The 57,671-nt window shown below is 59.5% G+C and carries 48 protein-coding genes (2 of these 48 running past the window's edge); 19 read left to right on the plus strand and 29 right to left on the minus strand.

Annotated features, from left to right (window positions below; all coding sequences use genetic code 11):
• Positions 1-1,796 carry the 5' end (the start) of a phosphoribosylformylglycinamidine synthase gene (gene purL / locus BLW36_RS05905; protein ID WP_091386086.1) on the minus strand. The gene continues 2,074 nt to the left of window position 1, outside the view, so only the first 1,796 of its 3,870 coding nucleotides appear in the window; the start codon lies at positions 1,794-1,796; its stop codon lies beyond the left edge, outside the window.
• Positions 1,797-2,217: 421 nt separating this feature from the next.
• Here purL and mltF point away from each other — a divergent pair, with 421 nt between their 5' ends.
• Positions 2,218-3,699, plus strand: coding sequence for a membrane-bound lytic murein transglycosylase MltF (gene mltF / locus BLW36_RS05910; protein WP_091386088.1), 1,482 nt, complete (start codon positions 2,218-2,220; stop codon positions 3,697-3,699).
• 59 nt (positions 3,700-3,758) lie between these two features.
• On the opposite strand, the gene BLW36_RS05915 is transcribed toward mltF, so the two are convergent.
• From BLW36_RS05915 to mtnP, 6 genes are read right to left on the minus strand one after another with little or no spacing between them, the layout of a single operon-like run.
• Entirely contained in the window at positions 3,759-4,391 is a 633-nt protein-coding gene (locus BLW36_RS05915; RefSeq protein WP_091386090.1) for a TIGR04282 family arsenosugar biosynthesis glycosyltransferase, read from the minus strand.
• A complete protein-coding gene (locus BLW36_RS05920; RefSeq protein WP_170833134.1) occupies positions 4,384-5,058 on the minus strand; it encodes a TIGR04283 family arsenosugar biosynthesis glycosyltransferase in 675 nt (224 codons plus the stop codon). The genes BLW36_RS05915 and BLW36_RS05920 overlap by 8 nt, the downstream gene beginning before the upstream one ends.
• Positions 5,055-6,539: a dihydrolipoyl dehydrogenase family protein gene (locus BLW36_RS05925; protein WP_244506141.1), complete on the minus strand. Its 1,485-nt coding sequence runs from the start codon at positions 6,537-6,539 to the stop codon at positions 5,055-5,057. The genes BLW36_RS05920 and BLW36_RS05925 overlap by 4 nt, the downstream gene beginning before the upstream one ends.
• A 10-nt stretch (positions 6,540-6,549) precedes the next feature.
• Positions 6,550-7,233, minus strand: a complete 684-nt coding sequence (locus BLW36_RS17490; RefSeq protein ID WP_244506142.1) for a TVP38/TMEM64 family protein — start codon at positions 7,231-7,233, stop codon at positions 6,550-6,552.
• Positions 7,234-7,244: 11 nt separating this feature from the next.
• A complete protein-coding gene (arsS, locus tag BLW36_RS05930) occupies positions 7,245-8,192 on the minus strand; it encodes an arsenosugar biosynthesis radical SAM (seleno)protein ArsS (protein ID WP_091386094.1) in 948 nt (315 codons plus the stop codon).
• 5 nt (positions 8,193-8,197) lie between these two features.
• Positions 8,198-9,097: an S-methyl-5'-thioadenosine phosphorylase gene (gene mtnP / locus BLW36_RS05935; RefSeq protein ID WP_091386096.1), complete on the minus strand. Its 900-nt coding sequence runs from the start codon at positions 9,095-9,097 to the stop codon at positions 8,198-8,200.
• 320 nt (positions 9,098-9,417) lie between these two features.
• On the opposite strand from mtnP, the gene gloA2 reads away from it, so the two are divergent.
• The gene (gene gloA2 / locus BLW36_RS05940; protein WP_091386098.1) at positions 9,418-9,801 is read left to right on the plus strand and encodes an SMU1112c/YaeR family gloxylase I-like metalloprotein; all 384 of its coding nucleotides are present in this window, start codon (positions 9,418-9,420) and stop codon (positions 9,799-9,801) included.
• A gap of 129 nt (positions 9,802-9,930) precedes the next feature.
• Here the strand turns inward: gloA2 and sucD are convergent, their stop codons facing one another.
• From sucD to sdhC, 9 genes are all read right to left on the minus strand, one after another.
• Complete coding sequence (gene sucD, locus BLW36_RS05945; RefSeq protein ID WP_091386100.1) at positions 9,931-10,803, minus strand: succinate--CoA ligase subunit alpha; 873 nt, start codon at positions 10,801-10,803, stop codon at positions 9,931-9,933.
• Positions 10,804-10,805: 2 nt separating this feature from the next.
• Complete coding sequence (gene sucC, locus BLW36_RS05950) at positions 10,806-11,972, minus strand: ADP-forming succinate--CoA ligase subunit beta (RefSeq protein WP_091386102.1); 1,167 nt, start codon at positions 11,970-11,972, stop codon at positions 10,806-10,808.
• Between the two features lie 177 nt (positions 11,973-12,149).
• Positions 12,150-13,592 carry a dihydrolipoyl dehydrogenase gene (gene lpdA, locus BLW36_RS05955; RefSeq protein ID WP_091386103.1) on the minus strand — a complete coding sequence of 481 codons (1,443 nt, stop codon included), beginning with the start codon at positions 13,590-13,592 and terminating at the stop codon, positions 12,150-12,152.
• 89 nt (positions 13,593-13,681) lie between these two features.
• Complete coding sequence (gene odhB, locus BLW36_RS05960; protein WP_091386105.1) at positions 13,682-14,881, minus strand: 2-oxoglutarate dehydrogenase complex dihydrolipoyllysine-residue succinyltransferase; 1,200 nt, start codon at positions 14,879-14,881, stop codon at positions 13,682-13,684.
• Between the two features lie 46 nt (positions 14,882-14,927).
• Positions 14,928-17,756 (minus strand): 2-oxoglutarate dehydrogenase E1 component, encoded by a 2,829-nt coding sequence (locus BLW36_RS05965; RefSeq protein ID WP_091386988.1) that lies wholly within the window; start codon positions 17,754-17,756, stop codon positions 14,928-14,930.
• 210 nt (positions 17,757-17,966) lie between these two features.
• Entirely contained in the window at positions 17,967-18,671 is a 705-nt protein-coding gene (locus BLW36_RS05970; protein WP_091386107.1) for a succinate dehydrogenase iron-sulfur subunit, read from the minus strand.
• 19 nt (positions 18,672-18,690) lie between these two features.
• Positions 18,691-20,463: a succinate dehydrogenase flavoprotein subunit gene (gene sdhA, locus BLW36_RS05975; protein ID WP_091386109.1), complete on the minus strand. Its 1,773-nt coding sequence runs from the start codon at positions 20,461-20,463 to the stop codon at positions 18,691-18,693.
• A gap of 3 nt (positions 20,464-20,466) precedes the next feature.
• Complete coding sequence (sdhD, locus tag BLW36_RS05980; protein ID WP_091386111.1) at positions 20,467-20,835, minus strand: succinate dehydrogenase, hydrophobic membrane anchor protein; 369 nt, start codon at positions 20,833-20,835, stop codon at positions 20,467-20,469.
• The gene (gene sdhC / locus BLW36_RS05985; protein ID WP_091386113.1) at positions 20,829-21,203 is read right to left on the minus strand and encodes a succinate dehydrogenase, cytochrome b556 subunit; all 375 of its coding nucleotides are present in this window, start codon (positions 21,201-21,203) and stop codon (positions 20,829-20,831) included. Before sdhC ends, sdhD begins: the two co-directional genes overlap by 7 nt.
• Positions 21,204-21,653: 450 nt before the next feature.
• On the opposite strand from sdhC, the gene gltA reads away from it, so the two are divergent.
• The 7 genes from gltA to BLW36_RS06020 all read left to right on the plus strand — a co-directional run bounded on the left by gltA (position 21,654) and on the right by BLW36_RS06020 (position 32,547).
• A complete protein-coding gene (gene gltA, locus BLW36_RS05990; RefSeq protein ID WP_091386115.1) occupies positions 21,654-22,943 on the plus strand; it encodes a citrate synthase in 1,290 nt (429 codons plus the stop codon).
• Between the two features lie 403 nt (positions 22,944-23,346).
• Entirely contained in the window at positions 23,347-23,871 is a 525-nt protein-coding gene (locus BLW36_RS05995) for a hemerythrin domain-containing protein (protein WP_091386117.1), read from the plus strand.
• 412 nt (positions 23,872-24,283) lie between these two features.
• Positions 24,284-26,698, plus strand: coding sequence for a TonB-dependent receptor (locus BLW36_RS06000; protein ID WP_091386118.1), 2,415 nt, complete (start codon positions 24,284-24,286; stop codon positions 26,696-26,698).
• 367 nt (positions 26,699-27,065) lie between these two features.
• Positions 27,066-29,072: an FAD-dependent oxidoreductase gene (locus BLW36_RS06005; protein ID WP_170833135.1), complete on the plus strand. Its 2,007-nt coding sequence runs from the start codon at positions 27,066-27,068 to the stop codon at positions 29,070-29,072.
• Positions 29,073-30,413, plus strand: coding sequence for a cytochrome c3 family protein (locus tag BLW36_RS06010; protein ID WP_091386122.1), 1,341 nt, complete (start codon positions 29,073-29,075; stop codon positions 30,411-30,413).
• A gap of 12 nt (positions 30,414-30,425) precedes the next feature.
• On the plus strand, positions 30,426-30,974 hold the full coding sequence (locus BLW36_RS06015; RefSeq protein ID WP_091386124.1) for a Tll0287-like domain-containing protein: 549 nt from the start codon (positions 30,426-30,428) through the stop codon (positions 30,972-30,974).
• A 346-nt stretch (positions 30,975-31,320) separates the two neighbouring features.
• Positions 31,321-32,547, plus strand: a complete 1,227-nt coding sequence (locus tag BLW36_RS06020) for a glycosyltransferase (RefSeq protein ID WP_091386126.1) — start codon at positions 31,321-31,323, stop codon at positions 32,545-32,547.
• Positions 32,548-32,865: 318 nt separating this feature from the next.
• On the opposite strand, the gene BLW36_RS06025 is transcribed toward BLW36_RS06020, so the two are convergent.
• Complete coding sequence (locus BLW36_RS06025) at positions 32,866-33,078, minus strand: DUF3820 family protein (protein ID WP_091386127.1); 213 nt, start codon at positions 33,076-33,078, stop codon at positions 32,866-32,868.
• Between the two features lie 284 nt (positions 33,079-33,362).
• On the opposite strand from BLW36_RS06025, the gene BLW36_RS06030 reads away from it, so the two are divergent.
• Positions 33,363-33,629, plus strand: coding sequence for a glycine zipper domain-containing protein (locus BLW36_RS06030; RefSeq protein ID WP_091386129.1), 267 nt, complete (start codon positions 33,363-33,365; stop codon positions 33,627-33,629).
• A 108-nt stretch (positions 33,630-33,737) separates the two neighbouring features.
• A complete protein-coding gene (locus BLW36_RS06035) occupies positions 33,738-33,998 on the plus strand; it encodes a glycine zipper domain-containing protein (protein ID WP_091386130.1) in 261 nt (86 codons plus the stop codon).
• A gap of 65 nt (positions 33,999-34,063) precedes the next feature.
• Here the strand turns inward: BLW36_RS06035 and BLW36_RS06040 are convergent, their stop codons facing one another.
• Genes BLW36_RS06040 through dcd form a run of 3 tightly spaced genes read right to left on the minus strand, consistent with a single transcriptional unit; the run spans position 34,064 to position 36,087 of the window.
• On the minus strand, positions 34,064-34,249 hold the full coding sequence (locus BLW36_RS06040; protein WP_091386132.1) for a hypothetical protein: 186 nt from the start codon (positions 34,247-34,249) through the stop codon (positions 34,064-34,066).
• Positions 34,250-34,265: 16 nt separating this feature from the next.
• Positions 34,266-35,474, minus strand: coding sequence for a BaiN/RdsA family NAD(P)/FAD-dependent oxidoreductase (locus BLW36_RS06045; protein WP_091386134.1), 1,209 nt, complete (start codon positions 35,472-35,474; stop codon positions 34,266-34,268).
• Positions 35,475-35,517: 43 nt separating this feature from the next.
• Entirely contained in the window at positions 35,518-36,087 is a 570-nt protein-coding gene (gene dcd / locus BLW36_RS06050; protein WP_091386136.1) for a dCTP deaminase, read from the minus strand.
• Between the two features lie 225 nt (positions 36,088-36,312).
• On the opposite strand from dcd, the gene imuA reads away from it, so the two are divergent.
• The 3 genes from imuA (at position 36,313) to BLW36_RS06065 (ending at position 41,713) form a co-directional block, all read left to right on the plus strand.
• Complete coding sequence (gene imuA / locus BLW36_RS06055) at positions 36,313-37,020, plus strand: translesion DNA synthesis-associated protein ImuA (RefSeq protein WP_091386138.1); 708 nt, start codon at positions 36,313-36,315, stop codon at positions 37,018-37,020.
• A gap of 24 nt (positions 37,021-37,044) precedes the next feature.
• A complete protein-coding gene (locus BLW36_RS06060; RefSeq protein WP_091386140.1) occupies positions 37,045-38,556 on the plus strand; it encodes a Y-family DNA polymerase in 1,512 nt (503 codons plus the stop codon).
• 64 nt (positions 38,557-38,620) lie between these two features.
• Positions 38,621-41,713, plus strand: coding sequence for an error-prone DNA polymerase (locus tag BLW36_RS06065; protein WP_091386990.1), 3,093 nt, complete (start codon positions 38,621-38,623; stop codon positions 41,711-41,713).
• Between the two features lie 45 nt (positions 41,714-41,758).
• On the opposite strand, the gene BLW36_RS06070 is transcribed toward BLW36_RS06065, so the two are convergent.
• The 3 genes from BLW36_RS06070 to BLW36_RS06080 form a co-directional block, all read right to left on the minus strand.
• Positions 41,759-42,283, minus strand: coding sequence for a pilin (locus tag BLW36_RS06070; protein WP_091386992.1), 525 nt, complete (start codon positions 42,281-42,283; stop codon positions 41,759-41,761).
• Positions 42,284-42,757: 474 nt separating this feature from the next.
• On the minus strand, positions 42,758-43,516 hold the full coding sequence (locus tag BLW36_RS06075) for a hypothetical protein (RefSeq protein ID WP_139304826.1): 759 nt from the start codon (positions 43,514-43,516) through the stop codon (positions 42,758-42,760).
• Positions 43,517-43,563: 47 nt separating this feature from the next.
• Entirely contained in the window at positions 43,564-44,124 is a 561-nt protein-coding gene (locus BLW36_RS06080) for a pilin (RefSeq protein ID WP_211567140.1), read from the minus strand.
• Positions 44,125-44,570: 446 nt separating this feature from the next.
• Between BLW36_RS06080 and pilB the strand changes: the two genes are divergently transcribed.
• The 5 genes from pilB to yacG all read left to right on the plus strand — a co-directional run bounded on the left by pilB (position 44,571) and on the right by yacG (position 49,564).
• Complete coding sequence (gene pilB, locus BLW36_RS06085; protein WP_091386145.1) at positions 44,571-46,283, plus strand: type IV-A pilus assembly ATPase PilB; 1,713 nt, start codon at positions 44,571-44,573, stop codon at positions 46,281-46,283.
• Positions 46,284-46,439: 156 nt separating this feature from the next.
• Positions 46,440-47,651: a type II secretion system F family protein gene (locus tag BLW36_RS06090; protein WP_091386147.1), complete on the plus strand. Its 1,212-nt coding sequence runs from the start codon at positions 46,440-46,442 to the stop codon at positions 47,649-47,651.
• A 6-nt stretch (positions 47,652-47,657) separates the two neighbouring features.
• Positions 47,658-48,536 (plus strand): prepilin peptidase, encoded by an 879-nt coding sequence (locus tag BLW36_RS06095; RefSeq protein WP_091386149.1) that lies wholly within the window; start codon positions 47,658-47,660, stop codon positions 48,534-48,536.
• Between the two features lie 209 nt (positions 48,537-48,745).
• The gene (gene coaE, locus BLW36_RS06100) at positions 48,746-49,348 is read left to right on the plus strand and encodes a dephospho-CoA kinase (protein WP_091386150.1); all 603 of its coding nucleotides are present in this window, start codon (positions 48,746-48,748) and stop codon (positions 49,346-49,348) included.
• A 6-nt stretch (positions 49,349-49,354) separates the two neighbouring features.
• Entirely contained in the window at positions 49,355-49,564 is a 210-nt protein-coding gene (gene yacG, locus BLW36_RS06105; protein ID WP_091386152.1) for a DNA gyrase inhibitor YacG, read from the plus strand.
• A gap of 107 nt (positions 49,565-49,671) precedes the next feature.
• On the opposite strand, the gene mutT is transcribed toward yacG, so the two are convergent.
• The 6 genes from mutT to ftsZ form a co-directional block, all read right to left on the minus strand.
• Positions 49,672-50,103 carry an 8-oxo-dGTP diphosphatase MutT gene (mutT, locus tag BLW36_RS06110; protein WP_244506144.1) on the minus strand — a complete coding sequence of 144 codons (432 nt, stop codon included), beginning with the start codon at positions 50,101-50,103 and terminating at the stop codon, positions 49,672-49,674.
• The gene (gene argJ / locus BLW36_RS06115) at positions 50,084-51,286 is read right to left on the minus strand and encodes a bifunctional glutamate N-acetyltransferase/amino-acid acetyltransferase ArgJ (protein WP_091386156.1); all 1,203 of its coding nucleotides are present in this window, start codon (positions 51,284-51,286) and stop codon (positions 50,084-50,086) included. Before argJ ends, mutT begins: the two co-directional genes overlap by 20 nt.
• 230 nt (positions 51,287-51,516) lie before the next feature.
• The gene (gene secA / locus BLW36_RS06120; RefSeq protein WP_091386159.1) at positions 51,517-54,261 is read right to left on the minus strand and encodes a preprotein translocase subunit SecA; all 2,745 of its coding nucleotides are present in this window, start codon (positions 54,259-54,261) and stop codon (positions 51,517-51,519) included.
• A 186-nt stretch (positions 54,262-54,447) separates the two neighbouring features.
• Positions 54,448-55,383, minus strand: a complete 936-nt coding sequence (locus BLW36_RS06125; protein WP_091386161.1) for a M23 family metallopeptidase — start codon at positions 55,381-55,383, stop codon at positions 54,448-54,450.
• A gap of 274 nt (positions 55,384-55,657) precedes the next feature.
• A complete protein-coding gene (lpxC, locus tag BLW36_RS06130; RefSeq protein WP_091386164.1) occupies positions 55,658-56,569 on the minus strand; it encodes a UDP-3-O-acyl-N-acetylglucosamine deacetylase in 912 nt (303 codons plus the stop codon).
• 360 nt (positions 56,570-56,929) lie between these two features.
• Positions 56,930-57,671, minus strand: partial view of a cell division protein FtsZ gene (ftsZ, locus tag BLW36_RS06135; RefSeq protein WP_091386166.1) — the 3' portion only. The gene runs 467 nt beyond the window's last position; only the last 742 of its 1,209 coding nucleotides appear in the window; its start codon lies off the right edge, out of view — the gene reads right to left on this strand; it ends in the stop codon at positions 56,930-56,932.

Consider the following 57,671-nt stretch of genomic DNA (forward strand, 5'->3'; position numbering starts at 1 on the left):
AGCACGGACATCGGCAGGTCGACCGGCTTGGCGTCGAATTCTTTGTCATTCAGCAGCAGGCGCTTGTCTTCGGTAGCCTCGCCGACCACGGCAAAGGGCGCCCGCTCGCGCTCGCAGATTTTCTCGAAGCGCTCCAGGTCGTCCGGCATCACTGCCAGAACGTAGCGCTCCTGGGATTCGTTACACCAGATTTCCAGCGGGCTCATACCCGGCTCGTCGCAGGGCACATTGCGCAGCTCGAAACTGCCGCCGGTGCCGCCGTCCTTCACCAGCTCCGGGAAAGCATTGGACAGGCCGCCGGCGCCGACGTCGTGAATAAACGCGATCGGGTTCTTGTCACCCAGCTGCCAGCACTGGTCGATGACCTCCTGGCAGCGGCGCTCGATTTCCGGGTTCTGGCGCTGCACCGAGGCGAAATCCAGGTCTTCGGAGCTGGTGCCGCTGGCCATACTGGAGGCCGCACCGCCGCCCAGACCGATCAGCATGGCCGGACCGCCGAGCACCACCAGCTTGGCGCCCGGCGCAAACTCGGGCTTGTCGATATGCTCTTCGCGGATATTGCCGTAGCCGCCGGCGATCATGATCGGCTTATGGTAGCCGCGGCGCTCGTCGCCGAAATCCTCTTCGAAGGTGCGGAAGTAGCCGCAGATATTCGGGCGACCGAACTCGTTGTTGAATGCGGCGCCGCCGATCGGACCCTCGATCATGATATCCAGCGCGGTGACGATACGTCCCGGCTTGCCATAATCCGCCTCCCACGGCTGTTCGTAACCGGGGATCTGCAGGTTGGACACGGTAAAGCCGGTCAGGCCCACCTTGGGCTTGGAACCGCGGCCCACGGCGCCTTCGTCGCGGATTTCACCGCCGGCACCGGTGCCCGCGCCCGGGAAAGGTGCGATCGCGGTCGGGTGGTTGTGGGTTTCCACCTTCATCAGCATATGGATCGGCTCAATGCTGAAACCGTATTCCTTGGTCTCCGGATCCGGATAGAAACGCCCGGCCTCGTGTCCCGCCACTACCGCGGCGTTGTCCGCGTAGGCGGACAGCACGTTTTCGCCGCCCTTCTGGTAAGTGTTCTTGATCATGCCGAACAGGGAGTGCGGCATATCCTCGCCATCGATGGTCCAGCTGGCGTTGAATATCTTGTGGCGACAGTGCTCCGAGTTCGCCTGGGCGAACATCATCAGCTCCACGTCGGTGGGGTTGCGCTCCAGCTCCTGGAAGCTGGTGAGCAGGTAGTCGATTTCGTCTTCCGCCAGCGCCAGGCCCAGGCTCACATTGGCCTGCTCCAGCGCTCCGCGGCCGCCGTCGAGTACGTCGACCTTGGTCAGCTGGCGCGGCTTGTCCTCGTGGAACAGCTGTTCCGCCTGGTCGAAGTCGGTGAACACCGACTCCACCATTCGGTCGTGCAGCTGAGCGGCCAGTGCCTCCCGTTCAGCTGCGGTTAATTCGACGCCGCTAATGTAGTAGGCGACGCCCCGCTCGAGGCGGTGAATCTCTGTGAGGCCCGCGTTGTGGGCGATATCGGTAGCCTTGGACGACCACGGCGAGATGGTGCCCGGGCGCGGTACTACCAGCAGCAACGCACCCTCTGGCTGGTGCTTTTCCTCGGTGGGACCGTACTGCAACAGTCTCTCGAGCAGCGCCTGCTCCTTCTTGCTCAGCTTTTTGCTGTCAGCGAAATGCACGAACTCGGCATAGACGTCGTCAATTGCAGGCTGTAGCGCGCGCAGTTGATTGAGCAGTTTTTGATGGCGGAATTTCGACAGTGCGGGAGCACCACGCAGAACTAGCATCGCGGGAGTTTGCCTCTTGTCTGAATGTGAACCTGAATCAGGTTAGAGACCCCGCGCCGCAGAAGATCGCGCAGGGCCCCGGGGATTGGAGGGGCGCAATTGTACCCGATGCATCGCCACTCCAACACTGTCCAGCGGCACTTGTGCGCGTAATGATCGTCCAACATTCCAGCGAGTGCAGCGCGGCGCAAAAAATGGCGCGCTATTGATGCTCGCGCCAAACTCAACCGGAGGAGGCCTACTAGAATTACCGGATAGATGCAACTCCACAAGTCACGTCGCCAATCGGCCAGTTTGAGCAAGTTGTCACCAAATAAGGTAAAATTGGCGATCTTTTTACCGGCCCGCCGCTCAGGATGAGCACTGCCGGTATCCGCTGGGATAAAAGCGATAACAGCTAATGGACTAGAGGGGACTGTATATGATCATGAAAAGCCGCTTGCTGCGCTACAGCCGCCGCCTGCTGAAAGGCCTGGCCCTGGCTTGTTGCGCCTCGCTGCTGGTGGCGAGCAAGGCACCGGACATGCTGGAGAACATCAAGGCTTCCGGCAAGCTGGTCGTGCTATCGCAGAACGGCCCCACCACCTACTACGAAGATGCCTCAGGCACCCACACCGGGTTCGAATTCGGCATGCTGCGCGCCTACGCCGAAGAGCTGGGTGTGGAACTGGAGATTCGCGACGTCCACGACCTGGACCAGATGTTCGACCGCCTGCGCGACCCCAAAGAGGGCGCCCACCTGGCCGCCGCCGGTTTGACCGTTACCCCGGAGCGCCGTGAGCAGGTGCGCTTCACCCCCTCCTACTTCGAAATCCGTCAGCAGGTCATCTACCGCCTCGGCGAGGAGCGCCCGCGCAAATCCAGCGACCTGGAGGGCAAGAAAATCGCCGTTATCGCCGGCAGTGCCCACGCCGAGGAAATGCGCAAACTGTCCCACCGCTATCCCGGTCTGCAGTGGGAGGAATTGTCCGAAGTCGGCGCCATGGAACTGGTGGAAATGGTCGATCAGGGCAAGTACAACTATGCCGTCGTCGATTCCAACGCCTACGCCGTGCACCGCGGCCTCTACCCGAATACCGCCATCGCGTTCAATCTAACCCAGTTCCAGCCGGTTGCCTGGGCCTTGCCACAAAGTGATGACGACAGTCTCTACCGCAGCGCGCGCCGCTTTATGCTGAGAGCCAATACCAGCGGCCTGGTGGCACAGTTGCGCGAGGAGTTCTTCGGCCATGTGAGCAAGCTGAACGCCGGCGGCGCCCAGGCCTTCGCCAGGAACAGCCGCGAGCGGCTGCCACAGTGGCGTGAAACCATGCAGAAAGTCGCCGACGACTACGAGCTGGACTGGCACCTGCTCGCGGCACTCAGCTATCAGGAGTCCCACTGGAATCCCCGGGCCAAATCCCGCACCGGTGTGCGTGGCCTGATGATGCTGACCCGCAATACCGCGCGCGAACTGGGCGTCAACCGCCTGGATCCGGAGGAGAGCATTGAGGGCGGCGCCCGCTATATAAAGCAGATCCGCGACAAGATCCCCGAGCGTATCCGCGAGCCAGACCGCACCTGGATGGCGCTGGCGGCCTACAACGTCGGCTACGGCCACCTTGAGGACGCGCGGGTGCTGACCGAGAAGATGGGCGGCAATCCCGATCTGTGGGCCGATGTGCGCCAACACCTGCCGCTGCTGGCCAAGCGCCAGTATTACAAGAACACCAAACACGGTTACGCCCGCGGGTGGGAACCGGTCACCTACGTGCAGAACATCCGCCACTACCAGGCACTGCTGACGTGGAACAGCCGCATCGAAGAACAGCGCCTGGCCGCCGCCAATGAAGATAACGCCGAAGCACTGGCCGATAGCAGCCAGGTCGACGCGGAAGCGGCCGGCGCTGCCTCTGCGCTCTAGTCCTGCCCCGTTAGGAGCGGCCCACCGCTCCTACTAAAATCCGTAGCGGCCTGCGGCTCCTACAAATCCTGTTTCCAGGAATCCGGCAGTAATTCCAGATCCCGCGGCTCATCGATATCCGCCAGCGTTTCCAGCCACTCGCACTGTATACCCAGCTGATCCAGCCGCTGCCGCGTCTGCTGCGCCACCACTGCGGTGCTCCAACGAATATTTTCAAATAGCCCGGCCTCGGCGCGGTTCAGTCCGAACAACGCGTAGCCGCCGTCGCGGGTTGGATAAATGACCGCATCGGATTTCCGCAGCGTGGCAGCAGCCCTGCACAACCGCTCGGCGGACAGTTGCGGGCAGTCGGTGCCGAGCAACAGTACCGACTCGCCGGCCTCGCGTGCCCGCTTAGCCGCCCGCCAGAGCCGTTGCCCCAGATCACCGCCGCCCTGGCCGGCCAGCACTACGGCTTCCGGTAACGCCAGGGATTGCCAGTATTCGTGTTCGCTGTCCGGCGCCACACACAATTCGACGCGCCCCAACTGCGCCTGCACACACTGTTGCAAGGTGCGCTGCAGCATCCGCTCGGCCAGCGCCGCCGCGCCGTCCGCGCCCAGAGCCGGAATCAGCCGTGTCTTGGCGAAACCGGCGAGCGGTGCCTTGGCAAAAATAATCAGGCGCAGGGCGCTGTTCGAGAACTCAGTCATAGCGGCGGGCGAGTAACTCGGCGGGCACACCGCGCCAGTAGGCGAAACGCAGCCGCCACATCAGCAGCACCGTCCGCACAACGCCGTATTTCTGCCAGCGGCGCCCGGATGTCGTCGCGCGGGTACCGATACACGCGGGTCGTGAAATTTTCCGCAACCGCTTGCTGAGCTCAATATCTTCCATCAGCGGCTGCACAGGGAAACCGCCCAGCCGCTCAAACAGATCGCGGCGCACAAAAATGCCCTGGTCACCGGTGGCAATACCGCTCAACCGCGAGCGCCAGTTGATGAGCGTCGCGATCACGGGGAACCACAAGCTGTCGCCACTGATACGCAGATCGAAACGCCCCCAGTGACAAGCTGTTGCGGAAGCCTGCCGGATTGCCTCCAGTGCACCGGGCGGCAGGCGGGTATCCGCGTGCAGAAACAACAGCCAGTCACCGCTGGCAATGGCAGCACCGGCATTCATCTGCCGCGCCCTGCCGCGCGGCGCACTGATCACATGCAAGCCCGCAGCGGTGGCCTGCTCCACACTGCCGTCGCTACTACCGCCATCCACCAGAATCACTTCACAGCCCGCCTGCTCGTCCAACGCGCGCAGGTGCGTACTCAGTTCCGGCAACTGCTGCCGCTCGTTCAGCAGCGGCACCACGATGGTGCAAGTCACTGGCCGCGCCTCCAGCGGTGGAAACGTTCCAGCCAGCGCAACAGTTTTTCCGGCGCGTGCGCGCGCTTCCAGTTGCCCGCCGCGTATTTGTTGGCCTCCGCCATGGTCGGATAGATATGAATGGTGCCGAGGAGTTTGTTCAGGCCGAGACGATGTTTCATCGCCAGGACGAATTCGGCGATCAACTCCGCCGCGTTCTCGCCGACGATGGTAACACCGAGAATCTTGTCCTTGCCCGGAGCAGTCAGTACCTTGACGAACCCCTGCGCGGCACCGTCGACAATGGCGCGATCGAGATCGTCGATTCCATAACGGGTAACTTCGTAGGGAATCCCCCGCTCTTTGGCCTGCTGTTCATTCAGGCCGACGCTGGCCACTTCCGGCTCCACGAACACCGCCCGCGGCACCAGCGAGTAATCCACGGCAAACTTCTTCAGGTCGCCGAACAGGCCGTTGACCGCCGCATACCAGGCCTGGTGTGACGCCATATGGGTAAACTGGTAGGGGCCAACCAGATCGCCGGCGGCGAGAATATGCGGATAGCGGGTACGCAGGAACGGATCCGTGTACAGCTTGCCGTCCTCGACAATACCCAGCTCTTCCAGTCCAAAACCGGACCCCCGCGCCCGCCGCCCCAGCGCCAGCAGCAGGTGATCGAATTCCAGCTCCAGCTCGCCGCCTGGACCGCGCAGACGCACGCTGCCGGCTTCTGTCAATTGGGTTTCGTTATTGTCAAAAGCGAGGGCTTGGTGTGCGGTCAGTACGGTAACGCCGTCGGCGCTCAGCGCCCGCTGCACCGCGTCCGACACATCGCTATCTTCCTGCGGCAGCAGTCGATCCGCCATCTCCACCAGCGTAACCCGGGAGCCCAGCCGCGCGAATGCCTGCGCCATTTCACAACCGATGGCGCCACCGCCGAGCACCAGAAATTTGTCCGGTACCTGCTGCAGGTTTGCGAGGCGTTCCCACAGCGTATCGCTGGTGACGTAGCCGACCCGCTCCAGCCCCGGTAGCGGTGGCACCAGCGGTTCGGCACCGGTGGCGACAATGATCGCACGCGCCGTCAATGTCTGCGCGCCACCGGCATTCAGGGCAATTTTTACCGTCCAGGGATCGACCAGCTGCGCGCGCCCCTGCAGTACCTCCACGCCCAGGTCCGTATAGCGTTCCACACTGTCGTGCGGCTCGATGTCGGCGATCGACTTGCGCACATGCGCCATCACGGCGGGAAAATCGATTTGCGGTGCGGCCAGACGCACACCGAACCTGGCGGCGTCGCGCACCTGTTGTGCGACGCGCGCAGTCTTGATCAATGCCTTGCTCGGCACGCAGCCGCTGTTCAGGCAGTCACCGCCCATGGCGCCGGCTTCGATCAGTGTGACCTTGGCTTTTACTGCGGCGGCGATATAGGCGCTGACCAGTCCGGCGGCGCCGGCGCCGATAACGATCAGGTTGCGGTCGAACTTTTTCGGTTTGCTCATCGGTGTGGGTTCAGGCAGCGCTGCGGTGGCGCTTGAGCCAGTTCAGAATGAATTTTGCCAACAGGGGGAAAATCCCCAGCAGCGCGAAGGACAGCAATAACTGTGGCGACAGAATATCGCCGAGACTCTCCACTCGCCCCAGTTGCGTGCCCGCATTCACATACACGATAGTCGCCGCCAGCATCCCCACCTGGCTGACCCAGTAAAAAGTCCAGGTCTTGATACGGGTGAGTCCCATCAGAATATTGATGACGAAAAACGGGAAGACCGGTACCAGCCGCAGTGCGAACAGATAGAAAGCACCCTCCCTCTCGATACCGGCATGGACTGCAGCGAGGCGCTTTCCGAAACGCCTGTGCACCCAGTCCTGCAGCAGATAGCGGGCCACCAGGAATGCCATAGTCGCTCCAATACTGGACGCAAAAGACACGATCACCGTACCCCAAAACAAGCCGAATATCGCACCGGCCGCCAGTGACATGATCGCCGCACCGGGCAGGGAAAGCCCGGTGACCAAAATATAAAACAGCGTAAATAACAGCCCTACGAGAATCGGAGAACCCTGCCGCCACTGCTCAAACTGCGTATGCCCGGCCTTGAGATTTTCCAGTGTCAACCATTGGTGCAGGTCGAAAACATAAAAGGCCACGCCCAGCGCAACCAATATCGCAACCAAGACAACTTTTTTTCTCATGCAAAACTCGCCTAGAGTGCGCCACCGCAACTACTGCCCTGCCCGGCAGTACAGCCGTAGCAATGGTCCGCGACACGAATCGGCGAGTTCCGCAGGTCCTGCCGCAGCAGATCGCGCAGGTGCATGTTGCCCGGCACGGCGACACCCAGCTGCTGATTGAAATCGCAGTCATAGAGGTTGCCCTGCCAGTCCACGCTGACCAGGCTGCGACACATCACCCCGTCCAGATTCGCTGCGCTGTAACTGTCCCGCAGCAGTTGCATGTAGTCGGCAAACTGCCCCTTGGAAACCAGCGTGGAGCCGAAGCGCTTGATCGGCATGTTCGCCAGTGCAAACAGGTGATTGAAGACGATACCGAAATGTTCGGACAATTCGCGCCGGTAGTCCGCCTCCAGCATTTGCTGGTTTGGCGGCAGGAATGGGCCCTGCGGGTTGTAGACCAGATTCAGTACCAGACCGCTGCCCGGCTTGCCGTAACCGAGCGCATTGAGTTGCTGTAATGCGGCGATGCTCTTGTCGAAAACGCCCTTGCCGCGCTGCTTGTCGACATTATCGAGCGAATAGCAGGGCAGCGAGGCCACCACCTCGACCCGATTTTGCGCCAGGAACTCGGCCAGATCCTCCTGACCCGGTTCGAACAGAATCGTCAGGTTGCAGCGGTCCATCACGTGCACGCCCTGCGCCCGCGCCGCCCTGACCAGGGCACGAAAGCCCGCGTGCAGCTCCGGTGCACCGCCGGTGACATCCAGCGTGGAGATTTCGCGCGCGCGCAGTACTTCACTGACCAGCGCCAGGTTTTCCTCGCTCATCATTTCGGTACGTGTCGGACCGGCATTTACATGACAGTGCACGCAGGTCTGATTGCAGCGATAGCCGATATTGACCTGCAGTGTGTCGATCTTCTCGCGACGCAACGCAGGAAAATCCGATATTTCGAGTAGCGGCAGTGTTTCATGCATAGCTGTCAGGTCTCCATTTCTTCCGGCTCAACTACTGTCGCGGCAAGGAATGGTTTTATTACAGCTGCCTTCTGTTCCGACATTGCGGCTACCGGCGTCACCAGCCCGCTCGCCAGCGCGGTATGGGCCACAGACTGCGGCTTCTCTGCCCCCAGCAGGCGAATCGCCTCGGCGGCTATCTGCTGCGCTCGGGCGGCATTCTGCTGCAGGTTGGCAATGGCCACTTCTGCTGTAACCGCCTCTTCGCGGGGATGCCAGCAGTCGTAATCTGTGGCCATCGCAAGAGTCGCATAGGCAATTTGCGCCTCGCGCGCCAATTTGGCCTCGGGCATATTGGTCATGCCGATCACTGCGGCGCCCATGCTGCGATACCAATGGGATTCCGCACGGGTGGAGAACTGCGGACCCTCGATACAGATGTAGCTGCCGCCGCGGTGCAATCGGATCGGCTGGTCGGCCTGGGTCGCCTCAAAGGCACGCGCCAGGCAATCTGCCACCTCCGGGCATACCGGGTCGGCCATGGAGACATGGGCGACGGCACCGTCGCCAAAGAAGGTGTTATCGCGCTTGCGGGTCATGTCGATGAACTGGTCCGGAATCAGCATATCCAGCGGGCGCACCTCTTCCCGCAAGGACCCCACCGCGGATAGCGACAGGATATAGCGCACCCCGAGCTGGCGCAGCGCGTGGATATTGGCCCGGTAGGGTACTTCGGAGGGAATCAGACGATGGCCGCGACCGTGGCGGGCGAGGAAGGCAACGGGCACACCATGCAACTCACCGGTAACAATGCGATCGGAAGGGGAACCGAAGGGCGTCTCCAGATTATGCTCCTGTACATTGCCCAGCCCCTGCATCTCATACAGACCGCTGCCGCCGATGACACCAATCACTGCTCTGGCCATGCCCGCTCCTCGATCATCTGTTTTCGCCGCAGTATAGGAGTGACCGCGAACCCTGTATATCGTTCTGAGAAACCACTAGGTTAACGCAACATTGAAGATGCCGCTAAAATCGAAGGCCACAGGTACCATTGCTCGCATCCTGAAAGTCGCGACCGCATCGCGCCGCTGGCTGGCTCCGACGTCAACACCGGCACGGCTGCAGAAACAGTGTACGAAGCGAACTTAACAGCGGATCAGCCGGACGGCCGCAATGGCGGCATAGCGCGAAATGCAAACCGTATCGACAATACGGTGACACTGACGAGAATTGAGGAGCAACAGTGCTAGAAGGCATCCACCACGCGGCAATCATCTGTTCCGACTATCCCCGCTCCCGTCACTTTTACAGTGAAATCCTGGGGCTGCGGATTGTCGCCGAAAATTATCGCAGTGACAGGGACTCGTACAAACTGGACCTGGCGCTACCCGATGGCAGCCAGGTTGAACTTTTCTCATTTGCGCAAGCACCGGAACGTCCCAGCTATCCGGAAGCGCAGGGCTTGCGCCACCTGGCATTCCGGGTCGGCTCGATCGAGGATGCGGTGGCACGCCTCTCTGACGCAGGCGTTGCTGTCGAACCTATCCGCACCGACCCCTACACCGGCAAGCGCTTTACTTTCTTTGCCGATCCGGACCAGTTGCCGCTCGAACTCTACGAATCCTGAAACTGCCGATATGGCGCCAACTTCCGGGCATTCGTCCGAAAATTTCCCACTCCATTTGCTCGACAGGCATTCGCCAGACACAAAAAAAGCCGCCCGAGGGCGGCTTTCTTGAACTGGGCGGTAAACGACTTACCAGCCAGTTACTTCCTTCAGCGCGTTGCCGATCTCGGCCAGGGAGCGCACGGTTTTTACACCGGCGTCTTCCAGCGCGGCGAACTTCTCGTCCGCGGTGCCCTTGCCACCGGAGATGATCGCGCCGGCGTGGCCCATGCGCTTACCGGGAGGAGCAGTTACACCAGCGATATAGGAAACCACCGGCTTGGTGACGTTTTCCTTGATGTAAGCCGCAGCTTCTTCTTCCGCGGTGCCGCCGATCTCACCGATCATAACGATCGCTTCGGTCTGCGGGTCATTCTGGAACATTTCCAGGATGTCGATGAAGTTGGAGCCCGGGATGGGGTCGCCACCGATGCCCACACAGGTGGACTGGCCGAAACCGTGATCGGTAGTCTGTTTCACCGCTTCATAGGTCAGGGTGCCGGAACGGGAAACGATGCCCACTTTACCCGGCTTGTGGATGTGACCCGGCATGATGCCGATCTTGCACTCACCCGGAGTGATCACGCCCGGGCAGTTCGGGCCGATCAGGCGCACGCCCAGCTCGTCACACTTCACTTTGGCATCCAGCATATCCAGCGTCGGGATACCTTCGGTGATGCACACGATCAGCTTGATACCGCCGTTGGCCGCTTCCAGGATGGAATCCTTACAGAAGGGAGCCGGTACATAGATCACGGAGGCTTCCGCACCGGTCGCTTCTACCGCTTCTTTCACGGTATCGAAAACCGGCAGGCCCAGGTGTTCCTGACCGCCTTTACCCGGAGTTACACCACCAACCATCTTGGTGCCGTAGGCGATCGCCTGCTCGGAGTGGAAAGTGCCCTGGGAGCCGGTGAAGCCCTGGCAGATGACTTTGGTGTCTTTGTTAATCAGTACAGACATGATTATTTACCCTCCGCCGCTTTAACCACTTGCTCAGCCGCGTCGGTCAGGCTGGTGGCCGCGATAATGTTCAGACCGCTGTCGCTCAGTACCTTGGCGCCCAGGTCTGCGTTGTTACCTTCGAGGCGAACAACAACCGGAATTTTTACGCCGACTTCCTTCACCGCGCCGATCACACCTTCCGCGATCATGTCGCAGCGCACGATGCCGCCGAAGATATTGATCAGAACTGCCTTCACGTTTTCGTCAGACAGGATGATCTTGAACGCTTCAACAACGCGCTCTTTGGTCGCGCCGCCGCCAACGTCGAGGAAGTTGGCTGGCTTGCCGCCGTGCAGGTTGACGATGTCCATGGTGCCCATGGCCAGGCCAGCGCCGTTGACCATGCAGCCGATGTTGCCATCGAGGGCTACATAATTGAGGTCCCACTTGGCCGCGTGTGCTTCGCGCGCGTCGTCCTGAGACGGATCGTGCATTTCACGCAGGTCAGCGTGGCGGTACAGCGCGTTGCTGTCGATCACTACCTTGGCGTCCAGGCAGTGCAGGTTGCCTTCGGTGGTGATAACCAGCGGGTTGATTTCCAGCAGCGCCAGATCCTTCTCTTCGAACATCTTGGCCAGGCCAAGGAAGATCTTGGTGAACTGCTTGACCTGGGTCGGGTTCAGGCCCAGCTTGAACGCCAGCTCGCGTGCCTGGTACGGCTGCGCACCTACCAGCGGGTCGATGGTGGCTTTCAGGATTTTTTCCGGAGTCTCTTCCGCTACCTTCTCGATTTCCACGCCGCCTTCGGTGGAAGCCATGAAAACGATACGACGGGTGGAGCGATCGACTACCGCGCCCAGGTACAGTTCCTGGTCGATGTCGGTGCAGCTCTCTACGAGGATGCGGGAAACCGGCTGGCCGTTTTCGTCTGTCTGATAAGTTACCAGGCGCTCGCCCAGCCACTTCTTGGCGAATTCTTCAATTTCCGCCTTGGAATCCACCAGCTTTACACCGCCGGCCTTGCCGCGGCCACCGGCGTGTACCTGGGCTTTTACCACCCACTTGTCGCCGCCAATCTCATCTGCCGCCGCTGCTGCCGCTGCCGGGGTTTCCGCTGCAATGCCTTTGGAAACCGGCAATCCGTATGCTGCAAACAGTTGTTTGCCCTGATACTCATGCAAGTTCATAGTCAATACCAATTCACATTTGAAATGTGTTTACCAATTGCAGATTACTCTGCACCTAAGAACAAAATTCAAAATTTCCGTCGTTGCAAATTTCGAATTTCGCAAATGAAACCGGGGCGGCCAATTCAATTTTGGCTAGCGCCCCGACATTGAAGCTCTCGCTTACGCTATTTGCGCTTACTTGCGCTTCTTGCGATTTGCGATATGGATCGCGTGACCGTTCACCGCCAGCGCCGCTTCTTTCACGGTTTCTGACAGGGTCGGGTGACCGAAGACGGTCATGCCGATGTCTTCGGCGCTGGAGCCGAATTCCATCGCAATCGCTACCTGTTGCACCAGGTCTGCCGCAGACGGGCCGACGATATGGGCACCCAGCACGCGATCGGTTTCCGCGTGCGCGATGATTTTCACCATACCGCCAGTTTCGTTGGCGGCCACGGCGCGACCGGACGCTACGAACGGGAAGACGCCCACATTGTAGGGCTCGCCGTCTGCTTTCACCTGCTCTTCGGTGCGACCAACCGCGGCGATTTCCGGGTGCGTGTAGATCACGTTCGGAATCACGTCGTAGTTCATCATCGGCTTCTGGCCGGCGATGCGCTCGGCCACCACAACGCCCTCTTCAGAGGCTTTGTGGGCCAGCATCGGGCCACGCACAACATCACCAACAGCCCATACGCCCGGTGCAGAGGTCATGCACAGATCGTTGACATAGATGAAGCCACGCTCGTCCAGCTTCACGCCGGCGTCTTCGGACAGCAGACCTTCGGTGTACGGGCGACGACCCACACACACGATCAGCTTGTCGAAGGTTTCCTGGTGCTCTTTACCGTCTTTGTCTTCGTAAGTGACAACGACTTCTTTGCCTTTTACTTCCGTGCCGGTAACACGGCACGACAGGCGGATATCCAGACCCTGCTTCTTCAGGATCTTCTGGGATTCCTTGGCAATCTGCTGATCCATGATGGCCAGGAAGCTGTCCAGGGCTTCCAGCACCACGACATCGGAACCCAGGCGATTCCACACGGAGCCCAGCTCCAGGCCGATTACGCCGGCGCCGATCACGCCCAGACGCTTCGGCACGGAGGTGAATTCCAGTGCACCGGTAGAGTCGACGATGATCTTGTTGTCCACCGGGGCCGGCGGGATATTTACCGGTACCGAGCCGGAAGCCAGGATGATGTTATCGGCCTCGTAGGTCGTGGTCTTGCCGTCGTGGTCGGTAACCTCAACTTTCTTACCCGCCAGCAGCTTGCCGGTGCCTTCGATGGAGGTCACTTTGTTCGCCATGAACAGGCCGGCAATGCCACCGGACATCTGCTTCACGACGCCGTCTTTGCGCTCGATCATCTTCTTCACATCGATCTTTACCTTGCCGGTATCGATGCCATGTACGTCGAGGGCGTCTTTCGCTTCGTGGAATTTCCAGGAGCTGTCCAGCAGCGCCTTGGACGGGATACAGCCAACGTTCAGGCAGGTACCGCCGTTGACGACTTTGCCGTCCTTGTTGGTCCACTTTTCAACACAGGCAGTTTTCAGGCCGAGTTGCGCCGCGCGGATTGCTGCTACGTATCCCCCCGGACCGGAGCCAATTACGATTACGTCAAATTTTTCCGACATGATCAGTTCCAGATATTTGTGAATTCAGGTCAGGTCGGCGCGGCCCCTGCCGCGCCGTGTGCCTGCAAACAGGCACCCTTACCGGCGATTTATACTTCGAGGAGGATGCGCGCCGGGTCCTCGATCATCTCCTTGATCGCAACCAGGAAGCCAACCGCTTCCTTGCCGTCGATCAGGCGGTGGTCGTAGGACAGCGCCAGGTACATCATCGGCAGGATTTCCACCTTGCCGTCTACCGCCATCGGACGCTCCTGGATCTTGTGCATACCCAGGATGGCGGTCTGCGGCGGGTTCAGGATCGGGGTGGACAGCAGGGAACCGAACACGCCGCCGTTGGTGATGGTGAAGGTGCCGCCGGTCATCTCTTCGATGGTCAGCTTGCCGTCGCGGGCACGGACACCCATGTCGCGGATGGAGTTTTCGATATCCGCCAGGCCCATGTTTTCCGCGTTGCGCAGCACCGGTACCACCAGACCCTTCGGCGAGGATACGGCCACACCGATATCCTGATAGCCGTGGTAGACGATGTCGTTACCGTCGATGGACGCATTCACTGCGGAGTAGCGCTTCAGCGCTTCCACCGCGGCCTTCACAAAGAAGCCCATGAAGCCCAGGCGGGTGCCATTGTGCTTCTTCTCGAACAGGTCCTTGTAGTTCTTGCGCAGGTCCATGACCGGCTTCATGTTCACTTCGTTGAAAGTAGTGAGCATGGCGGTGGACTGGGAAGCATCCAGCAGGCGCTCAGCGATACGCTTGCGCATGCGGGTCATGGGTACGCGCTTCTCGACGCGCGCGCCCGGCGCCACGGCGGCTTCGGCGGCGGCAGCCGGTGCAGCGGCGGCAGCCGGAGCGGTACCCGCCTTCATCACGTCTTCTTTCAGAACGCGACCGCCCTTGCCGGAGCCTTCGACGCCGGCCAGGTCAACGCCCTTCTCGGCCGCCATCTTCTTGGCGGACGGCATGGCGATTTTCTCGCCTTCTGCAGCCGGAGCTGCCTCGGCCGCGGGTGCTTCCGCCGGCTTCTCTTCCGCCGGTGCGGCGCCAGCACCGGCGCCCTCTTCGAATTTGGCGATCACTTCGTTCGACAGGACGGTATCGCCCTCGCCCTTGATGATTTCGCTAAGGGCGCCGTCTGCAGGCGCGACAACTTCCAGTACGACTTTGTCGGTTTCGATATCCACGATCAGTTCATCGCGGGACACGGCTTCGCCGGGCTGTTTGTGCCAGGTGGCAACGGTGCCATCCTGAACGGATTCCGGGAAAGTTGGCGCTTTAATCTCGATCGTCATTGTTCCTGTTTCCTGAGATTGACTCTTCACTAATTACTGCCGCCGATTACTTGACGGTCAGCGCCTCGTTGATGAACTTGTTCTGTTCTTCCAGGTGCGTGGACATATAGCCCGCCGCCGGTGCCGCAGACGGCTCGCGGCCCACGTACTGCAGGTCCAGTTTCGGATGTGTTTCCGCCAGCAGGCGACGCAGGTGGTGCTGACTGTGATACCAGGCACCCTGGTTCATCGGCTCTTCCTGACACCAGGCCACGCTCTTGATGTTCTTGAACGCGGACACCGCCTCCACGAACTCTTCGTCCGGGAAGGGATACAGCTGCTCGATGCGCACCAGCGCCACGTCTTCCTGCTCACGCTCCATGCGCGCTTCCAGCAAATGGTAGTAGACCTTGCCGGAGCACAGGATCAGGCGTTTGACCTTGGCGGGATCCACACCGTCATCCTGGATCACGTTGTGGAACTGGCCATTGGCCAGTTCGTCCAGGCTGGAAGTGGCCAGCTTGTGACGCAGAATCCACTTGGGGCTCATGATGATGAGCGGGCGGCGCATCGGGCGGACTGCCTGGCGGCGCAGCAGGTGGAAAATCTGTGCCGGCGTGGTGGCGTTACACACCTGGATATTGTGCTCGGCGCACAGCTGCATGAAGCGCTCCAGACGCGCGGAGGAGTGCTCCGGTCCCTGCCCTTCATAGCCGTGCGGCAGCAGCATCACCAGGCCGCACATACGGCCCCACTTGTGCTCACCGGAGGTGATGAACTGGTCGATCACCACCTGCGCGCCATTGGCGAAGTCACCGAACTGGGCTTCCCAGACCACCAGCGACTTGGGCGTGGTGGTGGCGTAACCGTATTCGAACGCCAGCACCGCCTCTTCCGACAGCAGTGTGTCGTAGATATAGAACGGCGGCTGGTCTTCGTACATGTGCTGCAGCGGCACATAGGACTGACCGTCCTTCTGGCTGTGAATCACCGCGTGACGGTGAGAGAAGGTACCGCGACCGACGTCCTCACCGGTGAAGCGGACCATATAGCCCTCTTCCAGCAGCGTGCCGTAGGCGAGCGTTTCGGCCATGCCCCAGTTCAGCGGCAGTGCGCCGCCAGCCATCTTGCGGCGATCGTCGTAGATCTTGGCCACCTGGCGCTGCATCACCACGCCGTCGGGCACGGTGGTCATGCGGGTGGCCACGTCCTTCAGCTTCGGCAGCGGGAAACCGGTATCGGCCGGCGTCTGCCAGTCGTGATTCAGGTAGGGGCTCCAGTCCACGAACATGGACTCGTCCGGCTGTTTCACCAGACCGGTGGCCACGTCCTCGCCGCGATCCAGCTTGTCGCGGTAGTCGCTGGCCAGCTTGTCCGCGGCCGGCTTGTCCAGCACGCCGTCATTGACCAGCTTCTCCGCATACAGGGTGCGGGTGGTCTTGTGCTTGCGGATGACCTGGTACATCTGCGGCTGGGTACCGGACGGATCATCGGTCTCGTTGTGACCGCGGCGGCGATAGCACACCAGATCGATCACGATATCTTTCTTGAACTCGTAGCGGTAATCCACCGCCAGCAGCGCGGCCAGTACGACCATTTCCGGATCGTCGCCATTCACGTGCAGTACCGGGGCGTCGATCATCTTCGCCACATCGGTACAGTACTCGGTGGAACGGGCGTCCTCGCGCTTGCTGGTGGTGAAGCCCACCTGGTTGTTCAGCACGATATGCACGGTGCCGCCGGTGTAGAAGCCGCGGGTCTGGGACATCTGCAGGGTTTCCTGCACCACGCCCTGACCGGCGAAGGCGGCGTCGCCGTGGATATTGATCGGCAGAACTTTTTCACCGGTGGGATCGTTGCGGCGATCCTGGCGCGCGCGCACGGAGCCTTCCACCACCGGCGCACAGATCTCCAGGTGCGACGGGTTGAAAGCAAGCGCCAGGTGTACTTCGCCACCCGGGGTCATTACGTTGGAGGAGAAGCCCTGGTGGTACTTCACATCGCCGGAGGTATCCAGGGTCTTCTTGCCCTCGAATTCCTCAAACAGGTCAGTCGGGTTTTTACCCAGAATATTGACCAGGGTGTTCAGGCGGCCGCGGTGGGCCATGCCCATCACCACCTCTTTTACCCCGTAGGTGCCGGAGCGGCGGATCAGCGCGTCCAGCATCGGGATCAGACTTTCACCGCCCTCGACGCCGAAACGCTTGGTGCCCGGGTACTTGGAGTCCAGGTGGCGCTCCAGGCCCTCGGCGGCCGACAGTCGCTGCAGGATTTCGATCTGGATATCGGTGCCGAAATTGGGCTTGGACTGGCTGCGCTCCAGGCGCTGCTGGAACCACTGCTGCTCGTCCAGATTGGACAGATGCATGATCTCTGCACCCAGGTTGCCGCAGTAGGTGCGCTCCAGGCCCTCGACGATTTCGCGCAGGGTCGCTTCTTCCTTGCCGAAAAACAGACCGCCGGTCTGGAAGGTCGTGTCGAAATCGCCCTCGGTCAGGCCGTGGTAGCTCAGCTGCAGATCCGGCACCTGCTCGCGCGCCATCAGACCCAGCGGGTCCAGGGTCGCCTTCTTGTGACCGCGGTGACGGTAAGAGCTGATGAGCTGCAGAACTTTGATCTGCTTGCGTTCGTGTTCGATATTGACGGCGCCGGCACCGGGAGCGGCCAGCGGGCGGGTACGGTGTTTGGCGAGCAGTTCAAAGTGCTGGCGCACTGCGGCGTGGGACACATCGCCGACGCCACTGACCCGCGGGAGGCTGTCGAAGTAACTGCGCCATTCCTCCGGCACGCCATTGGGGTCGTGCAGATAGGTCTCGTACAGTTCCTCCACATAGGCGGCATTGCCCCCGGAGATATGGGAGCTACGCCACAGCTGCTCCATGGTACTTTCGTGCATGTTGATGCCTACCTCGATTGCAGTGCGCCCGTTTCGGGTGGTGTCACTGCGCGTTCCTTTCACTCACAAAAGGGGAGGCGCCAAAAAAGTCACCTCCCCTTTTCAACTTGGCACCGGCTCTTCGGCCAGCTTTTTAGTAGTTAGATAGGCGCCGCCGTTGGCGCCGAGCCCGCAGCGCGGGCTCAACCGGGCTCAATCTACCCGCTGCCGTTAAACCGCGCGGGTCAGCAACATATTGCGGATGTGACCGATGGCGCGGGTCGGGTTCAGACCCTTCGGGCACACATTCACACAGTTCTGGATGCCGTGGCAGCGGAACACGCTGAAGGGGTCATCCAGGTTGGACAGGCGCTCGTCGGTGGCCAGGTCGCGGCTGTCCGCCAGGAAGCGGTAAGCCTGCAGCAGGCCGGCCGGGCCGATGAACTTGTCCGGATTCCACCAGAAAGACGGACATGCGGTGGAGCAGCAGGCGCACAGGATGCACTCGTACAGACCATCCAGCTTCTCGCGCTGTTCCGGTGACTGCAGACGCTCGATCGCCGGCGCCGGCGTGTCGTTCTGCAGGTAGGGTTCGATCTTCTTGTACTGCTCGTAGAACTGCTCCATGTCCACGACCAGGTCACGGACCACCGGCAGACCCGGCAGCGGGCGCAGTACCAGCTTGCCCTTCGGCGCCGCTTCGGAAAGCGGCGTGGTGCAGGCCAGGCCGTTGCGACCGGAGATGTTCATACCGTCGGAGCCGCATACGCCCTCACGGCAGGAGCGACGGAACGACAGGGTCGGATCCTCGGCCTTCAGCAGTTCCAGCACGTCCAGCACCATCAGGTCCTTGCCCTGGGTGTCCAGCTCGTAGTCCTGCATGTAAGGAGCTTTGTCAGTCTCCGGGTTGTAACGGTAAATGCTTACTTTCAACATACTCTATTCCGCTCCCGAATCAGTAAGTCCGAGCTTTCGGCTCGAAAGCTTCGACGGTGTTAGGCGCAAAGTTAACTGCGCGCTTGCCGACGCGTTTTTCTGCCGGGAAGAACATGGAGTGGCACAGCCAGTTCTCGTCGTCGCGCTCCTGGAAGTCTTCGCGGGCGTGGGCGCCGCGGCTCTCAGTGCGCGCCTCGGCGGCAATCGCGGTGGCCTCGGCCACTTCCAGCAGGTTCTGCAGCTCCAGCGCCTCGATACGAGCGGTGTTAAATGCACGGCTCTTGTCTTCCAGGCGTACATTCGCAATGCGCTCGCGCAGATCGGCCAGCTTCTTCACGCCTTCGGCCATGTAATCGCCGCGGCGGAATACACCGAAGTGGTTCTGCATGACATTCTGCAGTTCCTTGCGTAGATCGGCGGCCTTCTCACCGTCGTTGGTGTTCTCCAGACGGTTCAGGCGCGCCATTGCCGCTTCGATATCGGACTCGGAGGCCTCGCGGTGCTCGATGCCCTCGCGCAGGGACTGCTCGATAAACAGGCCGGATGCGCGGCCGAAGACCACCAGGTCCAGCAGGGAGTTGCCGCCCAGGCGGTTGGCACCGTGTACGGACACACAGGCCACCTCGCCACAGGCGTAGAAACCTTCGATCACCTGGTCGTTGCCGGCGGCGTCCTGAGTCAGGGCCTGGCCGTGAACATTGGTGGGGATACCACCCATCATATAGTGACAGGTAGGCACTACCGGGATCGGCGCCTTGACCGGATCCACGTGGGCGAAAGTCTTGGCCAGCTCACAGATACCGGGCAGGCGGCTGTGCAGCACTTCCTCACCCAGGTGGTCGAGCTTCAGGAACACGTGGTCGCCCTCGGGTCCAGCGCCGCGACCGTCGAGAATCTCCAGAACCATGGAGCGCGCCACCACATCGCGGGACGCGAGGTCTTTGGCGTTGGGCGCGTAGCGTTCCATAAAGCGCTCGCCATCCTTGTTGATCAGGTAACCGCCCTCACCGCGACAGCCCTCGGTCACCAGCACGCCGGCGCCGGCGATGCCGGTCGGGTGGAACTGCCACATCTCGATGTCCTGTACCGGCATGCCGGCACGCAGGGCCATACCGACACCGTCACCGGTGTTGATGTGCGCATTGGTGGTAGAGGCGAAGATACGGCCGGCACCGCCAGTCGCAAATACAGTGGCCTTGGACTTGATGAAAACGACTTCACCGTCTTCGATGCACATGGCGATCACACCCACCACGGCACCGTCCTGGTTTTTCACCAGGTCGATGGCGAACCACTCGTTCAGGAATTCGGTGTTGTGCTTGACGTTGTTCTGGTACAGCGTGTGCAGCAGCGCGTGACCGGTACGGTCCGCAGCCGCGCAGGTACGCGCCGCCTGGCCGCCGCGACCGAAGTCCTTGGACTGGCCGCCGAACGGGCGCTGGTAGATACGCCCCTCTTCAGTACGGGAGAACGGCAGACCCATGTGCTCGAGTTCGAACACGGTTTCCGGGCCCACGGAGCACATATATTCGATAGCGTCCTGGTCGCCGATATAGTCCGACCCCTTGACGGTGTCGTACATGTGCCAGCGCCAGTCGTCATTCGGGTCGGCACTGGCGATCGCGCAGGTGATGCCGCCCTGGGCAGATACGGTGTGCGAGCGAGTCGGGAACACCTTGGTGATCACGGCTGTCTTGAAGCCGGACTGAGCCATTTGCAGGGCCGCGCGCATACCCGCGCCGCCGCCGCCAATTACGATCCCATCAAAGGAAATAGTACGCATGTTCGCCATCAGTTATACACCCCACAGAATTTCAATGCCCCACACCGCGTAGAACACGGCAACCGCTGCCAGCAACGCTTCCACGGCCAGGCGTAGAACGGTGGCCTTGGGCCCCATCATGCGGTTGGTGATGTAGTCGGTCACAACAGACCAGAGACCGATCCAGGCATGAATAATGGTGGAGAGAAGCGCCACCAGGCTGAATACACGCACCCAGCGCTGGGCGAACAGCTCAGACCAGGCCTGGTAGCCGAAGTCTTCACTGAAAAAGATGAAACCCACAATAAAGAGGGTATAAGCAACCAGTACAACGGCGGTGACACGCTGATACAGCCAGTCAAAAGTGCCGCTGCGGCCAAAGCTTGTTACTGTTCTTACCATAACCACACCCCCGCCAACAGAATAAAGATTACACTCAACACCAGCACCGTAACGGCGCTACGGCGACCACCCTCCAGAGACTCACCAATCCCCAGATCCATCAGCAGGTGACGAACACCGGCGAACAGGTGGTAGATAAGGGCCGCCAGGGAAGCCCACAAAATGAGCTTGGCCGGGATGCTGTTGAAGGCTGCCGCCACATCGGCGAAGCCCTGTTCGGATTCCAGACTGGTATCCAGCATCCACAGCAGCAGTGCGACTACGGCGAAGAGCACAACGCCGGACACACGATGCAGAATGGAAACCAGAGCGGCAGCGGGAAGCTTGATAGTGGAAATGTCTAAATTGACTGGTCTGCTTTTGTTCACAGGAAAAACACCTTGTTGCCCTGAACGACGGGGCGCCCATTAGCTTTTCAGATGGAGGGGCGAGCTGCTTGCTGAGCACTTTGCGTACGACTTGCTGAAGCCTTAAGCAAACTGGCCTTACCATGGCGCAAGCCGCGCGGATTATAGGCATTCGATCCCCAAAACACAACGAACGCCTCGGGCTTCCCGGCAGAATTGCGACCATCGTCTAAGGTAACGCGGCGCCAGCGGCGCAGCGGAATTTCCACAGACAATCGCCTACCCATGCAGGCAAAAGCTCTACATCCTGAGCCACCCGCCGGATTTCCTGTGGTTAAGGGACCGGCCGTCCACGCGTTTTGGTTTGACAATTTGCAGCGCGCAACTTAAGTTTGGCCCCGCTCAAAAGCCCGCTACTGCCCATTCTGGCAGGGAAAGAGCCGGCATAAGAACAGTTTTTAGGAGTCCGCAATGTCCGATAAGAAAGCGCAACTCACGGTCGACGGTGTCGATGGCAACATCGAAATGCCCGTACTCTCCGGCACCCTCGGCCCCGACGTTGTCGATGTCAGCAGCCTGACCGGCAAGGGCTTGTTCACCTACGACCCGGGCTTTGTGTCCACCGCCGCGTGCGAATCCAAGATCACCTTTATCGACGGCGCCAAGGGGCAGCTGCTGCACCGTGGCTATCCGATCGAACAGCTGGCCGAGAAATCCGACTACCTGGAAACCTGCTACCTGCTGATGAACGGCGAACTGCCCAACGCAGAGCAGAAGAAGGAATACGTGGACACCATCATGTCCCATACGATGGTGCACGAGTCCATCGTCAACTTCTTCAAGGGCTTCCGCTACGACGCCCATCCGATGGCCATGATGTGCGGCGTTGTCGGTGCCCTCGCCTCTTTCTACCACGACTCCCTCGACATCAACGATCCTGAGCACCGCGAGATTTCCGCGCACCGTCTGATCGCCAAGATGCCGACCCTGGCGGCCATGTGCTACAAGCACTCCAAGGGCCAGCCGTTCATGTACCCGGACAACAACCTGGGTTACTCCGAGAACTTCTTGCACATGATGTTCGGCAACCCCTGCGAGCAGAGCAAGATTGATCCGGTGGTAGCCAAGGCGATGGACATCATCTTCCTGCTGCACGCGGACCACGAGCAGAACGCTTCAACCTCCACCGTGCGCCTGGCCGGCTCCTCCGGCGCCAACCCGTTCGCCTGTATCTCTTCCGGTATCGCCGCCCTTTGGGGACCCGCACACGGCGGCGCCAACGAAGCCGTGCTGAACATGCTGCAGGAGATCGGCGACGAGAGCCGTATCGACGAGTTCGTCAAGCGCGCCAAGGACAAGAACGATCCGTTCCGCCTGATGGGCTTCGGCCACCGCGTATACAAGAACTTCGACCCGCGCTCCCGCGTGATGCAGGGCATCTGCGACGAAGTCCTGGGCGCGATGGGTGCCGAAAACGATCCGCTGCTGCGCATTGCGAAGAAGCTGGAGAAGATTGCACTGGAGGACGAGTACTTCGTCGAGAAGAAGTTGTACCCGAACGTGGACTTCTACTCCGGCATCATCATGAAAGCGATCGGCATCCCCACCGATATGTTCACCGTGATCTTCGCCACCGGCCGCACCGCCGGCTGGATCGCGCACTGGAACGAGATGATCTCCAACCCCTACAAGATCGGCCGCCCGCGCCAGCTGTACACCGGCTACACCCAGCGCGACTACGTGCCTCTGGGTCAGCGCTAAGCGCCTTCTCCAGCACAAGAAACCCGGCGCAAGCCGGGTTTTTTTGCCTGCCGCCAGGCAACCGTCCAAGCAGCTCGCCACCGGAAACCCATCAACCTCCCAGCCCTAAGACCCGCGGTATCGCGCCCTGCCCCGCGGCGAACTCTCACCGGAAACTGTGACAAGCCTCTCAATCCCGTCGGACGACTGGTTCCCCCCATTCAGGACTGCCGGCTTTGACACTTACAGATGCCGGCTACACAGGTAAAATATTCTCCTCTGCACGCCTTTTTGAGCAAATAATTTCGAATAAGCATAAAGCGGATCCCCCCTTTGCGCCGATGAAATTACTCTGCCCACCCCGGGCGGGTAGAGATCGACAACACACACGGTTGCACACAACTAATAATCAGAGGCACAACCTATGATCCGCTTTATTTCCGGCATGTTCGGCAGTGACAGCACGGTGGATGAAGAAAAATACACCCGCAGCGGCTACTCCGGTACCAATGCTGGCCGCACCATCTCTTACGATCCCTCGCTGATCAACGCGCTCAAGAAAGATCACTACACGCTGATTGATATCTTCCAGCGTATCTGGTCCGAGGGCTATGAAAAGCAGGATTTCCGCCAGCTGTCCCAGCTGCTTACCCAGTTCAAGTCGGGCTTCCAGGCTCACCTGATCAAGGAGAACGTGCGCTTCTACGTCTATCTGGAGCAGGCGCTGGCGGGTGATGCGCATACGCTGCAGATCGTGAAGGATTTCCGCACCGATATGAACGAGATCGCCAATGCCGTCGTTCAGTTCTGTAAACGCTACACACATGAAGCCTTCACCCAAGAGATGAATCGTGATTTCAAGCGGGACTATCAGAAAATCGGTGAAGCCCTGACCCGCCGGGTAACCCTGGAGGAAAACGAACTCTATACCCTCTACCAGCCGTCCTGACCCCAGGCCTGGCCAGAAGGTGACACGGCCCGTGTCACCTTCCCCTCCCCCCCGCACCCTTGCCCCTTCTGTTCCAGCTACCGGCAAACGCCGCCAAATCGTGCATCGAGACCAAATCACGGTATGAAGTTCCGCCCCTTGACACCCATTTACAGCGGCTGTAATTTCTGCGTTGGGTAATTACAGGCGCTGTAATTAAACAGTATCTGTACACAGGCGTGCTTGCCAGCCGGTTAATTGGTTTGGATGCAACCTGTTGCCGCTGCCACCTCCCCGCCGTAATCCGGCGGGAGGGCGACACGACAGCAGCCCCCTCACAGGACGCTATCGACTTAGCGATCACGCAGTAGTGAAGGGAGATACCCCCGACGGAGTGACCTCGATAAACAATAAAGACCAGAGGACAGACGCGATGAGACGCAACCTACTTTCCCTAGCAATTGCCACCAGCGTGGCGATGGTCCCGCAAGCTTTTGCCCAGACCCTCGAAGAGGTAACGGTAACGGCACAGAAACGCGCGCAGAGTGTGCAGGACGTAGCCATCAGCATTGCCGCCATGGGCAGCGATGACCTGGAAAAACTCGGTGTAATGGAAGCCGCGCAAATCACCGAATTTGTGCCCAACATGGAGCTCGGCATGTCGCCCGACTCCGGCATCCCCATTTTCGTGATTCGCGGCGTGGGCCTGCAGGACTACAACGCCAACAACACCCCGACCACCGCCGTGGTGGTGGACGATGTGTACCAGCCGTTCGGCGTCTACGGCGCATTTGCGATGTTTGACACCGAGCGCGTAGAAATACTGAAAGGCCCCCAGGGCGGCCTGTACGGACGTAACTCCACCGGTGGCGCCATCAACATCGTGTCCCGCCGGCCCGAATTTGACCAGAACCAGGCCAACGTTGCCGTGGACGTAGGCAACTACGGTACCTTCAACGTGCGCGCCGGTGCCGACCTGTCCATCGCCGACAACCTGGCGGCGCGGGTGGCAGTGCAGAACGAACTGAGCGAAGGCTGGTTCGAAAACACCTACCTGGACCGCAAACAGGGCGGCCGCGACAAGACCCAGGCGCGCATCACCCTGTCCTACGAGCCCACCGACACCCTGCGCCTGGATCTGCGCCAGACCTTCGGCCGCGACAAGTCCGAGGTGGGTATTCCGGAGCCCGAAGGTTACTGGAATCCCAACAGCAGCCCTTGGTCCCTGCCTATCGAGGACGGCCTGGGCAACGCCCTCCCCGACTTCACCGGTCCGATTCCCGGCGATTACTGTGATGCGATCCTCAACACCGGCATTCCCGATGCCAGCTGTGTGAACATCAACGGCAAGGCGCCGGACGGCATCTACCGCGGTGAAGATGCTACCGTGCGCCACTTCGACGACACCTTCAATTCCACCTCGTTGAATGTAGAGTGGGACCTGGATGCCGTGACCCTGGTATCTGTGACCAACTTTACTACCCTGGACTTTTACCACGTCAACGGCTCCGGCAGTGTCGGCACCGGCGCGGCCAACCAGGACGAGTGGGAGGCCTATGCCGAGCTGGTCGGTCGCGACATCAACTTCGACGACAACTACATCACCAACTACAGCTCAGATATCAACTCCCTGTCCCAGGAGCTGCGCCTGCTGTCGAACAGTGACGGGCCCTTCAACTGGATGGCGGGCGCCAGCTACGCCCAGGACCAGCTCGACGAAAACCGGACCTGTAGCTTCAGTGCCAACCTGTACGCCGACTGGGTCGCCTTCCCCGGCTGCGGCACCATGGAATACGAGCAGGAGACCAAGGTCAGCTCCGTTTACGGTCAGCTGGTATACGACTTCAACGAAGCCTTCACCCTGACCACCGACCTGCGCTACACCCGCGAGCAGAAAGATTATGTCGGCGGCGTGCTGCTCAACGACGGCGCCTGGGCCTGCAACGCCTTTGGCATTGCCGATTACCAGACCTGCTTGGGCATCTTCGGCGATGGTGGGATAGAGCTGTCTTCCGGCACCCCGGCGACCTATGATGAAAAAGATCCGTCCTGGAAAGTGACCCTGGACTGGAAACCCACCGAAGACACCCTGGTGTACGCAAGCGTGGGCCACACCTTCAAGTCCGGCGGTTTCTTCGGCGGCTTCTTCTTCGATGCCGAGGCGGTGGAATCCTACAAGCCGGAAACCAACACAGCGGTAGAGCTGGGCTTCAAGTCCACCCTGGCGGATGACACCGTGCAGCTTAACGGTGCCATCTTCCATTACGACTACGAGGGCTTCCAGTCGCCGCTGGAAATCCAGAACGGCAACGCTACCTTCTCGGGCCTGACCAACATGGGTGACGTCGAGACCCGCGGCGCCGAGCTGGATCTGCGCTGGCTGCCGATCATGGGGCTGGACCTGCGCGTGGGCGTCGGCTACATGGACACCGAAATCGTGAAGGGCCCGAGCGGCACCGGCCGTATCTACGATCTCTTCGGCGAGGAAGTGGACGTGGTCGGCAACGAGCTCAACAACGCCCCGGGCCTGAGCGTAAGCTCGCTGGCGCGCTACGAGTTTGGCGTTACCGACGACCTCGGCGCGGCACTGCAGTTGGGTGTTAACTGGACCGACGACTACTACCTGAGCATCACCAACGAGCCCTACGCCAAGGAAGACGGCGGCGCGCTGGTCAATGCCCGCGCGGAACTGTTCCAGGAAGCCGGCGACTGGACCGTGTCACTGTGGGGCAGAAACCTGACCGATCGTCACTATCGCACCGCCACCAATGACGACGGCATTTTAAACAACTACTCCAGCTGGAGCGCGCCGCGCACCTTCGGCGCTACCCTGGCCTACAACTTCTGATGTAAGCCAATCGACCACCACTGCGGTGGTCAAACAGAAAAGCGGCCCATGTGGCCGCTTTTTTGTGCCCGACGAAAGTAACCCTTCCCTCACTGCCACGCACCATCACCGCTATCGGCGGCCTGCCCTGAAGACGACATTGCCAACCCCATCACACTTAAAGCGCGAATTCAGGCAGTCAACTTTTTCCATAAAGCATCCAAGCTATAGACGCCAATTTAATTTTGTTTAAATATGTTGGCATTAAAATTCTCCAATAGACAAAAATTTTAAAATAATAGTTCGCAAGGAAACGCGAACTCTCCGCCATAACAATGCAATACAGAAGAATGGACTGCGAATGAAAACCGGAGTTGGGGAGAGAGGCATGGCTGAACTCGAGGATTCGCCTCTGCAGCAACAGTTGCGGGACCGCACCGCGAGCACTGAGAGTGACTATCCGATTTACGTCGTGGTGGGTACCGGTCCGGTGGGTGTGCGCTGTGCGCAGAGACTGCTTGAACTCAGCGATGAAGCGCAGGTAGTCATTTTCGGTGCCGAAGCCGAATCTCCTTACAACCGCGTCAAGCTGTCCCAATACCTTTCCGATCAGTTGTCCCTCGCGGATCTCGACAACCCCGTACTCGGCCAGAATGACGGCAGGCTGGCGGAGTTTATCGATCGCAAGATCGTCGCGGTCGACAGGAACAACAAGACCGTCACCGATGCCGCGGGCAATATTCAACCCTACGACAAATTAATCCTCGCCACCGGCTCCACCCCTGCCATTCCGCAGATTCCCGGCACGGATTTCCCGAATGTCTATCCGTTCCGCAGCCTGCGCAACACCGAGGACCTGATCCGGCTGCGCGAGCGGAGTCACCATATCTGTGTGGTCGGTGCCGGCGCCCTGGGGCTGGAAGCGGCTGCGGCATTAAAGACACAAAATAATCGCGTCACACTGCAGTCGCGCACGCGCCTGCTCGGCGGCTTGCTCGGCGACGAGGCCGAAGGCTATTTGCAGTCATCACTGGCCGCACTGGGCGTGGAACTGAGCATCGGCGATGCGATAACCGCTGTCGAGGGCGATGAGGTCGCACGTGAAATCCACTTTGCCAGCGGCAAGGCGCTGCAAACCGATGCCATAGTCCTGTGTACCGGTATTCACCCAGAAATCACCCTGGCGCAACAGTGTGGTCTCGATACCGCCCGCGGCATTGTCGTGAACAAATGGCTGCAGACATCCGATCCCGATATCTACGCGGTGGGCGAGTGCGCCGAATTCGGGCGGGACGTCTATCAGTTCGTGCGGCCCGGCTATGAACAGGCGGAAAGCTGCAGCGAGCACATCTGTCGCAGGCACAATCCCGGACGGCAGGCCAAACCTTACCAGGGCAGTTACCGCGATATTCAGCTAAAAATCGCGCACATTCCCTGTGCCGTTATTGGCGACGTGGATGACGGCGAGCAGTATGTCTACCGCAATCGCTTTAAAGGACTATATCGCCAGCTGACAGTGCGGGACGGACGCCTGTGCGGAGCCGTATATATTGGCAGCTGGGACGAAGCCAGCCAGTTGCGCCAGGCGGTCGCCGCTGGCGAAGCGGCCACACCGCGCGCCCTGAAACGCTTCGCGCAGGATGGCCACCTCTGGCAAAAGTCAGCGGCCAGGGGGATCAAAGAGCAGCCGGATCATTACCTGGTATGCCAGTGCAATGGTGTCAGCAAAGGTGAACTGTGTACGGCCATTTCCCAGGGCAAGCGCAACCTGATGGATCTGCAGCAGGCCACCACCGCCGGCTCCGTTTGCGGCAGCTGCCGCCCGCTGATTGCCGAGTTGCTGGACGTGCCCGCGCCAAATCTGGTGATGCGCCACGCGCGCGGTATTCTGATTACTTCCTTCGTTTCTCTGCTGTTAATCGCACTGGCAGTACTGATGCCACCGGCGCCGATTTCGGAGAGCGTCCAGTCACACTGGTACTGGCAGAAACTCTGGTACGACAACTTCTGGAAACAGGTCAGCGGGTACAGCCTGCTCGGCTTCTGCCTGCTCACCGCCTCACTCAGTCTGCGCAAACGCTGGCGTAAGCTCACCCACGGGCACGTAGACCACTGGCGCTATGTACACAGCCTGATCGGCTGCGGCGCTTTGATCGTGCTGGTTGTACACACCGGCTTTCGCCTGGGAGAAAACCTGAACCTGGCGCTAATGCTGGTTTTCCTCGCCGCCACCACCACCGGTGCACTGGTCGGGGTATTTATGGCCCGCAACCATCACTGGACGGATATCAAATTGCGCGAGCACCGCAAGTGGTGGTCGCGCGTGCACTATGCGCTGTTGTGGACCCTGCCGGTGCTGCTCGCGTATCACATTCTGGCGGTGTATTACTTTTAGATGAAAAGCTATCAATTCAAATTCTGGCACTTCGGCCTGTTGGTCACTCTGGTTATCGGCTCGACCGCCGCCTACAACCTGGAATTCTCAGACAAGACGCTATTTGTCAGTGGCGAGATGAGCCATGGCCACCATCAGATCGAACTCGCCTGCAGCAGCTGTCACAGTGACGGTTTTGCCGGTGCCGACGCCATGCAACAGGCCTGCCTGAACTGTCACGCGGACGAACTGGAACTGGCCAATGATTCCCACCCGCGTAAAAAATTTCTCGACCCGCGCAACGCGCCGCTGCTCACACACCTGGACGCACGCCAGTGCGTAACTTGTCACACGGAACACAAGCCGGAAATCACCCGTAACATGGGCGTTACCCTGGCTGGCGATTTCTGTTTTCACTGTCACAGCGATATCGCCGATGAGCGCAACAGTCACCAGGATTTCGCCTTCGACAGCTGTGCCAGTGCCGGCTGTCACAACTTTCATGACAACCGCACCCTCTATGAAGATTTCCTGATGGCCCATGTCGGCCAGCCGGCGCTGCTGCCGGAGGCTCGGCTGCCGGCCCGCACGGCGATGCAGACCTGGCTGCAGGAAAATCCGCGCGAAGAACCACTGCAACTACAGCAGGCGGATCTCAATGTTGGCAATGCCCACGGCGATATCGCCGCTGCCTGGGCAGGGAGTGCCCACGCGCAGGTGACGGTCAACTGCAGCGGCTGCCACAGCGACGGGCAGATGCAGTTTTCCAGTCGCGAAATCGCCGAGCAATGCGGCAGTTGCCACAGCGAACAGCGCGATGCATTCATCGATGGCAAGCACGGCATGCGCCTATCGGCGCAGTTGCCACAGGATTTTGCCGCGCGCAGCGGCGCCATGTCCCCGCCACAGGCGCGCCTGCCGATGCAGGCAGAGGCCACAGGTGAACTCAGCTGCGTCAGCTGCCACGGCCCCCATGAAACCGACTTGCAGTTCGCCGCCGTCGAGGCCTGCCTGAGCTGCCACAACGACAAACACAGCCTGGCCTTCAAGGAGTCGGCGCACTTCCGCAGCTGGAGCGCGGGAGCAGCAGACGGCGTCAGCTGCGCCGGCTGTCACCTGCCGCGGGAACGCGATGGCGAGCGGGTGCTGGTCAACCACAACCAGAATCACAATCTGCGCCCGAACGACAAAATGCTACCGGTGTGCCTCAACTGTCACGGTGCGGAGTTTGCGTTGTCCGCACTGGCCGACAAAGAACTGGTCGGGCACAACTTCAACAGCAAACCCGCAGATGGACACAAATCGTTTGACCTGATCCGCGATCGGATCGCCAGAATCGCTAACAGTAAGAAAACCCAATAGGAGGGGAAATCTATGCGTATCGCCGCTTGTATCATCGCCACGGCAGTCCTGTTAACCGGATGCGGGCAAAAGCAGGGTATTGCACCGGAGCGAATGGCGGATGCCATTTTTGCCGTGATTGAGGCCGACCGCGCAAGCTATACCAACAATGTGGTCAACCGCCTGCAAAACGAGGAAAAAGTCATCAAGGCCGACGAACACTGGCAGGATAACAAGGCGCTGCCGTTGCCGGCACAGATGATGCGCATGGGCGCAGAGCGCGTGGCAGAGCAGGATTCCGGCTTCAATTACGCGCTGCTTTCCCTGTGGGCAATCAACAAACAGAACAAGCCGCGCACCGAGCTGGAAAAGGAAGGATTGAAATTTGTGATCGACAATCCGGGCAAGAATTTCTACGGGCATGAGACCCTGGGAGAAACGGAATACTTCACCGCGATTTACCCGGATGTCGCCGTGTCCCCCGCCTGTGTCAGCTGCCACAACGATCATATCGACAGCCCCCGTACGGATTTCGAGCTGGGTGAAACCATGGGCGGCGTGGTGATCCGTATACCACTCTGATACCTGCTGACCTGATATCTAAGGGTGGGCCCTGCGTCCGCCCTTTTTTGTTTAACCTGCTGCCGTCGCTTACTGTCCGGGATACGGCCACTGAAAAAGCCGCCCGCGCCCCGGCCATGGATTCCCTCGCCAATGTTCCTTTAGCGGCCAAAATTAACTTCCACATGTGACAAACACGGCATGCGTGGATAGGATGTATTGAGTCCGGAGGCTGGAGTAACCCCCGGTCAAACCGGCAAACAACCCGGCCGGCAGGAATCAGAACACCCCTGCAATAACGGGACAATACGGGAAGCTCTCGCCCCCCCCTCGCGCGCAAACTCGTTGACACGGAAGTTAACCAATAATGAAGAAGCTACTCGTAGTCTCGTCAGCCCCGGCGGCATTGGTCGATGGATTACCTTACCTGGATAAAAAGTTCTGCACGGGCATGCAGTTCTATTGCGACGCCTGGAACGGCCCGGTCAGCTGCGCCCTGCCCCTGCGCGACGCCCCCTTCCCTTTCGGCAAGACTTACGAATACGGCGAGCTTCCATTCAGCATCCAGCTGATTTCGAAGCAGGCGCCGCTCGGTCCTGGGGACTTGAGAGATTTCGACCTAGTTTTGTGCTGCGGCGACAATCACGAGTACTTCTATCTGGCAGAGATCTGCAAGTCCCTCTCGGTAAAAATCATTTACAGCATCGAGTGCACTCTTGAAACCAGGATGCAGATAGCCATGCTGGACCAATCGAAAAATTTCCTCAGGAAGATCTACTCGATACTCTGGATCCTCAATTCGGAAAGACAAAGACGCAGGGCATTCAAGATAGCCGATGGGTTACAGGCAAACGGTTACCCGGCGCATAAAGCCTATAAACCATTCAACTGCAACACCCACTTCTACCTTGACAGTCGTATCGATGCCGCCATCCTGGCCAGCGAGGAAGATATGGCTGCCAGACGCGCCTATCTCAGCTCAATGGGACCTATACGCCTGCTGCACTCAGGGCGCCTGGAGCCCATTAAAGGCGCCCAGGATCTAATTCCTGTGGCACAAGCGCTGGCCCGGAACAACCTGGACTTTGAACTCAATATTTTCGGCACGGGCAGCCTGGAAGCGGTCATCAGACGGGATATCGAACGCGCCGGATTGAGCAACCGGGTACATTTCCATGGAGCGGTGGATTTCGAAACGGAGCTCGTGCCGTTTGCCAGATCCAACGCCGATGTATTCCTTAGCTGCCACCGCCAGTCCGATCCCTCCTGCACCTATATCGAGAGCATGGGGTGTGGGTTGGCTATTGCCGGTTACTCCAACCGGATGTGGGCAGCATTGAATCATGACTCAAATGCGGGCTGGTCCGCACCACTGGGCAATATCGATGCTCTGGCCGGAGCATTGCTGAAGGCCGCCGCCAATCGCGAAGATCTGATCGCGCGCTGCGATAACGCGTGGGCATTCGCCCGCAGCCGGGCGTTTGAACGGGAGTTTTCGCAGCGAATCAGGCATTTGACCCGTGTGCTGGACGAAGCTGCCCCCAATAGTACGCAGCTGGCCCAACCCGGAACATTTGCTAAAGAAAAGGTTTGAAATGGAAATAAATACCCGTGTGAGCGGTAATTAAGGTCTTTCGTTATCAGGATTTTTCCGGCAGGCACAAAGAATTAGCGGCCGAATTCATTTCGACCGCTCCCTCTTGAAGCTGACTGGCTCTACTCCCGCTGTTCACCTCGCTGAAGTCATTCAGACCAGTGGTTACCCGCTGTGGGTCTATTTACGGGTTAGTCCAGTCTCCAGTTACGGACCGCTTTTTGTTGCTCCCCTTCTCCATCGGGGACTGCTTTACCCGGGCATTTCTATATTAGTGTCGTACTGCTCAATTACACAGCCCGTGCAGCCCCGGCCACGCTATTTCTTCAACGGAGCAATCAGACCTTCCAGCCCCTCTATTTTTATTTCCAGAGTCAACGCCATCAGCCGCCCCAGCTTGCCCGCGGGAAATTCTTTCTTGGCAAACCAGAGCAGGTATTCCTCGGGCAGATCGATCAGCACACGTCCGGCGTATTTGCCAAAGGGCATCGGCGTGCGCGCTATATCCAGCAGGTCCTGTTGTTCAAACATCACTATTATTTCCGGTTTGCCGGGGCACAGTACGCTGCTCTGGTCAGCCTCAGCACGACGCTGCTCTGGTCAGCCTCAGCACGACGCTGCTCTGGTCAGCCTCAGCACGAATTGGAACAGCGCTGCAGCTTACCCGATTGTAACGCCCGGTATAAGCGTATACGGCGAAGGCGCGCGCATGAATTTGTTGCACCGACAGCACCACCCTAGACTGGCTCCGACACAGCGCGGTGGAAAACAAGCCGCGCTCGCAATTCCTCCATTGAGCAGTAGCAGGGGTCATTATGCGTATCAAATCAATCAAGTCTTTGGGTCTGGCGGCCTTCCTGGTCGCGGGTCTGACAACTCAAGGCTGTGCCCACATGAGCGACAAAGACCGCCGTATCGGTACCGGAGCCGGTATCGGCGCGGTCACCGGCGCCCTGATCACGGGTGATGCGGGAGGCGCGGCGGCTGGTGCCGTCATCGGTGCCGGTGCTGGCTGGCTCTATGACCGCAATAACAAGCGGTACTATTACTATGATCGTCACGGCCGCCGGGTCTATCGCTAGCGCCTGTTTGGTATGGCAACACCGCCACCCTAAACTGACTCCGACATAACCCGGCGAAACTGTTAGCTGGGCTCACCATACCTCAAGCGAGTAATGAGAGAGGTGTCTATGAGTATTAGAGCTGTTAAATCTCTGGGCCTGGCAGCCTTCCTGGTCGTCGGCCTGTTAATTCAGGGTTGTTCCAACATGAGCACGACAGACCGTCGCATCGGTACCGGGGCCGGTATCGGCGCGGTTACCGGGGCCCTGATCAGCGGCGGCCGTCCGGGAGCCACGGCGGCAGGTGCCGTCATTGGGGCCGGTGCAGGCTATGTCTACGATCGGGAGAAGAAGAAGAGATATTACCGCGGTCGTTACTACCGCTATTAAGCACCCGCAGCAACTAAAATTGACCCGGCAATCGATATTGCCGGGTTAATTTTTTACCAGGCCAGCTACAGCAGCTTGGTCTTGGTTTTGCCACAGCGTTGGCAGCGGTACTCGGTGACCAGCCTGCCCTGCTTCACATCGAACTTGCGTTCGGTAACTACCTGCCACTTGTGAAAACCGTCGCGGCACAGGCTGCTGCCCTTGTGTTTCTGCCAGGCTGTTTTTCTCTTGAACGGAATCACATCGCCCATTTTTTCACCCAACCTGTTATGCGACTTCACCAGCCGCGTGCCCCGAAGCCCAGGCCCACTGGAAATTGTATCCGCCTAACCAGCCGGTTACATCCAGGACCTCGCCGATAAAATACAGCCCCGGCTGCGTCTTGCACTCCATGGTGCGCGAAGAGATGCAATCGGTATCCACGCCGCCCAGCGTCACCTCCGCAGTGCGGTAGCCCTCGGTACCGGCGGGCACCAGTTGCCAGGTCTGCAGCCTGTTACCGATCGCGGCCAGTTCGCTTGCGCCGTACTGCTTCAGCGGCCGACTGTCGACGCCGTGCCGCCGCAAGAAATGCTGTACCAGTTTCTTGCTCCAGATTTCCGCCAGCACATTGTGCAGGTGGCTGTCCGGTTTTTCCGCGTACCGCTGCTGCAGCCACTCGGCCAGGTCATATCCGGGGGCCAGATCGAACTCCACCGCCTGTCCCTCGCGCCAATGGCTGGAGATCTGCAGTACCGCCGGGCCGCTGAGGCCGCGGTGGGTAAACAGCATCTGCTCGTTGAAACTGCCCTCGCCGCAGCTGGCGGTCACTGCCAGCGCACTGCCAGGCAGCTCCTGCTGTCGTTCGAGCTGGCGCTTGTGTTGGGTAAAGGGCACCAGCGCGGCGCGGGTCGGGATGATGTTCAGGCCGAACTGCCGCGCGACATCGTAGCCGAAGCCGGTAGCGCCCATGGTCGGAATCGACAGGCCACCGGTGGCGATTACCAGGGATTCACAGGCCACTCGCCCAAGAGAAGTATCGACCAGATAGCCTTTTTGTAGGGCTTCTATCGACTGGATACTGCAGCGGGTGCAGATCTGCGCTTTCGCCGCGCGGCACTCCGCCAGCAGCAGGTCGACAATATCCTTCGACTTGTTGTCGCAGAACAGCTGGCCGAGGGTCTTCTCGTGATATGGAATACCGTGCTTCTCCACCAGCGCGATGAAATCCCACTGGGTGTAGCGGGCCAGCGCCGATTTGCAGAAGTGCGGATTCTCGCTATAGAAGTTTTCCGGTGCCGTGTACAGGTTGGTGAAATTGCAGCGGCCACCACCCGACATCAGGATTTTCTTGCCGACCTTATTGGCATGGTCGAGCACCAGCACACTGCGCCCGCGCTGCCCCGCCGTGGCCGCGCACATCAGCCCTGCCGCACCGGCACCGATAATCAAAACATCGACACTTTCGGGCAACTGGCTGGAGGAGGTTTCATTCATGGAGGGGGATCGGCCGCCCGCAGGAACGCGGGCAGCCCGGGAATCAGGCCCGCGGCAGGGTGACGCCGCGCTGGCCCTGGTACTTGCCACCGCGATCCGCGTAGGACACGTCGCAGACTTCATCGGACTCGAAGAACAGCATCTGCGCCACGCCTTCGTTGGCGTAGATCTTCGCCGGCAGGTTGGTGGTGTTGGAGAATTCGAGGGTCACATGCCCTTCCCACTCCGGCTCCAGCGGCGTTACGTTCACGATGATGCCGCAGCGCGCATAGGTGGACTTGCCCAGGCAGATGGTCAGCACCGAGCGCGGGATGCGGAAGTACTCGACGGTGCGCGCCAGGGCGAAGGAGTTCGGCGGGATGATGCACGAATCGCCTTCCACATCGACAAAGCTGTTCTCGTCGAAAGTCTTCGGATCCACGGTGGCGGAGTGCACATTGGTGAAGATCTTGAACTCGCCGGCACAGCGCACGTCGTAGCCGTAACTGGAGGTGCCGTAGGAGATCAGTCGATCACCGCTGCCGTTCTGGCGCACCTGGCCCGGCTCAAACGGCTCGATCATGCCGTGCTGCTCGGCCATACGGCGAATCCATTTGTCGGACTTGATACTCACACCGCCCCCCCTAGGTACATTTGTGACTGTTCAACGCTTTGTTTTGTCTTGCTGTCTTGGTCGACAGCGAGGCCGAATCATAGCCGGTTTGCGCTGTGCAAAAAAGTGCCAATCACATTGGTACCCCCTTGTTGCCCCGAACCAACTACTGTATAAATTGCCAGTAATAGCTGTACAGATATACAGTCTCCGCCGCGAGAGGGCGGGCAACGAGGGCCGAAAACCGTGAGCAACGCCGAAAACCTATTGCAAAACAATCAGTTAGCCGATCAGTCAAAACAGCAGCGCCTGAGTCAGCTGCTCGCCCGGCCGGATATCTGGCAGGCGGCCAACGAACACAAGCGCCAGCGCAGTGGCATCGCCAGCGGTTACGCCAGCCTGGATGCCCTGCTCGCCAGCCGCGGCTGGCCCCGCGGCGCCACCACCGAACTGCTGGTCAACCAGTCCGGTATCGGCGAGATGTCCCTGCTGTTACCCGCGCTGGCGGAACTGACCCAGCGCGAGCAGATGGTGGTGCTGGTCAATCCGCCCTTCATTCCCTACGCCCCGGCACTCGCAAGCGCCGGGGTGCAGCTGGAGAAACTGCTGATCATCCATCCGCGCGGCCACAAGGACGAACTCTGGGCCACCGAACAGGCACTGCAGTCCGGCTGCTGCGGCGCCCTGCTCAGCTGGCAGGACCGCCAGGCACCGGCGGACAAGGACCTGCGCCGCCTGCAGCTGGCCGCCCGCGAGGGCGACTGCCTGCACTTCCACTTCCGCCCCCAGTCCTGCGCCGCCAGTCCGTCGCCGGCCAGCCTGCGCCTGCAACTGAACAGCGATGGCGAACAGCTGGCGGTGCAACTGCTGAAGCAACTGGGCGGGCAGTCCGGCCAGCGACTGCACCTGGCCCGCAGCGCAGATCTGGTCCGCCGCGACCAGCCGCTGCACTAACGCTCCACCACTGAGGTCACCACCATGCTCTGGCTCTGCATCCAGTTTCCCAAGCTGCCTTTGGAAGTGCTTACCCGCGCCCAGCACGACGGCACGGAGGCCCATGCCCAGGCCGTGGTCGAACAGCAGCTGATCGTGGACGCCAACCACACCGCCGCCGAACGCGGCGTGGAAACCGGCCTCACCATTGCCACCGCCTGTGCCCTCTGCGCAGACCTACAACTGCTGCAGCGGGATATCCAGCGGGAGGAACAGCAGCTGCAGCAACTGGCCCAGTGGGGCTACAGCTTCACGCCGGTGGTCTCCCCCCAGGCCGCCGGCTCGGTGGATGCCGGTGATGATCGCTTCGCCTGCCTGTACCTGGAACTCAGCGGCTGCCTCAAGGCCAGCGGCGGACTGCACCCACTGTTGCAGCAACTTAAGCGCGAACTGCGCCAGATGCGCATCAGCTGTTTTATGGGCCTCGGCCACAGCCCCAGTGCCGCGCGTATGCTCAGCCAGCTGCCGGAACACCGCCAGTGGCTCCGGGAAACACAGGCTCCGCCCAGCCCGCAGCAGTGGCGCCAGTGGATCAGTTTCTCCCCGAGCAAGCTGCTCGACTGCGACAACAAGACCATCGCCAAGCTCTACGCCTGCGGCATCAAGCGGGTCAGCCAGTTGCTGGCCATTCCGCTGTCGGAAGTGGGCAGTCGCTTCGGCCGCAACTTCGTCGACTATCTGGCGCGCCTCAACGGCACCCGCCACGACCCTGTCCCCAGCTACCAGCCGCCGCCTGAATTCCACAGCGAACTCTTCTTTCCCAGTCCGCTGGACAACAGCGAGCAGCTGCTGTTTCCGGCCGGCCGCCTGGTGCGCGAACTCTGCCAGCAGCTGCAGCGCCGCCAGCTGTACAGCCACCAGCTGCGCTGGAAACTGGATTTCGGCCAGCAGGGCTGCAAGGTGTTCAGCGTCGAGGTCTCGCGCCCGTTGCTGGATGCACAGCGACTGATCGCGCTGACAAAATTACAGCTGGAAAGGATCAAGCTGGAGCAGCCGATACAGGCACTCAGCCTGACCTGCGACCAGCTGCTGCCGATGGAGCAGGACAAGCTCGACGACGACCTGTTCGGCAAAGACACCCAGGTGCAGCGCAGCCACCAGCTGCTGGATAAACTCAAGGCCCGCCTCGGCCACGAAGCCCTGTCCGGTGTCACCCTGAAAGAGAGCTACCTGCCGGAACAGGCCTGGCAGAGCGCCGACACCCTGGTACTGCAGAGCAACCGCAGCAAAAAGGGCCACCAGCTAAAACCCATCAACGCCCCCCGCCCCACCTGGCTGCTATCCCGGCCCGACAGGCTGCACAGCCGTGAACACAAGCTGTTCTATCGCGGTGAAATCAAACTGCTGCAGGGCCCCGAGCGCATCGACGGCTACTGGTGGCAACACGGCCGCCACGGGCGGGATTACTACATAGCGCGGGGGGAGGAAGGCGGGCTCTACTGGGTATTTCAGGATCTGACGTCGGAAGACTGGTATCTGCACGGAGTCTATGCCTAGCCCGGGGTCTCCTCTCTCGGAGCCAGCATATTTAGCACATCTATAAAATATGAGTGACGCACCTGTGCAGTACGCCGAACTCTTCTGCCAAACCAATTTCTCCTTCCTGCAGGGCGCCTCCCACCCGCAGGAACTGATCCAGACAGCGCACCAGCTCGGTTACAAAGCCCTGGCCATCACCGACGAGTGTTCCCTGTCGGGCGTCGTGCGCGCCTACAAGGAACTGCAAAACCTGCATGCAACCGGCAGTACGCTCAAGCTGATCTGCGGCAGCCTGTTCCGCCTGCAGGAAGGCGAACAACTGGTGCTACTGGCCCCCACCAAAGCCGCCTACAGCGAACTCTGCCAACTGATCTCCACCTCCCGCCTGCGCGCGGAAAAGGGGCAGTACCAGACTCACCTGCGGGACCTGCTGCAGCTGTGCCATGAGACGATCGCCCTGTGGCTGCCACACAAAACGTCTTTGCACATTCCTGCAGAACTGAAGCAGCACTTCGGCCAGCGCCTGTATATCGCCTTCAGCAACCAGCTGCTGCCGCAGCAAAACCTGCGCAACCACACGCTGATCGAGTTTGCCCAACAGGAGCAGCTGCCGCTGGTCGCCACCAACGCAGTTTTGATGCACTGCCGCAGCCGCAAACCCCTGCAGGATGTACTCAATGCCAATTACCACAACTGCACCCTGGATCAGCTGGGCTACCGCATCGAACAGAATGCCGAGCGCTATCTGCGCACGCTGGCCGATATCAAAGACCTGTATCCCCGTGAAGCGATAGCAAACACCATCACCATCGCCGACCGCTGCCAGTTCAGTCTCAGCGAACTGCGTTACCAGTATCCGTCGGAGGTGATTCCGGCGGACAAAGAATGCAGTGCATACCTGCGCGAGCTGGTGGCAATTGGACGGAAGATACGCTGGCCCCAGGGCCCCGAGCCGCGTATCGACGCCCAGATCGAAAAGGAACTCGCCCTGATTGCCGAGCTGGAGTATGAGCACTACTTCCTCACCATCTACGATATCGTCCAGCACGCCCGCAGCCAGCATATCCTCTACCAGGGGCGCGGCTCTGCCGCCAACTCGGTGGTCTGCTACTGCCTGTTTATCACCGAGATAGACCCGCACAAGATCGGCCTGCTATTCGAGCGCTTTATCTCCCGCGAGCGCAATGAGCCACCGGATATCGACGTGGATTTCGAACACGAAAGGCGCGAGGAGATCATCCAGTACATCTACGGCAAATACGGCCGCGAGCGCGCCGGCCTCGCCGCCACCAAGATCACCTACCGCTTCAAGAGCGCGCTGCGCGATATCGGCAAGGCCCTCGGTATCAGCGCCGCCACTATCGAACAGCTGGTGGCCGAACGGGCCTGGTGGGACAAGCTGGAAGACTTCCCGCAACAGATGCAGAAAGTCGGCATAGATCCGGCCAGCTCCACCGGCCGGGCCCTGCCGCTATTGCTGCAGCAGATCTACGGCTTTCCGCGTCATTTATCCCAGCACGTCGGCGGTTTCGTCATCACCGAGCAGCCGCTGCATACGCTGGTGCCGATCGAAAACGCGGCCATGGAAGATCGCACCATAGTGCAGTGGGACAAGGAGGACATCGAGGACCTGAAACTGATGAAGGTGGATATTCTCGCACTGGGGATGCTCACTGCCCTGCGCAAATCCCTGAGTTATATCGCCCTCTACGGCCCCAGGCTGCGCCTGCAGGATATCCCGCCGGAAGACCCGGACGTCTATGAAATGATGTGCCGCGCCGATACCGTCGGCGTCTTCCAGATCGAATCCCGCGCCCAGATGAGCATGCTGCCCCGCCTGCAGCCACGCAATTTCTACGAACTCACGATAGAGATCGCGATAGTCCGCCCCGGCCCAATCCAGGGCGGCATGGTGCACCCCTACCTGAAGCGCAAGCAGGGGCTGGAAGCCGTCACCTACCCCCACGAAAACCTGCGCCCGGTACTAGAGCGCACGCTCGGCGTGCCGATCTTCCAGGAACAGGTTATCCAGCTATCGATGGTCGCCGCCGGCTTCAGCGGTGGCGAAGCCGATGCACTGCGCCGCGCCATGGCCAGCTGGGGCAAGAACGGGAATCTGTATCAGTTTAAGGACAAGCTGATCCAGGGCATGCTCGCCAACGGCTACCGAAGCGACTTCGCCGAACAGCTGTTCAACCAGATGAAAGGCTTCGGCTCCTATGGCTTCCCCGAGTCTCATTCCGCAAGCTTCGCCCTGCTCGCCTACTTCTCCGCCTGGATCAAGCACCACCATCCGGCGGCCTTCTACTGCGGGTTACTCAACAGCCACCCCATGGGGTTCTATGCGCCGGCGCAGCTGGTCTACGACGCCCAGCGCCACAACGTGAAGGTACTGCCCATAGACGTCCTCTACAGCCACTGGCACCACCGCCTCGAACTCAACGCCCTATCGTCATTCCGGCGAATGCCCGAATCCAGCTCCCCGATGCTCAGACTCGGCATGCGATTGATCAAAGAACTAGGTGAAGAGTCTGCAAACACGATTATTACCCTGAGAGAGCAGCACACCTTCGCCTCTCCAATCCAGTTTCGCGAATTGACCCAGCTTTCCAAAGAGCAGGTCGCAGCCCTGGCCAGCGCGAATGCTTTCAACAGCTTGAGCGAAAATCGTTATCTGAATACCTGGCTGGCACTAAACGAAGAAATGGATGAGTCCGTCCTTACTGAACACAGCCCCAGTAATTCCGTAGAGGACAACACCTATAGTGACTACACCAGTACAGGCCTGACACTGCGCGAGCACCCGATAGCCCTGCTGCGCCGCCGCGACCAGTTCGGGCACACCGTAAAGGCTAGAGACTTGCTGAATTACAAAGATGGGCAGCCCGCCACGATTTTAGGACTGGTTACCTGTCGGCAGCGGCCGGGGAGTGCAGCAGGGGTGATGTTTTTGACGCTGGAAGATGAAACCGGAGTGGTCAATGTGGTGCTGTGGGAGCAGATACAACAACGCTACAGGGCGGAAATCAAGCGGGGAAACATTCTCGAAATCGGTGGGACGGTGCAGATCAATACGGATCGGGAAAGGCAGGATTATTCAGTTATTCACCTGGTTGGACAGGAGATCCACTGCCTGGAATGGCGGGAGATTCAGGCGGTGAGGAGCTTTCATTGAAATTACGATTTCTATATCCGGCTTATTCCAACACCAGCCCGATATCTATCCGCGGCATTCCGCTGGAGCCAAATTGGCAGGTAAAGTACCGGTGCCCGGATTACCCGCCCTGCCCGCAGCGTAACATGTCCATACTATTGACGAAATTGGACGTACACCAGCTACCAACGGAGCAGTGTTGGAAGTGGGGACCAAACTGAGCACGTTGGCCCCCGCAGCATTTACACGCAAAGAAAAAGCAACATCGATCTGGCCAGTAGCGGTATTCACCGACAGTGTCAATACATTAGGGGAAGTGTTAGCTGTAACGCCATTATCCCCCACCGTCTGTACACAAATGCCCGCCGTAGAACAGGGCACCGTGGGTCCACCTGCTACCGCAGAAGTGGGAAATCCAGCCCCCAGCCCACCCCCAGCTGCCGCCGCCGCCGTAGATGCATTATCCGCAACAAGCGCCTTTACCTCTGTGGCCAAAGCCAACCCCTCGGAAACACGCGTCCGCGCAGCATAGTCTTGATATGCTGGAAGTGCTACTGCCGCCAAAATACCAATAATCGCCACAACAACCATCAATTCAATTAAGGTAAATCCCTGTAGCGTTTTCACAGAAACTCCATTTCAAAAATTTTTGAAATTCCATTTGCTATTTAAATCTTCCGGCAACAATCACAATCAGATAGTTGCCTGCCGCAATCCAGTCTAGAAGAAATTATCAACCCCACTACCAATTAGGATGCGTCGGGCGCCGAAAATTCAAGGAAACTGTAGATACTTTAGACAACACAGCAAGCTGTATTCGCCCGGGGATCAAAGAGGATGAACATATATAATTGAATGCCGCTTTGTGAGAGGTTGCGTTCTACGCCAAGCGAGAAAAGATAGCCCATATGGAACAGGCAAAAGTGAAGCGAGCAAGGAAGGCGGCAAAGCCGATGTGCTTCGCCTAGTAAATTAAGAACAGGAAGAAGGCGCTTTACAGCAAAGCGCCAAAAGCCAACAATTCAGGCACCAACTCTTCCGCACCAGAAAATTGCGTAAATATACTTAATTCGCGAAAGGATCTAGATCTAAATAACTCGCCTTACTTAGATCAGGACTAGGGAAAACTACCGTCCATGCTCCAAAACGAGTGACCACTGGTAGCCAAGTAACAGCCCCACCCTTCACAGAGGCCGGCAAAGCAGAGGCATCTACAGCGGTCAAGCCTTTATGTAGATCGGAAGGAAATGCCTTACTGAAGATCTCGTCTCGATTACATTCACGATAATATTTTGGCAGTAACTGAATATCCCTGCCACTCAACGCTGAAAACAGCAGATCAGACTTCTCCTGCGCATCCGTAGGGCTTTCGGTGCAAATAAGCTGCGGCCCCAGCCAAGGCAAGCGGCGAAAACCCTCCGCCCCCTCGCGTAAATCCTGATCCGCCAGTTCAGTAGCCACCACTACCTCAATCCGGTCCTTGACAAACACCAGATAGACCGGGCGGGAGAGTGCAACTACATGAAGACCATACAGGAGTGCGGACAACTGCACGACTCCGACAAGCACATAATCCCGAATCAGTTCGCCCCTGGGCTTGCGAGGATTGAAAATAACCAGAGACATCAGCGGCCCCATGGCCAGCTCTACACCCACCACCATTAAAAACAGATCGGTTCCATCCAGCATGGCTGCGAACTCTCGCGGATACCAAATGCCGAAAACCATAAACGCGGTAAATATCGCCACCACCAAGGTGACAAGGGCATGAATTCCTGTGGCTTTTAACTTTGCACTAAACATATTCAAGAATACAGCAGACAAAAAAGGCCTCCACAGGAGGCCTTCTTACAACACCAGAGGCTAGCTATTTAAGCGCGACACTCGGCAGGTGCAATATTGGCAGGGAGAGAAGCAGCGCCAGGAGCACCTGTTTTACCCGCTGCATAGCAAGTCCAGATAATCGCAGCAGGGGGACGAGTACCAGCCTCAAGCGCAGCTGTATTGGAAGTGGGCACCAATGAGACCACGTTGGAACCTGCAGCGCTTACTCGAGCTGAATAGGCGATATCAATCTGACCAGTGCCAGTGTTAACGGCCAGGGACAGAACATTTGTAGAGGTACCGGCAGTAGTACCATTATCGCCAACCACCTGCGTACAGGTACCAGCGGCATTACAAGGAGTAGTGGCACCACCGGCTGTAGCAGTGGTCGGGAAACCTGCGCCCAGTCCACCGGCGGCAGCTGGAGTAACGTTGGATGCGTTATCCGCTACGATGGCCTTAAGCTCGCTGGCCAGGGCCAAGCCTTCAGAAACACGAGAACGCGCGGTGTAATCCTGGTAAGCCGGCAGAGCAACCGCAGCCAGAATACCGATGATCGCTACCACGATCATCAATTCGATAAGAGTAAAACCCTGTTGTTTTTTCATTGTAACCGTCTCCATACAGACTTTGGTTTTTTGTGAATCCCGGAAGGGAATACATCCCGTGAGGAAGCCGCGAAACAAGATACAAGCTTTGTGCCAACTGAGGCAAGCGTGAAAACCCTCTTCAGCACGATAAATGGAACGAAAGTCACACAGAGGGAGATCGATTTTTAAACAGCAAAATTACGCACTGACGAGGCAATCCCATTCCTGACAAAATCCGTCACATTCAAACAATAATGTACTGAAAGCACACCCAATAAAGAGATAGCACATCCTTATCAACCTGCACCTACAAGGTTTGGCTCGGGCAGGTTAATTCGATATATTTGGGCATTCATTAGCCTCTTATGAACACCGATCTGCGGCTCAACGGGCATAGATCAAAAAACACACAAGTCCCAACAGCACAAATAATAAGCAGTAGCTTTCATGCGGCGGTCTTATCCATGAGCACTACCCCCTTAAGCGGGCTAGCCAAACGGCTGGTTTCCGATCAAATTCTCGACGAAGCCACGGCAATCTCGGCAACCCAGGCCGCGCGCCGGGAAAGCCAGACGTTTGCCCAGCACGCGGTCGAATCCAAGCTGGTCAAAAGCCGGGAGCTCGCCAATGTCGCCGCTACGGCTTTCGGCTCGCCGCTATTTGATCTCGGTAGCTACAACTTCGACCTAATCCCCAAGGATATTGTTGATGAAAAGCTGATCAGCAAGCATTTTGCCCTGCCACTGTATAAACGCGGCAATCGCCTGTTTGTCGCCGTGGCCGACCCCACCAACCTTGCCGGGCTGGACGAGATCAATTTCAACACCGGCCTGAATACCGACGCGGTGCTGGTGGAAGCCGACAAGCTGGCCAAGGCTATCGAGAGCTATCTGTCCCACAGCGGCGACATGGGCGCCGGCCTGGAAGGCATGGACGAAGAGGAGCTAGATGCCCTAGACGTTGAGGGCGGCGCGTCGGAGGAGCGCGACGACAATGATGTCGGTGGGGATGAAGCACCGGTTGTACGTTTTGTGAACAAGGTGCTGCTTGACGCAATCCGCACCGGCGCCTCGGATATCCATTTTGAGCCCTACGAAAAGAGCTACCGGGTACGCTTGCGTACCGACGGCGTACTGCACGAGGTCGCCAAACCCCCGATCCAGCTGGCGCCGCGTATCTCCGCCCGCCTGAAAGTGATGTCGAAGATGGACATCTCTGAGCGTCGGGTGCCGCAGGACGGTCGCATCAAGATGAAGTTGTCCAAGACCAAGGCCATCGACTTCCGGGTCAACAGCCTGCCGACCCTGTGGGGGGAAAAAATCGTCTTGCGGATCCTGGATCCATCCTCGGCCAAACTGGGCATCGACGCGCTTGGCTACGAGGATGATCAGAAAAAGATCTATATGGATGCCCTGGCCCAGCCCCAGGGTATGATCCTGGTCACCGGGCCCACCGGTTCCGGTAAAACAGTATCGCTGTATACCGGCCTGAATATCCTGAACACCGCGGAGCGTAATATCTCCACCGCCGAAGACCCGGTGGAGATCAACCTGGAGGGCATCAACCAGGTCAACGTCAATCCCAAGGTAGGGCTGAATTTCGCCGACGCACTGCGCTCCTTCCTGCGTCAGGATCCGGATATTGTCATGGTGGGGGAGATCCGCGACCTGGAGACCGCCGAGATCGCCATCAAGGCCGCGCAGACCGGCCACCTGGTGCTCTCCACGCTACATACCAATTCGGCACCAGAGACGCTGACCCGCCTGATGAATATGGGGGTTCCCACCTTCAATATCGCCACATCGGTCAGCGTGATTATTGCGCAGCGCCTCGCAAGACGACTGTGCAACGAATGCAAGAAGCCGGCTACACTTCCCGAGGAGGTGCTGAAAGAAGAAGGCTTCGATACGGTAACCATCGACCGCAAGGATTGGAAAATCTACCAGCCGGTGGGCTGTGAGCACTGCTCCAAGGGCTACAAGGGCCGCGTGGGGGTCTATGAAGTGGTTCGCATCACCGATGGAATCTCGAGAATTATAATGGAGGGCGGCAACTCGATTCAGATCGCCGATCAGGCGCGTAAGGAAGGCTTCAACAATCTGCGCACGTCCGCCCTGCGCAAGGTGGTGATGGGGATCACCAGCCTGGAAGAGGCGAACCGGGTTACCAAAGACTAGAGTAGATTGCTGGATTTCGGCTTACGCCGGAATGACGAGTTGTTGAGTTCCAGTACCGGACCAGCTCCGGCACAGGCACTGCGCCGGAAAGACGATACTTTAATAATGCCAAGCGCAGCGAGATCTGCGCAGTAATAAGAATACGGGAATACAACCATGGCCAATGCCACAGCAGTTGCTTACGTCTACAAAGGTGTGGACAGTAAAGGCAATAAGGTCGAAGGCGAGATCAACGGCACCAACCCAGCGCTGATCAAGGCACAGCTGCGCAAGCAGGGCATTATTGCCAATCGGGTGCAGAAAAAGCCGAAACCGTTATTCGGCGGCAAAAAGAAGGTCAAGCCTGCGGATATCGCGCTGTTTACCCGCCAGATGGCCACGATGATGAAAGCCGGTGTGCCGCTGGTGCAGAGCTTCGATATCGTCGCCGACGGCCTGGATAATCAGGGCGTAAAGGAGCTGATCTTCAAGATTCGCGATGATGTCGCTTCAGGTACGGCTTTCGCCGATGCGTTGCGCAAACACCCGCTCTATTTCGACGAACTGTTCTGCAACCTAGTTGCCTCCGGTGAGCAGTCCGGTGCACTGGAAACCATGCTGGACCGCATCGCCACCTACAAGGAAAAAACGGAGTCGCTGAAGGCCAAGATCAAGAAGGCGATGACCTATCCAATCGCCGTAATCGTGGTGGCGATTGTGGTGACGTCCATCCTGCTGATCAAAGTTGTTCCACAATTTGCGGAGACATTCTCCAGTTTCGGCGCCGACCTGCCTGCGTTTACTCAATTGGTGGTCGGTATGTCGGAGTGGATGCAGGCAAACTGGTTTATCGCACTGATCACCATTATTGTTGGTATCGGCGGCACTATCGAGGCCAAAAAGCGCAACAGGAAAGTCGCCGAGTTTTTCGACCGCCTTGTACTGAAGCTGCCCATTCTGGGCACTATTACCTACAACTCTATCGCCGCCCGGTTTGCACGTACCCTGTCCACGACTTTCGCCGCCGGTGTGCCGCTGATCGACGCGCTCAAGTCCGTGGCCGGGGCGACCGGTAATAGCGTCTACCAAGAAGCCACTCTCAAGGTTCGGGACGCCGTTGCCACCGGTATCCCCCTTAATGGCGCACTGCGCTCAACAGGGCTCTATCCCATTATGCTGGTGCAGATGGCGGCAATCGGCGAAGAGTCCGGTGCGCTCGACGATATGCTCGCCAAGGCCGCAGATTTCTATGAAGAAGCGGTAGACAATATGGTGGACAACCTGACCACACTGCTGGAACCGATGATTATGGCGGTGCTGGGTATCCTCGTCGGCGGCCTGATGATCGCCATGTACCTGCCGATCTTCCAGCTGGGCCAGGTTGTATAAAAGATAATGTTCGAAACTTTAGTCTCTTACCAAGCGCTGCTGTTAGGCAGCGCTTTTGTTTTAGGGCTGCTGCTCGGCAGTTTCCTGAATGTCGTCATCTATCGCCTACCCATCATGATGGAGCGGGAATACAAGCGCGATTTCTACAGTTACTTTGATACAAAACCCGATCCCGCCGAGCAGAAAGAGCTGCAAGAGTCTTTCAACTTGGTACTACCCCACTCCCACTGCCCCAGATGTGATGCCGAAATCAAACCCTGGCACAACATCCCTGTCATTAGCTACCTGCTGTTGCGCGGCAAGTGTGGTTTTTGCGGTACCGCCATTTCCAAGCGCTATCCGCTGGTGGAGCTGGCTACCGGCCTGTTGACCGCTATCGTCGTTTGGCAACTGGGCTTTACCTGGCAGGCGCTGGCTGGCTGCGTGTTTACCTGGGCGCTGGTGGCCCTGACCGGTATCGACTTCGACAAGCAGCTACTGCCGGACGGCATCACCCTGCCACTGCTGTGGACGGGACTAATGATCAACCTGTGGGGCGTTTTTGTACCTCTGCAGGATGCGGTGGTCGGGGCCATTGCCGGCTACCTGGCGCTGTGGTCGGTATTCCAGATCTTCAAACTGGTGACCGGAAAGGAAGGCATGGGTGCCGGCGATTTCAAGATTCTGGCTGCGATCGGTGCCTGGTTTGGCTGGCAGATGCTGCCACTGGTGATCCTGCTTTCCGCCGCTGTCGGCGCCGTCGCCGGACTGACCTGGAGTGCGATCGCCGGGCGCGATAGGAATCTGCCCATTGCGTTTGGTCCCTACCTCGCCGGTGCGGGATGGATCGCGATGCTTTGGGGGGACAAGATTGTGGGCTGGTATCTGGATTATTCAGGGCTATAGCGAGCTGCGGGCTCGACTGGGCTGCATCCTCTGTAGCGCTGGATTCCGGTACCGGATCAAGTCCGGCACAGGCTCTGCGCCGAAATGACGAGATCATTTGAAGGGCGAACCCAGTGTTCGCCCTTTTTGTTTACGTCCGCTATCAATGACGTTTACATCCCTCGTCGTTACAATGGGCAACTCAGCTATTGAGATGCGGAACTGACTCTGTGTTCACTATCGGTTTGACTGGCGGTATTGGCAGCGGCAAGTCCGCAGCGGCGGATTGTTTCCGCGCGCTGGGTATCCACGTCGTCGACGCGGACTGGGCCGCGCGCGTCGTCGTGCAGCCCGGGCAGCCGGCGCTGGCGAAGATCGCCGAGCACTTTGGTGCCGATGTCCTGCTTGGGAATGGCGAGTTGGACCGGGCCAGGTTGCGCGGGCTGGTGTTCGACAACGCGGACGAACGAAACTGGCTGGAGGCGCTGTTGCACCCGCTGATTCGCGAGGAGATACTGCGAGCACTGGCGGCGAGTCAGAGTGCCTATGCGATTCTGGAGTCGCCGCTGCTGATTGAATCCGGTCAGTATAAACTGGTGGACAGAGTCTGCGTGATCGATGTGCCGGAGGCGCTGCAGATTGAACGTGCCGGTGCCCGCGACCGCAACGATCCGGAGCAGATTCGCAAGATTATGGCGGCGCAGCTGCCGCGCGCAGAGCGCCTGCAACGAGCTGACGATGTGCTGGACAATTCCGGCGATCTCAGCAGCCTGGAAGCGCAGGTCGCTTCACTGCATCAGAAGTACCTGCAACTGGCAGAATCCAACAACTGAAGTTTTATGGCTAAAGATACCCCTACCCTCAACTGCCCCACCTGCAAAAAGCCGATCGAGTGGAATGCAAAGTTTCCCCACCGGCCGTTTTGCAGCGAACGCTGTAAGTTGATCGATCTGGGAGAATGGGCCAGCGAGGGCCACAAGATTCCGGGCGCGCCGGTTTACGATGATGTGTTGAGTGAGGAACTGGAGCAGTCCAAGACACGGCACTGAGTTTCGCGCCGGGTTTCTGGGTTCCGGCCTACGCCGGAATGACGATTTCTCGAAAGTCTCGTCATACCGGCGAAAGCCGGTATCCAGTCCGCAGGCTCCAGCCGCTCCTAGACTGGCCGGTTAGCCTGGATAGCCTCGATGATCACCAGATTGGCGTCGGGGAACTGGTAATCGGTTAGCTCCGAAACTGCTACCCAAGCGGTTTCCTGCCCTTCCCGGCCGTGCGCCTCGCCTTCGAATTCCGTCACCCACCAGGTATCCAGCAGCACGGTCTTTTCCGGATACTCGTGGCGGATTTCCGTCAAAGGCCGCAAGCTTTTCACATCGATCGCCACCTCTTCGTGCAACTCGCGGGCAAGTGCCTGCTGCACCGTTTCCCCGGCTTCCACCTTGCCGCCGGGAAACTCCCAGCGGCCGCCCATATGCAGGTGATCCGGGCGGCGGGCGATCAGGATCCTGCCGTCGGCCCGCAACACCACACCCACGGCAACATGCACTACCTTGCTCATCAACTGCGCCTCAGGTGCGGTATTCGGCATTGATGGTCACGTATTCGTGGGAGAAATCGCAGGTCCAGATATGTTCGCTGCAATCGCCGCGGCCGAGGTTGACGGTAATGGTGAATTCCGGCTTGGAAAAGACCGCCTGCCCCGCCTCTTCCGTGTAGTCCGCGGCGCGGCCGCCGGCCTCCACCACCTGCACGTCATCCAGATAGATATCCACCTGCGATGAATCCAGGTTGTCGACGCCCGCGTTGCCGACTGCCATCACCAGGCGGCCCCAGTTCGGATCCGAGGCGTAGAGTGCGGTCTTCACCAGCGGGGACTCGCCCACTTCGAACGCCACTTTCAGTGCTTCTTCGCTACTCGCGGCACCTTGCACCTTCACGGTGACAAACTTGGTCGCGCCCTCGCCGTCTTTGACGATTGCCTGGGCCAGTTCAATATGCACCTCGACGATCGCCGCCTTCAGGCGCTCGTATTCGGCGCTGCGCTTGTCGCCGATCAGCGGGCCGCTGGCGCCGCTGGCGATCAGCACACAGGCATCGTTCGTGGAAGTGTCACCGTCGATGCTGATGCGGTTGAAGGACGCGCTGACGGCCTCCCTGACCAGTTCGTCGAGCAGCGGCTGGGGTATGGCCGCGTCTGTCGCCACGTAGGCGAGCATGGTGGCCATATTCGGCTGGATCATGCCGGCACCCTTGGCGATACCCACGATGCGAACCTGCTCGCCGGCAATCTCGACGAGGCGGCTCGCCGTCTTCGGGCGGGTATCCGTGGTCATGATGGCGCGGGCGGCACTATCCCAGCCGTCGCCGCTGAGCTGTGTCGCGGCAACAGGAATGGCATCGAGCAGTTTCTGCAACGGCAGATGCTCGCCGATCACGCCGGTGCTGAACGGCAGCACCTGCTCCCCGGCAATATGCAGGGCTTCGGCGACTGCGCTACAACAGCTGCGCGCATCCTCGATACCGCGCTCGCCGGTGGCGGCGTTGGCGTTGCCGGCGTTGATCAGCAGCGCGCGGATATTGCCGTTGCGGATATGTTCCTTCGCCACGGTGACCGGGGCGGCACAGAAGGCATTTTGGGTGAAGGTAGCGGAGACTGCCGCACCCTCGTTGAGCGTAATCAGTAGCAGGTCATCCCGCTGCCAGTTCTTGATATTGGCGGCAACGCTGGCGAGGCGGATGCCCGGAATTTGAGGCAGTGAAGTTTCTGGCATAACTGTTACGGCAACAGGCCGCTCCCGGCTGTCTGAACCGCCGCTTACGGCGGTACGCGTGTAAAAGGCGACATTATCGAAGTGAGCACCAGTCCTGACAAGCGCGAAGCAACCACTTCTGCGGAATTGCGATGAAAAGCTGCAGATAATTCTGCGCGCGACCTAAAAAAATGCCCCGTTCGAGCAGGGCATTTTCAGGTTCAGCGTTCTGGCTGCGGGCCCAGGCCTTATCAGCTCTGGGTGGACGAAGCCAGCTTACCGTGACACTGCTTGTATTTCTTGCCGGAGCCACAGGGGCAGGGATCGTTGCGGCCGACCTTGGGTCCGCGGCGCTCCGGCATCGGCGCTGCCTGTTCGGCAGCTTCCGCTTCCGGCATGGCTGACGCCTGGGCATGCTGCAGTTCCAGCTGCTGGCGGCGCTGCTCTTCCAGGCGGCGGCGCTCCATCTCCTCCATCTGCTCGCGGGTCATCGGCTCGACGTGGGCGAGAATACGCACCACCTCGTGCTTCAGGTTGTCGAGCATGCTCTGGAACAGGTGGAAAGACTCACGCTTGAACTCTTGCTTCGGGTTCTTGTTCGCGTAGGCGCGCAGGCCGATGCCGGCACGCAGGTGGTCCATGCTGGAGAGGTGTTCCTTCCACAGCTGGTCCAGTACCTGCAGCATGATCTGGCGCTCAACGGTCGGCATCAGGCTGGCATCACCAGAGGATTCCGCGATGCGCGTGACCTTAGCTGCGTAAGCCTCCTGGGCCGCGGCGATGATCTTCTCGCGCAGACTCTCTTCGTGCAGGGTGCGATCCTCATCCAGCCACTGCTGGATCGGCAGCTGCAGCCCGAGCTCGCCGGCCAGCTGTTTTTCCAGCCCGGGAATATCCCACTGCTCTTCCACGCTCTGCGGTGGCACGAAGCCGGAGATCAGCTCGTTGACCACGTCTTCGCGGATTGCCGCAATGGTATCGCTGATATTCTCCGCTTCCAGCAACTCATTGCGCTGGCCGTAGATAACCCGGCGCTGGTCGTTGGCGACATCGTCGTATTCGAGCAGCTGCTTGCGGATATCGAAGTTGCGGCCTTCGACACGGCGCTGCGCCTTCTCGATGGCATTGGAGACCATGCGGTGCTCGATGGCCTCGCCCTTCTCCATACCCAGCATCTGCATAAAGTTCTTCACCCGGTCGGAGGCGAAGATACGCATCAGGTTATCTTCCAGCGACAGATAGAACCGGGTTACGCCCGGGTCGCCCTGGCGGCCGGCGCGACCGCGCAGCTGGTTGTCGATACGGCGGGATTCATGGCGCTCGGTACCGATAATGTGCAGGCCGCCGGCCTCGATCACGGTGTCGTGGCGTTTCTGCCACTCTTCCTTGAGCTTGGCGAGTTCGGCCTCGGTCGGCTCGCGCCCTTCCTTCTCGCGCTGTTCGTTGACTTCCGCCTCCCAGTTGCCGCCGAGTACGATATCGGTACCGCGACCGGCCATGTTGGTGGCGATGGTGACGGTACCCGGGCGGCCGGCCTGGGCGATGATCTGCGCTTCGCGCTCGTGGTACTTGGCATTCAGTACCTGGTGCTCGATGCCGGCCTTCTGCAGCATGCGCGACATCTCTTCCGAGGTCTCAATGGAGGCGGTACCAACGAGGATCGGTGCCTGCTTGTCACGGCAGTACTTGATGTCCTCGATGATGGCATCCATCTTCTCTTCTTTGCTCAGGTAGACCAGGTCGTTCAGGTCGTCGCGCTGCACTTCGCGGTTGGTCGGGATCACCACCACGTCGAGGCCGTAGATCTGCTGGAATTCGAACGCCTCGGTATCGGCGGTGCCGGTCATACCCGACAGCTTCGGGTAGAAGCGGAACAGGTTCTGGAAGGTGGTGGAAGCCAGGGTCTGGCTCTCGCTCTGGATCTGCACCTTTTCCTTCGCCTCGAGTGCCTGGTGCAGGCCCTCGGACAGGCGGCGGCCCGGCATGGTCCGGCCAGTGTGCTCGTCGATCAGCACCACCTGGCCGTTCTGCACTATGTAGTCCACGTCTTTATTGAACAGTACGTGCGCGCGCAGCGCAGCGTGCACGTGGTGCAGCAGCCCCAGGTTGCCGGGCGCGTACAGGGACTCGTCTTCCTTCATCAGGCCGCTGCGGGACAGCAGGTCCTCGATCAGCTGGTGGCCGTCTTCGGTCAACTCCACCTGGCGGGTCTTTTCATCCACTGTGTAGTGGCCCTCGCCACCCTCTTCCGCGCGCTCCAGCTGGGGCACCAGCTGGTTCATCGCCAGGTAGAGGTGCGAGGAATCTTCGGCGGCACCGGAGATAATCAGCGGTGTGCGCGCCTCGTCGATCAGGATGGAGTCCACCTCGTCGACGATGGCAAAGTTCTGCGGGCGCTGGGTGCGGTCTTCCTTGCGCAGCACCATGTTGTCGCGCAGATAGTCGAAGCCGAATTCGTTGTTGGTACCGTAGGTGATGTCCGCCTGGTAGGCGGCCTTCTTTTCTTCCGGGGGCTGCTGAGACACGATCACGCCCACGGTCAGGCCGAGGAACTCGTACACCGGCCGCATCCAGTTGGCGTCGCGCGCGGCCAGGTAGTCGTTCACGGTCACGATGTGCACGCCCTTGTCTTCGAGCGCATTCAGGTAGGCCGGCAGCGTGGCCACCAGGGTCTTACCCTCACCGGTACGCATCTCGGCGATGCGGCCTTCATGCAGGGTCATGCCACCGATCATCTGTACATCAAAGTGGCGCAGCCCCAGGGTACGGCGGCTGGCCTCACGTACCGCGGCAAAGGCCTCCGGCAGCAGCTGGTCGAGCTTCTCGCCATCGGCGAGGCGCTTCTTGAATTCGTCTGTCTTGGCTTTCAGGGCGGCATCATCGAGCTTCTGGAACTCTTCCTCCAGCGCGTTGATCTGCGCGACGACGCGACGCATACGCTTGAGCTCGCGGTCATTTTTTGAACCGAAGACCGATTTAACAAGTTTGCCAATCATTATCTAGAAACCACTTATCTTATTTGCGCGGCCGAATCAGTGGGCCGGGGAGAAATTCCACACCAACGCTCTTTTCAACGAGGGGTGCAAGTAAACAGGAAGGCGCAACGACTAGCAACTATCTCCTTGCGCCACGGGCGCTTGCGGGGATTTACCAGTGGTTGCGCGATATGGGAAGAATAGTTGTTATCGGCCGGTGCGGCGGATGTAGCTGGCCGGGTCGACGGCGCGGTTGTTTTTGTACACCTCGAAGTGCACATGGGGACCTGTGGAGCGGCCACTGGAACCCATCAGCGCGATCACCTGGCCTTTCTTGACCACATCGCCGAGCTTGACCTTGATCTCGCTGTTGTGACCGTAACGCGTGGAGTAACCATTGCCGTGGTTGATTTCCACCAGCTGGCCGTAGCCGTGGCGGTCCTCGGCCCATGTCACGACGCCGGCAGCGACGGACACCACGTCCGAGCCCTTCTTACCGGCGAAATCCACACCCTTGTGCCAGGTACGGCGGCCACTGAAGGGATCGGTGCGGTAACCGTAGCGGGATGACATCCAGCCGCGGCTGATCGGGCGGCCGGCGATAAACTGCTCGTCCTGCAGCTGACGCTTGGCCAGCAGGCTCTCGAGCGTGTTCAACTGCATCTGGCGATCGTCGATCTGTTCCGACAAATCACCGATCACTTCAAGGAATTCCGGCGGCTGGTACGGCAGCTCGGAGGCACCCGCGATACCCGGATCTTCCGGACCGCCGAGGGCCGGGGCCGTGCCGAACTGGAACTCGCCCTCGTCCAGCTTGGCCGCGACCGTCAGGCGTTCACCGAGGGCGTCCACACGGGTCAGACGGGCCTGCATTTCCGCCAGCTTGACCGTCAGCGCAGTCAGCTGCTCGCGGGCCTCGCGGTCCGCCTCGTCGATTTGTTGCTGCTGTTTGCGCAGCGCCTTGTTCCAGGCCTTGGCGGTGCGGGAATCGAAGACATCGGTCTCGGCTACCGGCAAATTGACACCGATGAGAAAGGCACCCACCGGCAAGCCGAGCAGGCACAGGCTCAGCAGAGCCTTGCTGAGGCCACCAAAGCTGAAGCTGCGCGTACCGCCGCGCTCATTGACTAGGATTACTTTCATAACAGGCGTGTGAAATTCGACAGTTTGTTGTTTTCGTTAGCTCTGCTGCGAAGCCCGGATAACCACTTCCTTGCCTCACCTTCACGCCTTTCCAATGGCAGCTCAGTCGACCAACCCATCCAATGTAACACCGGCCAACTGACAAAAATCGTTATCAACGCACAAAACGGTTTGCACGCTTTTGCGGTCTCCCCCGCTTGCAGACCGGCACTATCTCCAGCCTGCCCCAACACGTAAAAAGCCGGCAACTTCCGTGCCGGCTCTACGTTCTGACTCAGACAGCCAGAATTGGCTTGACGTAGGAGATGGGTGCTTCCTGTTCGCCCTCGAACGTCACCATCTCCCAGGCGTCTTCCTGCGCCATCAAGGTGCGCAGTGACTTGTTGTTGAGCGCGTGGCCGGACTTGTGGGCCCGGAACTCACCGATCAGGCTGGTACCCAGCAGATACAAGTCGCCGATGGCGTCCAGAATCTTGTGCTTAACAAATTCGTCTTCGTAACGTAATCCGCCCTCGTTAAGAATGCGGTACTGGTCGATGACGATGGCATTGTCCACGCTACCACCCTGCACCAGGCCTTTGGAGCGCAGGTACTCGATTTCGTGCATGAAACCGAAGGTGCGCGCGCGGCTCACTTCCTTCACAAAGGAAGTGCTGGAGAAATCCACCGAAGAGGTCAGGTTGCGCCCCTGGAAAACCGGGTGATCGAAATCGATGGTGAACGACACCTTGAAACCGTTGAACGGCAGGAAGCTGGCCACTTTGTCGCCCTCTTCCACAGTCACCGGCTTCTTGATGCGCAGGAATTTCTTCGGCGCCGACTGCTCCTGGATACCAGCGGACTGGATCAGGAATACGAAAGGACCGGCACTGCCGTCCATAATCGGCACTTCCTGCGCAGACAGCTCGACGACCGCGTTGTCGATACCCAGGCCGGCCATGGCCGACAGCAGGTGCTCTACGGTAGCGACGCGTACGTCGTCTTTCACCAGGGTGGTGGAGAGCAGCGTATCGCCGACGTTTTCCGCGCGGGCTTCAATCTCAACCACCGGATCTAGGTCGGTCCGGCGGAACACAATGCCAGTATCCACGGGCGCCGGTTTCAAGGTCAGGACAACCTTTTTGCCGGTGTGCAGACCTACGCCGGTGGCGCGAATAGCATTCTTAAGTGTGCGCTGTTTGATCATGAAACACTCTTTTCCCAGTCGGTGAGCGGCATACGGGCCGCAGCGAGCCGGCGATCATATCAGAAATTTTACGCCAAAACTAGCAATGGCCTGCCAGTCATTTCACATCGTCGACCTGTATTTTCAGGATAGCTCAGCGCGAAAACTGCGGCGCCATGCTGCCTTCCTTTGACACCATTGTAAGGCGGTGTGCTGCACTAGCGCTGTTAAAAATTGTTAACCCGGGACGTGCCCGGGTTAACAAAATCGCCGACCAAATAGTCAGCATCTGAACCGCTCGCCGTCGCGGCTGTTGCCCGGCCCGAAGGCCGGGCGGACATGAGCGGGTTTGGCCTTAACGGCGCGGCGGTCCAGCCGACGCTAGTCCGCTTGGCGGCGCAGGAACGCGGGGATATCCAGATATTCCATATCGGTATCCGCCGGGTTCAGCGCCGGTGCCGGGCGTTTCGGGCGCTCGGTTTCCATGCGGGCGCGGTTGTCGGTGCTTTCGCGACCAGACAGACCGGCCGAACTGGCCTGGCTGTCACGCGCTTCGCGCATCTCAGGACGGCGGGTGTTGTCCACCACCTTGGTCGGGCGAGCCGCCTGCTGTGCGCCCTCGCCGAGACCGGCGGCCACCACGGTCACGCGCATCTCATCGCCGAGCTTGTCGTCCACGGCGGTGCCGATCACCACGGTGGCGTCGTCGGAAGCGATCTCCTGCACGATTTCGCCCACTTCGGAGTATTCGCCCAGGGTCAGTTCCTGGCAGCCGCCTTCTTCACTGCCGGTGATGATGTTGACCAGGATGCCGCGGGCGCCCTGCAGATTGACGTTGTCCAGCAGCGGGCTACGCACGGCCTTCTCTGCCGCCTCGCGGGCACGGTTCTCACCAACCGCTGAGCCGGAGCCCATCATCGCCATGCCCATTTCGGACATAACGGTGCGCACGTCGGCGAAATCCACGTTCATGATGCCCGGGCGGATCATCAGGTCGGCGATACCCTGCACTGCGCCCAGCAGCACGTTGTCGGCTTCCTTATAGGCGGCCTTCATCGTGATCTTGTTGCCGAGCACTTCCAGCAGGCGGTCGTTCGGGATGGTGATCAGCGAGTCGACCTTG

This window comes from Microbulbifer marinus (assembly GCF_900107725.1).
Classification (GTDB): Bacteria; Pseudomonadota; Gammaproteobacteria; order Pseudomonadales; family Cellvibrionaceae; genus Microbulbifer; species Microbulbifer marinus.

Coding starts and splice junctions, on each gene's coding strand:
- BLW36_RS05995 (WP_091386117.1), top strand. CDS start 23,347: ATGATCCGCTTTATTTCCGGCATGTTCGGCAGTGACAGCACGGTGGAT.
- secA (WP_091386159.1), bottom strand. CDS start 54,261: ATGATTGGCAAACTTGTTAAATCGGTCTTCGGTTCAAAAAATGACCGC.
- mltF (WP_091386088.1), top strand. CDS start 2,218: ATGATCATGAAAAGCCGCTTGCTGCGCTACAGCCGCCGCCTGCTGAAA.
- BLW36_RS06125 (WP_091386161.1), bottom strand. CDS start 55,383: ATGAAAGTAATCCTAGTCAATGAGCGCGGCGGTACGCGCAGCTTCAGC.
- sdhA (WP_091386109.1), bottom strand. CDS start 20,463: ATGGCGAACATGCGTACTATTTCCTTTGATGGGATCGTAATTGGCGGC.
- gltA (WP_091386115.1), top strand. CDS start 21,654: ATGTCCGATAAGAAAGCGCAACTCACGGTCGACGGTGTCGATGGCAAC.
- BLW36_RS06000 (WP_091386118.1), top strand. CDS start 24,284: ATGAGACGCAACCTACTTTCCCTAGCAATTGCCACCAGCGTGGCGATG.
- argJ (WP_091386156.1), bottom strand. CDS start 51,286: ATGCCAGAAACTTCACTGCCTCAAATTCCGGGCATCCGCCTCGCCAGC.
- sucC (WP_091386102.1), bottom strand. CDS start 11,972: ATGAACTTGCATGAGTATCAGGGCAAACAACTGTTTGCAGCATACGGA.
- sdhD (WP_091386111.1), bottom strand. CDS start 20,835: ATGGTAAGAACAGTAACAAGCTTTGGCCGCAGCGGCACTTTTGACTGG.
- arsS (WP_091386094.1), bottom strand. CDS start 8,192: ATGCATGAAACACTGCCGCTACTCGAAATATCGGATTTTCCTGCGTTG.
- BLW36_RS05965 (WP_091386988.1), bottom strand. CDS start 17,756: ATGCACGAAAGTACCATGGAGCAGCTGTGGCGTAGCTCCCATATCTCC.
- BLW36_RS06045 (WP_091386134.1), bottom strand. CDS start 35,474: ATGAATGAAACCTCCTCCAGCCAGTTGCCCGAAAGTGTCGATGTTTTG.
- BLW36_RS06095 (WP_091386149.1), top strand. CDS start 47,658: ATGTTCGAAACTTTAGTCTCTTACCAAGCGCTGCTGTTAGGCAGCGCT.
- BLW36_RS06035 (WP_091386130.1), top strand. CDS start 33,738: ATGAGTATTAGAGCTGTTAAATCTCTGGGCCTGGCAGCCTTCCTGGTC.
- yacG (WP_091386152.1), top strand. CDS start 49,355: ATGGCTAAAGATACCCCTACCCTCAACTGCCCCACCTGCAAAAAGCCG.
- BLW36_RS06070 (WP_091386992.1), bottom strand. CDS start 42,283: ATGGTTGTTGTGGCGATTATTGGTATTTTGGCGGCAGTAGCACTTCCA.
- BLW36_RS06015 (WP_091386124.1), top strand. CDS start 30,426: ATGCGTATCGCCGCTTGTATCATCGCCACGGCAGTCCTGTTAACCGGA.
- BLW36_RS05925 (WP_244506141.1), bottom strand. CDS start 6,539: ATGAGCAAACCGAAAAAGTTCGACCGCAACCTGATCGTTATCGGCGCC.
- BLW36_RS06025 (WP_091386127.1), bottom strand. CDS start 33,078: ATGTTTGAACAACAGGACCTGCTGGATATAGCGCGCACGCCGATGCCC.
- BLW36_RS06010 (WP_091386122.1), top strand. CDS start 29,073: ATGAAAAGCTATCAATTCAAATTCTGGCACTTCGGCCTGTTGGTCACT.
- BLW36_RS06060 (WP_091386140.1), top strand. CDS start 37,045: ATGCTCTGGCTCTGCATCCAGTTTCCCAAGCTGCCTTTGGAAGTGCTT.
- BLW36_RS05915 (WP_091386090.1), bottom strand. CDS start 4,391: ATGACTGAGTTCTCGAACAGCGCCCTGCGCCTGATTATTTTTGCCAAG.
- BLW36_RS06030 (WP_091386129.1), top strand. CDS start 33,363: ATGCGTATCAAATCAATCAAGTCTTTGGGTCTGGCGGCCTTCCTGGTC.
- odhB (WP_091386105.1), bottom strand. CDS start 14,881: ATGACGATCGAGATTAAAGCGCCAACTTTCCCGGAATCCGTTCAGGAT.
- mutT (WP_244506144.1), bottom strand. CDS start 50,103: ATGCCGAATACCGCACCTGAGGCGCAGTTGATGAGCAAGGTAGTGCAT.
- lpdA (WP_091386103.1), bottom strand. CDS start 13,592: ATGTCGGAAAAATTTGACGTAATCGTAATTGGCTCCGGTCCGGGGGGA.
- BLW36_RS06020 (WP_091386126.1), top strand. CDS start 31,321: ATGAAGAAGCTACTCGTAGTCTCGTCAGCCCCGGCGGCATTGGTCGAT.
- BLW36_RS06080 (WP_211567140.1), bottom strand. CDS start 44,124: ATGAAAAAACAACAGGGTTTTACTCTTATCGAATTGATGATCGTGGTA.
- BLW36_RS05970 (WP_091386107.1), bottom strand. CDS start 18,671: ATGTTGAAAGTAAGCATTTACCGTTACAACCCGGAGACTGACAAAGCT.
- BLW36_RS17490 (WP_244506142.1), bottom strand. CDS start 7,233: ATGAGAAAAAAAGTTGTCTTGGTTGCGATATTGGTTGCGCTGGGCGTG.
- pilB (WP_091386145.1), top strand. CDS start 44,571: ATGAGCACTACCCCCTTAAGCGGGCTAGCCAAACGGCTGGTTTCCGAT.
- mtnP (WP_091386096.1), bottom strand. CDS start 9,097: ATGGCCAGAGCAGTGATTGGTGTCATCGGCGGCAGCGGTCTGTATGAG.
- BLW36_RS06040 (WP_091386132.1), bottom strand. CDS start 34,249: ATGGGCGATGTGATTCCGTTCAAGAGAAAAACAGCCTGGCAGAAACAC.
- lpxC (WP_091386164.1), bottom strand. CDS start 56,569: ATGATCAAACAGCGCACACTTAAGAATGCTATTCGCGCCACCGGCGTA.
- sucD (WP_091386100.1), bottom strand. CDS start 10,803: ATGTCTGTACTGATTAACAAAGACACCAAAGTCATCTGCCAGGGCTTC.
- BLW36_RS06090 (WP_091386147.1), top strand. CDS start 46,440: ATGGCCAATGCCACAGCAGTTGCTTACGTCTACAAAGGTGTGGACAGT.
- BLW36_RS06005 (WP_170833135.1), top strand. CDS start 27,066: ATGGCTGAACTCGAGGATTCGCCTCTGCAGCAACAGTTGCGGGACCGC.